This window comes from Neoactinobaculum massilliense (genome assembly GCF_900604955.1).
GTDB classification, from domain to species: Bacteria; Actinomycetota; Actinomycetes; order Actinomycetales; family Actinomycetaceae; genus Neoactinobaculum; species Neoactinobaculum massilliense.
Genome location: NZ_UWPE01000002.1, coordinates 288,357 through 346,027 on the forward strand (window position 1 = coordinate 288,357; position 57,671 = coordinate 346,027).

Consider the following 57,671-nt stretch of genomic DNA (forward strand, 5'->3'; position numbering starts at 1 on the left):
ACCCACGGCGGCGGTGAGCCACGGCGTCGACGCATCGAGGCCCGCAAAGGCTGAACCGTTGTTGTTAGCGCCGGAGGTAAATGCGTACAGCACCTCGGAGAGGCCGTGGGGGCCCGTATTACTGAGCGAATTCCCCACCACGCTGGCGCGCAGCCCCGGGACCGCGAAACTGAGCGCCACGCCGGAGAGCACCAGCACCGGCATAACAAGAATGTAGAGGCTGGCCAGTTTCATCTCGCGCGGGCCAATCTTCTTGCCGAGATATTCGGGCGTGCGCCCCACCAGTAGGCCGGCCACAAACACGGCGATGATGGCAATAATGAGCATGCCGTAGAGGCCCGAGCCCACGCCGCCGGGCGCGATTTCGCCGAGCAGCATGTTGACCAGGGGCATGCCACCACCCAAGCCCGTGTAGGAATCAACCATGGAGTTCACCGCCCCGGTGGAGGTGAGAGTCGCGGTCGCCACGAATACGACGGACTGGATGATGCCGAAGCGGGCTTCCTTCCCCTCCATCGCGGCACCCGCAAGCGTGGGGGCGCTGCCGTGACCGTCTAGTTCAAAGGCGGTAAGCGCGCAGACGCAGGCCAGGTACAGGATGGCCATGGCGGCCAGCACCGCGTAGCCCTGACGGTGGTCGCCCACCATCTTCCCGAAGGTGCGCGGGAGCGAGAATGGAATCAGAAGAATAAGGAACGCTTCAAAGATGCTGGTCCACGCCGAAGGATCCTCGAAGGGGTGGGCAGAGTTGGCGTTGAAGAATCCGCCGCCGTTGGTGCCCAACTCCTTGATGGCCTCCTGAGAGGCCACGGGGCCGCCGGGCAGTGTCTGCATCCCGCCGGCAATCGTCGAGATGGTGTGGTTGCCGCTGAAGTTCTGAATCACGCCACCCGCAATCAGAATCAGTGCGGCCGCTGCCGCGACAGGGAGCAGGATTCGGAAGCATGCCCGGACAATGTCCACCCAGAAGTTACCGATCGTGCGCATGCGGCGCCGCGCCAGCCCGCGCACAAGCGCAATAGCCACCGCAATGCCCGTGGCGGCAGATACAAAATTCTGTACCGCCAGCCCGGCGAACTGCACCGTATAGGAGAGGCTTTCCCCAGAATATGCCTGCCAATTCGTATTGGTCACAAACGAGATCGCCGTATTGAAGGACACGCCCGGCGTCATGTTTGTATTTCCAAGCGAGAATGGCAGCCACTGCTGGACACGCTGAAGCAGGTAAAGTATCAGCACGCCGGCCAGGGAGAAGCAGAGCACCGACCGCAAATATGCGGGCCAGGACTGTTCGCGCGCCGGATCCACGCCCGTCAGGCGGTATACCCACTGCTCCGGGCGATAGTTGACCCTATCTGTGAATACGTACGCCATGTAGTCGCCGAACGGCCGATACACGGCGCTCAGTGCGAGAAACAGCGTTGCCAGTGAGGCAATAAGCATTGACCATCCCATCCCATTAGAACCACTCCGGACGAACGAGTGCCACTACCAGGTAGATAACAGCCGCGATCCCCAGAATCGTGGCCACAACATTAAAGAAAGTCACAGTTTCTCCGTCGCTTTTCCGAAGTATCCAAGAATGCCGAAGAGCACCAATACGCCCAGCACATACACGATGTCGAGCACCGCAACTCCGATCAATGAACGGGTGGTCGCAGGGCGGCCGCACGCTGGCAGTCGCAAGGCGGCCGCGTGTAGGCGGCCGCTAGGCGACCGCACACGGACCGTCACTAACCGACCGCACACCAGCAGTCGCCGGGCAACCACGCACCGAGTCCGTCTCAGTGCGGAAATCATCTAACCCGGGCGCATACGGCTTTGCCCGCGTCCTAACGGAATCCATACGCGGCCACGGCAAAGTCATCACGGGGATTTAACGGGCGGCGGGAGGGATGAGAGCCGGGCAGGGCGGGAACAAGCAGGCGGAAACGGGCGGGGCGGGAACGTGCAGGCGAGAGCAGAGTGCGGTGAAAACCGGGCGAGCAAAACACGCGGGCGGGACGTCCATCTGAGCGAACGGGACGGAAGCGCGCAGGACCGGGGCGCATAGAACGGGGAAAGGTGGGGCGCCGGAGATTGAGATAGGCGGTACGCACGGGACGCCGGCGGGTGGAAACGGACGGGCCTACGGAGCAGAAGCGCGGGGCACCGCGACGTCGCACATCGGGCACCAATACGGCGTCGACAGGCAAGCGCGGGCCCGCACACCATCATCACCGGGCACACCAATCACAAAACAGCAAGCGAGCCGCCCGGAATACGTAAGCGGGCGGCGTCGGGAAACCGGAGGTGCGCGCATGCGGGTGCCTTATCGCGCATGCGCGAGCGGGTGGTCAATCTGGCCACCCGCTCTATTCATTCTTGGCCGGCGCTGTGCCTCCGTGTCTCCGCCGCGCGCATCATTTGAACGCAATACACTCACGCTCTGTCAGTTCATTCCCGCCCAGCCCCCATCTCATTCCCGCCCGACCCTCATCGTGACGAGTCTGAATCCGGCTAACGCTGTCGCGCCGGGCAATCCCAGACGCGGGATGGGCGCCTAGGCCGCCTTTACAGCGGCCGACCCGCCCTTGCCGTACCAGCGTGCGGCCTTCCGCTCCACCATCGAACTCAACACGGAGGTCACAATTCCGGATACCAGCGTGAACACCAGTACGTCCACGATCGGCGCATCTGGATCCTCAAGGTCTGGCTTGTCACGCCCGGAGAGCTTGCCCCACGCCACATCCACTAGTTTGTTCGCCACAATACCGGACACGATGCCCGCGCCGGCGCTCACAAGTTTCCAACCCATATCCATGGCCATAGTTCCTCCTTGAATGCCTCGGATGGACTTCCGGCACAAGCCTAGAGTGTGCTGTGCCGTGAGCGCCAACACTCGGGGGTTGGGGTCCCGGGCAGGCCAGGAAGCCTGAGCGCCCTGGGCGGCCGGGCAGCCTGGGAGGCCGGGGCAGCCGGGGCACCCTGCTGAACGGTAAGAGAACTCTTGAGTTGACGGAAAACTTCCGGTTCCGACCCCTCCCACACCCCCAAACCGGGCACTGAGCATCAACTCAAGAGAAAACCATCAACTCAACGCCCAGCCATCCCGCCGACGGAGCCCACCACCAGCCGGGGCAGCCGGCCGCCGGGCCTCCCGACTCGCCGCCCGCCGGCTAGGGATGTCCACAGATTTCGGCACGCACCAGTTGCCCACAGCCTGCCGCTCGCATCCGCGGTTTCCCGCACCGCCGCGCAAGGCTAGTGCCATGGTGAAACGCGGCGTCGAAGTGTTCACACGGCAAACCCTCAGGCAGACCGGATTGTCCGACTCCACGCTGACTCGACAAGTCAAGAGCGGGCATCTATTGCGCTTGCGCCCCGGCCGGTATGTGAACCGCCGCGCGTGGGAGCAACTCTCACTCAAGGGCCATCACATCACGCGCACTCGTGCAATTGCTCAGCCCAATGGCCGATTGATCGCGACTCGCGAATCAGCGGCGCTTGCCCATGGCCTCCCCGTCTGCTTCATACCGAGTAACGTCCACGTGATAGCTCGGGAGGCGCAGTCCCACCAACTGAGTGGCGTTGTCGTTCACCAGTGCATTGGTTTCCCGACGGAGTACGTCACCGCGATCGATGACATCCGGGCGCTCACTCGCGCGGCAACGGTAGTCTCGTGTGCCCGACATGCGGACCTCCGGACCGCACTCATGGTGATTGATGCCGAACTTCGCGCCCGCCTTCAGTTCGGACCGAGCCATGGTGAACCACCAGAAGTCACCCAGAGCCGCAACGAGGAGATCAAGGAACTCCGCGTCGAACTCCTCACGCTCAATGAACTGCTTCCCGGTCGGCGCGGCAAGGCGGTCGCGAGGCGGCTGATCAAGCTCGGCAACCCGCTCGCCGAGTCTCCCCTCGAATCGCTAGGACGCGCGGTGATTATCCGTGCCGGTCTTCCCATTCCCGAATTGCAGGTGGAGATCCGCGGATCGGACGGACGGCTCTACCGCATGGACGGCGCCTACCGCAATCAGCGCGTCGCGATCGAGTTCGACGGAAGAATCAAGTATTTCGGCGATCTGGGCGATCCGGACATGGTCGCCTATCAGGAACACCTCCGGCAGACGGCCATCGGTAACCGTGGGTGGCGCGTGGTTCGGACCTCCTGGAATGAGCTGATCCACCACCCCGAGGCGTTCATCAACGCACTGCGCAATGCGCTAGAAGAACAAAACCGGCGAGTGGCCTAGCTGCCACCGACTGCCCAGCTCCAGGTTCCCGCCCCGGCAGGCCGCTGAACGGTAAGAGAACTCTTGAGTTGACGGAAAACTTCCGGTTCCGGCCCCTCCCAAGCCCCCAAACCGGGTACTGAGCATCAGCTCAAGAGAAAACCATCAACTCAGCGCGTGGAGGGGTGGTGGAGAAGCGGGCGAGGCGGTTGAGATGGGTGAGGCGGCCTATTGGTACTCCAACCCGCCGTCTAGCTCCAGGCCCCACCCTGGCAGGCCGCTGAACGGTAACGAAACTCTTGAGTTGACGGAAAACTTCCGGTTCCGACCCCTCCCAAGCCCCCAAACCGGGCACTCACCGTCAACTCAAGAGAAAACCATCAACTCAGCGAGCGGAGGGGCGGTGGAGAAGCGGGCGAAGCGGGCGGTGGGCGAGCAAACAATAACCGACGAGAATCCGCGGAATCGGGCGGTGCAGCGGGTGATTAAGATCCGGCGGGGCGGGAGGATGGAGTGGCGGGTACAGCTGCGCGCTGTCCGCTCCGACCCGGCCAGGCTCCGGGGCAACTGCGGACGTGACCGGGCTAGTGGCTCGCGGGGGGGGGAGCCATCAGCATCAGCCTAGGAACCCGCATGCTTGGAGCCGTCGGCGTCCACCGCATGCAGGTCCTCGCGCAACTCGTCGGTAATGAGCGCGTCCGAATCCACCAATCCGTTCCGGTAGGCAGCCCGTGATAGCAGGTGTGCCGAGATCGGCGAGGTGATCAACTGCAGCAGACACACCAGCACCATGGTCCATGTCATCGCCGGGTCCCGCACGAGACAGGCGGCGCCCATGAGAAACAGAATGAGTGACAATACCTGCGGCTTCGTGGCCACATGCTGCCGGGTCATAAGGTCCCGGTAGCGGTACATGCCCACGGCGGCCACCAGCGTCAGCGCGGATCCGCCCAGCAGCAGCACTGCTCCGATCACGTCCCAGATCATGCGCGGCCTCCTTCCGCGGGCGCACGGCCAGCCGAGCTATCCGCACCAGCCGAGCCATCCACACCAGCTAAACTACCCGCGCCATCTCGATCATCCGCACCGCCTACGTCGTCACCATCAGCCCCCACGTCGCCATCGTCCCTCACGTCACCGTCAGCCACCGCGTCGACGTCGTGTACCGGCGCTACGGAATCGTCGTCGTCCTGGGCGTCAGAGGCCAAATCCTGCGCCTCACGTACCAGGCCACGCGGATCGGCCCGGTCCACACCGCGCGCAAAACGTGCCACAGCCACCGAACCAATGAAGCCCACGCCCGCCACCACAACGAGCACCACCAGCAGGTCTGGGCGTCGCGTCGCCGCGGCCAGCAGGGCAATCGCGGCCACCAGGATGGAGGTCATCACGTCCACCGTGCCAGCGCGGTCCAGAGACGTGGGCCCCTTCTCAATACGGATCAGCACCAGCCCGGCCGAAATTGCCAGCGCCACGCCGCAAATTGTCAGCACCACGTTCATGCCGCGCCTCCTTCCTGTACGACGTCGCTGGCTCGGCTCGCGTCGGTGGAACGTTCAGCGTCCCCGGCTTCCCTGCGCTCAACCGCACCCGTTCCACCAGTACGGACCCCGGCCCGAGCCCCGGCACCCGCACGCTTCCCCGCACGTTCGGCTAAATCTCCCGCACCAGTCTGGTCCGCCACCTCCGTATGCTCCACAGACTCCACCGTCTCCACGGCCTCCGCATGGTCCGGCGCCGGCGCAAATGGCGTAGGCAACTGTCCGGCACTCGGCAGAGAACCGGGCACAAACCCGGCGCGCACCAGCTCGGCGTCGGTGGCGAAGGCCCGCAGCACGCGTTCCTCTAGATCCAGTACATCCTGGTGAGCGCGAGAGGCGCCGCCCGCCATTTTCACGTCAAAAATGTGGATGTACAGCGTGCCAGATAGGGCATCCGTGTCAATCACCAGCGTGCCCGGCACCAGCGTAGATAGCCCGGCCGTCAGCGCCAGGTACACGTCTGATTCAGAGCGCAGCTGCACGCGGATCACGGCCCCACGCGGTTTCTTCCGCGTGAGTATGAACGCGGCCTGTTCCACGGAGGCCACCGTGAGATCCCGCAGGAATACGCCCACCAGCCGCGCCAACCCGAGCACGCGGAATCGACCGTCGTAGGCGGTAGCGGGGAACGGCGACACCGTGGTGACCAGGAGCGCCACCAGCAACCCGGCGGCCAGGTTTGCGGGCGTGAACTGCCCCCACAGCAGCACCCACACAGCGGTCAGCCACAGCAGCGAACCCAGGCTCGCCTTGGGAAAGCGGCTGGGCCGCCGCGTCGCGAGCCGCACAGCGTCAAACTTGCTACTCATCGATCCCTCCTGACGTTATCGTGCCCGCCAGTACGAAGCGCGCGGGCGTGGCCCCGGTTGTGGACGACGCCGCCATCTCGCGAACTGTGAACGCGCCCCGTACCTGCGTGCTTGCGGAGGTATGAGTTGCCACAGCCGTCGGCACACCCTGCCCGGTTGTGGACGACGCCGCCATCTCGCGAACTGTGAACACGTCTTCTACCTGCGTGCTTGCGGACGTGCGAGTCGCAACCGGCGCCGTGGCACCGTTTCCGGCCAGCATCCGTCCCTTCCCCGGCGTCAGCACTCCCTGCGGCGCGCCACTCGTTACTTCGGCAGTGGCGCCGGCACCGGGCGCCGCATCCGTCGTCACCTCGTCACCGGCCGTAGCGCTCGCCGTTGCCTCGGGATCAGCACCCGGCGTCCGGCCTTCATCCGGCGTCCGATTCTCCCCGGATGTCCGGCCCTCATCAGGCGCGTGCCACTCATCCGGCAAATCCGCCTCACGCGGCGAAATGCCGTTTCCACGGCCGCCCTCGGGCAGCACGGCGGTGATGTAGGGGGTGCGAGCGTTCAGCTCGGCGGCAGCACGGTCCGTCAGCCCGCGCAGGGGTGCGGCGAACACGGTGATGGCAAGCACCAGCGCCACCAGCACGCCGGCCACGCTCACCATCCCGCGCGGGTAGCGGGCGGCCGGCAGCTGCGCCGGCGCCTCCTGCCAGAACGCCATGTTCCACACGCGGATCATGGCATACAGCGTGAGCAGCGAAGTGACCAGCCCGGCGGCTATGAGCGCCCAATCCCACCATGTACCGCGCGCGGCGGACGCCTCCAGCAGCCCGATCTTCCCGAGGAACCCGGACAGCGGCGGAATTCCTCCCAGGGACAGCGCCGGGATGAAGTAGAGTACGGCCACCGCCGGCGCGGCTTTCATGATGGATCCGAGCCGCGTGAGCGAGGTGGTGCCGGCCACCCACCCGATCAGCCCGGCCACGAGGAACAGCGCCGTCTGCACCACGATATGGTGCACGGCGTAGAAGATCGTGGAGGAAAGCCCCGCCTCGGTGGAAATCGCCACGCCCCAAATGAGATAGCCAATGTGGGACACCAGCGTGAAGGACAGCAGTCGCTTGACGTTGTCCTGCGCCATGGCCCCCGCAATCCCCACCAGCATGGTGAGAATGGCGATGACCGCGAGCGCCTCGTCCAGCCGCCCCGCCGGGAACAGCAGGGTTTCCACGCGAATAATCGCGTACACGCCCACCTTGGTGAGCAGCCCGGCGAACACGGCGGTGACCGGACCGGACGCCGTCGGATAGGAATCCGGAAGCCAGGCGGACAGCGGGAAAATGGCGGCCTTGAGCCCGAAGGCGGTGAGCAGCATGATCTCGATGGCCAGATTCACGCCCGGGTCAATCTGCGGCAGTTTGACGGCCAGATCCGCCAAATTCACGGTGCCGGTGGCCGCGTACACCAGCCCCAGCGCGGTGAGGAAGATAGTGGAGGAGACCATGGACACGATGACGTACACGGAACCGGAACGCATCCGCCCCACCGTGCCGCCCATGGTGAGCAGCACAAAGGAGGCGACCAGCAGAATCTCGAAGCCCACGTACATGTTGAACAGGTCCCCGGTGAGGAACGCGTCCGACACGCCCGCGGACAGCACCATGAACGCCGGGTAGTACACGGAGGTGGGTGCACCGCTCTCGCCGTCGGCCACGCCCTGGAAGATCGAGTAGATGAGCACGATGAGCGTGACCGTCACGGAAGTTACCAGCATGATGGTGGAGAGCTTGTCCGCCACCAGGGTGATACCCACCGGCGCCGCCCAGTTGCCCACGTCCAGCACCACGGGTCCGTCCAGCGCGGCCACGAGAAGTGCCACGGCAATCGCCAGCACTGCACCCAGGAGGCTCACGGCCACCACGGCTTGGATACGCCGGTGCCGTCCGAGCGCCAGGAGCACGCCCGCTGCCAGCAGCGGCAGCACGATCGGGAGGGGAAGTAGTGCCGTCATTCGCGCCCGTCCTCTCCTACGTTCGCGTTGGGGTTGGAGATAATCGCCCGACGCCGTGCGCGCGCCTTCCTGCGCCGCCGCCACGCCTTCGTATTCCGACGCCGCCCCACGGTCACGGCTGGGCGCAGGGTCCATGCCCGGCCCCCGGCCGTAGCTGGCACGTCGGAGTCCGTCTCGTCGTGGAATTCCCCGGTGACTTCCTCGCCGTCCGTGCCGGATTCGCTCCGGGTCTCACCGTCCGCCTGCAGCGCCAGTTCGGAACGAAGTGCGATGGCACGGTCTTCGACGTCGTCCCGGACGCGGTCATTGTCCCGCAGCTGCCAGGTACGGTACGCCATGGCGAGCAGGAAGCCCGTGGTGGCCAGCGTGATGACGATCGAGGTGAGCATCATAGCCATGGCCAGCGGATCCGCCCACGTTCCCTGCTCCGCCCCGCCCACAAACGGCGAGCTACCGGAGCGGCCGCCCGCGATGAGGAACAGCACGTTCACACCGTTGGCCATGCAGGAAAGCCCGATGATCACGCGGGAAAGTGAGCGCTCAAGGATAAGGTAAAACCCGATCCCAACGAGCGCGCCGCATAAAAGAATGAGTGCCAGCGAGCTGTGCATTACCGCTCCTCTCCGCGTGTAGTTGTAGGGACGACGTCGGCGCGAGCCGGTTCGTCAGGCTCAGCCGAGCTGTCGGGTCCGGCCACGCCACCGGGTCCGGCCACGCCACCGGGTCCGGCCACGCCACCGGGCTCAGCCGAGTTATCAGGTCCGGCCACATCACTCGGCTCAGCCGCACCGTCAGGCCCCACCGGTTCACCGCCGGTATCTCCGCGGCCGGGCTCCTCGCTTCCGGTCCGCTCGCGCAGTTCGGCCTCGCCGCGCATCTCCTCGGCAATCTGACGACGGGTATCCTCGCCGGGCCGAATCCTCATGTTTCCGCCCTCCAGGTGCTCCAGCTGGCCGTGGCGATCCACTTCCCCGCCCAGCGAGCGGAGGATTTCGGCCACCAAGCCCACCACGGCCAGGTACACCCCGATGTCAAAGAACAGGGCGGTGGTCATGTGCACGTGGCCGAATATGTTCATGTGCCAGTCCAGCGCCACCGTCTGCATGGGGACGCCGCCAAAGAATAGCGGCGCCACCACGTGCAGGGTGATGAACATGAGTCCCCAGCCCAGCAGTTTTGCCGGCAGCTCGGGAAGGGCAGCACCCAGCTCGAAGCGGCCTCCGGCCAAATAGCGCAGCACCAGCGCGATGCCCGCCAGGAGGCCGCCCGCGAAGCCGCCGCCCGGCGCATTGTGGCCGGTGAACAGCAGGAACAGTGAGACCACCAGAATCGAGTGGTAGATGAGTCGGGTCCCGATTTCCAGCAGAACCGTGCGACGCTCCGGGTGATCGCGCAGCCGCCAGGAGGCGGACAGCCAGTCTCGCCCACGCCCCGGTTCATCTTTTTCGGCGCGGAGGCGTTCCGTCAGTTCGGCGGTGCCATGCTCCTCCAGGTAGGCGCGCCGCTTTTCACGCAGCTGCGCCGCACCCAGCAGGTTGCGGAACCGGTCCATGCCGCCCCGCTGATCGCGCACAAAGAGGAGCGAGGCGATACCCACGGCACACATCACCAGCACCGAGGTCTCCCCCATCGTGTCCCACGCACGCACGTCCACCAGCGTCACGTTCACCACGTTGGTGCCGTAACCGAAGCCGTAGGCTTCCGCGCCAAACAGGTGCCAGATCGGCTCGGCTGTCCGAGCCCCCACCGCCACCCAGGCGAGGAACGCGAATAGTGCGCCCACTACCGTGGCGAGGGCAATACGACGTCGTCGCGGCACGCGGCCCCGACGCCCCGAAAAGTAGGGTGGGAGCCGGCGCAGCACCAGCACGAACACCACCAGGCTGAGCGTTTCCGCAAGCACCTGGGTGAGGGCAAGGTCCGGGGCACCGTACAGCTGGAAAATCAGTGCCACCGCGTATCCGGAAACGCCGAGGAGTAGCACGGCCTTCAGCCGGCGCCGAGCGCGGGCGGCCAGGAACGCCGCCACAATCCCCAGCGTGGCCACCACCGCCTGCGGCCACGAATCGGCGATACGAATACCGGCCGGCAGCTGGGGGTGCACCGCACACAACCCGGCGATGATGGCCAGGCAAAGGAAACCGAAGATCGTGGTGAGGTAGCGGGGCAGTGAGCCGTTCTGGTAGCGGGCGGTCAGATGGGTGGAACCACGCTCGATCGCGGCGATAAGGCCCTGGTACACGCGGGTGGCGGAGATGGGGAACTCGTGCCCCTCGGCGAAGGCTACCCAGCGGTAACGCCCGGCAAAGATCAGCACACCGGCCACGATGATGATGGCCGTGACCACCAGCGGGCCATTCCAGCCGCCCCACACGTGCAGGGGGTGTGCCTCGGGGCCGGCCAATCCCACCGTGGCAGCCGACGCGCCGGTAACACCCCGAGCAGTGCTGGACGCTGCGGCGTCGTACGCGTTCGCGTATCCGGCAAGGAACCCGGTGAGCGGAGAGACGCACAGGCCCGCGGCTAGGCTGGCCAGCGCCAGGATCCCCACCGGCGTGACAGTGAGGAGCGACACGCGGCCGATCGGGGTGTCCTCAACCTCGGGCTTGCGGCAGAACGCACCCCACCAGAAGCGCAGGCCGTACCCCACGGTGAGTGCGGAGCCAGCGGCAATGGCCACCAGTGTCAGCCAGTCCTCCGGGCTTCCGCCCCACAGCGACGCGAGCGCGCCCTCCTTGGCCACAAAGCCGGCGAACGGCGGGATACCCATCATCGACAGGTCCGCCAGGCCGGCGAACGCGGCCACCCACGGGAGGCGGCGGCCGATGCCGGAAAGCTCACGCAGGTCACGCGTGCCGGTGGCTACGTCCACGATGCCCACCGAAAGGAATAGTGCGGATTTAAAGAGCGAGTGGGCGAGAAGCAGCATGAGGCCCGCCAGCAGCATGGCCCGGGTACCGTAACCCACCAGCAGGGTGATGAGCCCCAGCTGGGAAACGGTGCCAAACGCAATCACCAGCTTGATGTCCACCTGCCCCAGCGCTCGGTAGCCACCCACCAGCAGCGTGCCGATGCCGCACACCATCACCAGCCAGTGCCACGCAGGCAGCGCCGCAAAACCGGGAGCCAGCCGGGCCACCAGGTACACGCCGGCCTTCACCATGGCCGAGGAGTGAAGGTAGGCGGACACGGGCGTCGGCGCGGCCATGGCGGCCGGCAGCCAGAAGTGAACGGGGATGAGGGCGGATTTTGAGAATGCGCCGGCCAGCACCAGCACAATGGCGGCCGTGGTGACGCCGTCCATGCGAAGCGCCCCCGACAGCGCCGCCGATACGAGGCCATGGAGCGAGAAGCTGCCACCCGGCGCGGTACCCAGCATGACAATGCCGGCCAGCATGGCCAGCCCGCCCGTCGTGGTGACGATGAGTGCCTGAATCGCCGCGCGGCGCGAGGAAGGACGGTCTGAATAGTGGCCGATGAGGAGGAAGGAGAACACGGTGGTGAGTTCCCAGAAAATGTAGAGAGCCACCGTATTGTCCACGGTCACCAGGCCCAGCATGGCGCCCGCGAATGCCACAAACACGGCCGCGAACCGTCCCAGGTAGGAGGCGCGCGGGGCAAAATAGCGCGCCGAGTAGATCATGACGAGGGCGCCAACACCGGTGGCGATGAGCGCGAGAAGTAGGGACAGGGCGTCGATTCGGACGTCAAGGTTCATACCCAGTTGCGGCACCCAGGCAATCCGCTCGGTGTACGGGCGGCCCGCGGCCACCCGTGGAATGAGGGTGGCGAGCCAGCCGAACGCCACCGCCGGGATGAGTGCCAGCACCGCGAATCCCAGCCTGCCCCGACGCATCACGAGAGGCGCGAGGAGCGCTCCGATGAAGAAGAGGGGCAGCAGTAGAAACATAATCCTCCGGGACTGGGCCGGGACCCGGCCGGAAGTGAGGCCGGCGGGCCCGCTCGCGATCGAACGTTATTAGCTTTTTAGTGGGGCGGAGCCGCTAGCTAGCACTGGAGCCAGGTGGCCCGACGACGGCGCGCGCCCCACCGGCCACCGCCTCCCACACAGGCGCAACGGCTGCCAACGCCCGCCACCACCAGTACTACCGCGAGCACGCGGCAACGAAAACCAAGGGTTATTTTATGGAATCAGTTCCGCCCGTCACAATGAGCGCCACCACATGAGCGCATAATAGGCGCTTTTATCTACGCCACATGGCCCCAGGTGGGCGGCGGGTGCGGATGGACGACCGTTACGCACCAACCCGCTGAATCGGCCGGTTAATCCCGTCGTGAGCGTTATCCCCTAGCGAGCACCACCGCTGGTCATCCCGCATCGAACGTCATCCGGCAGCAAGCACCACCGCCGGTCAGCCCCTGGCAAGCGCCACGGCCGACTATGCGGCAGCGCCCACGCCCGGCCGTCCCGTACCGCCCACGCCCGACTCACGCACAGCAGTCGCCCGAACCAACCGCGCGGCCCTACTCGGCCTCGCCCACGTTGATGCGGTGAAACGCGATGTGGGAGCGCGACGCCGTCGGCCCCCGCTGCCCCTGATAGTGGGACCCGGCCGCCCCGCTGCCGTAGGGGTCCTGCGCCGGCGAGGAGAGCTGGAAGAAGCAGAACTGCCCCACCTTCATGCCCGGATAGAGCTTGATGGGCATCGTGGCGGTGTTGGAGAGCTCGAGCGTGACGTGCCCGGAGAATCCCGGGTCGATGAATCCGGCGGTGGAGTGCGTGAGCAGGCCGAGCCGCCCCAGCGAGGATTTTCCTTCGAGGCGGGCCGCCACCGCCGCGGAGAGCGTGATGGCCTCAAACGTGGAGCCGAGCACGAATTCGCCGGGGTGCAGCACAAATTCGCCGTCCGCTGGGACCTCGACGAGTCGCGTGAGGTCGGATTGATCCACCGCCGGGTCAATAACCGGGTATTTATGGTTGTCGAACAGGCGGAAGAAGCGGTCCAGATGAATATCGATCGAGGACGGCTGCACCATCGCCGGGTCCCACGGGTCCAGCCGGATGTCCCCGGCGTCTACGGCGGCACGAATATCCACATCGGAGAGAAGCACGCTCCGATTCTGGCACACATTGCGGTACGACGACGCCGTCAGCCCGCCCCGGCCCCGCAGTCCGTCCGCCGGTTTCGCGTCCCCGCCCGCCACTGCCTACTTACCCCACAAACTCGTGCGCCCAGCCAGCCTCCACACCAACCACCCGCACACTCCACAAACTTGTGCGCCACTATGCACCGTTGCGGACCGCCCCGCGGCCCACAACCAGCTTTATCGGCGCACAAACCCGCAAGGGGACCCAACGCAGCCGCCCGCATTCCACACCGGCCCCGCATTCCACACCGGCCCCGCAGTCCACACCGGCTCCGCGTCCGCGCCCGCCGGCCCGGCAGCAACTACAGACGCAGGCCGTGGCGGGCCGCGATCGCGCCGAGCGGCTCCAGCTCTTCGGCGTGATACACCCGCTGGAACTCGGCGAAATCGCTGCGATCAGTGGCGTGCAGCGGGAAAGCGGTGACGGGCAGTGCCGGCGCCTTGGAAATCTTGACATCCACGAGCACGGGCTCCTCCGTGCCCGCCACCTCGCTAAACACGCGCTCGAGGTCCCCCGCATGCCGCACCGTATATCCACGCACACCCATGGCTTCGGCGATGGCCGCGAAATCAGTGGGGTACGGGCTGTCCGTGGAGGCCTGAGCCCGCAGTGTTGCGCGATCAAGGGTGGCCTTCGCGGCGGGCGCATCGTCAGCCTGGCTGGCGGTGACGCGGGCGCCCGCCGCGGCGGCGTCGCCGGAATGGAAGGCAAGCGCGTTGTTGGAAAATACCACGTTGATAATGGGCAGGTGTGCGTTGGCCATGGTGGTGAGTGCCTGGAACACCATGGTGGCGCCGCCGTCGCCGGAGAGCGTCCACACCTGACGGTCGGTGGCGAGCGCGGCAGCGATACCGGCGGGCATGCCGAAGCCCATGGTGCCATACAGGGCGGAGGCGATCATGGTGCGCCTACCGGCGAGGTCGAGGAGCTGGCCGGTGTAGATGTTGATGGATCCGACGTCGACGCCGAACACCGCATCCTCCGCGGCCGCAGCGTTAATTGCCCGCATGAGCGGCGCAATGGGGACCGGGCTCGCATCCGCACCGGCCCGGGTGCGCGCTTCGAGCCACCCCTCCCACTGTTCACGATCCTCGATCAGGGCAGCCAGCCATGCGGCGTGTGCGGACGTATTGCCGGCCGCATCCGCCCCGGCCGACTTCGCCTCAGTCCCGGCAGAAGCAACCCCCGCAGAATCCGTCCCAGCCGACTTCGCCTCCGCCGCGTCCGCCAATGCCTCCAGGAACGCAGCCGCATCCGCCTGCACCGCCAGAGCCGGCGTGTGGTGAAGCCCCAGATCCGCCGCGTTCACGTTGACATCAATGAAGATGGCGCCGGGCGCAAAAACCGGGAATTCCATGCGCGTGCCCACATAGAGCACCGCGTCGGCTGCACGTACGGCGTCGTTGGCCGCCTTGGTGCCGAGCCGCCCGGACACCCCCAGGTAGGCGGGCCCGGTGGCGATACCCTTGCCAAGGTAGGAAGAAACCAGGGGCGCACCGAGCCGCTTTGCCAGTCGCCCCAGCGCCTCGCCTCCGCCGGCGGCCCCGCGCCCGAAGAAGATGAGCGGGCGTTCGGCGCCGCGCAGAATATCGAGCGCGGATTCCACGTCCACCACGGCAACGTCCGCGGTGCCTCCAGCGGCCGTCGAAGCATCCAGCAGCGCGGGCGCCACGCTCTGGTAGGTGTCCTCAATTTCGGCCTGGCCGATATCCGCGGGGATCACCACCACGGCCACGCCTCGCTGCGTCACCGCGGCCCGGGCGGCGCGGTCCACCAGTCCGGGCAGCCCGGCCGCGGATGTGGCAGTCCGATTAAAAACAGCCACGTCCGCGAACATGGGATTCTCCGGCATCTCCTGGAAAAAGTCCGTATTCATGCGGCGGGTGGACACCTGGTCCACCAGCGCGAGCACGGGGGCGCGGTCCGCTGCGGCGTCGTACAAACCGTTGATGAGATGAGCGGCGCCGGGGCCCGCGTAGGAGAACGTGACGCCCAGCCCGCCGGTCAGTTTCGCCTCCGCGGATGCCGCGAACGCCCCCACTTCCTCGTGCGACACGTCCACAAACTCGATGCCACCCGCGGGCGCGCTCCCCAGCGAACCGCCCGGCAGCCCGTACACGCGCCGGACGCCCCACGCCTCAAGAACCTCGAATACCGCCTGTGCCGCAGTGATCATGCTGCTTCCCTCCAGTGTTGGTACGCCCCTAGTATGCCCCGCGGCGCTTCGGTTCGACGACGCCCGCTCTACCCGCGCCGCAGATGCCGCGGGTCGGTACGCCGGGGAATGTCGCTGCGGACGTACCAGATGGCCGCGATGGTGGCGCCGACAATGATCAGTGCCCACCACGGGAAGCGCGGAACATCGGGGCGGCGGCTGGCGGCGTCGTTCAGGTCAGTGGGGGTGGGGATAATACGGCTGCCCGTCACCAGAATGCGCTGGGAGTTGATGCCCAGCGGCGTACACGTGACCAGTGTGACCAGGTCCTTGCCCTCCTGCACGCGGAGGGAGGCGGTTTGGTCGGGACGTCGATCACGCGGTAGCCGGCCGTGCGGCCCTCAACGGTCACGGAGAACGTGTCGCCCTTCTGCACCCTGTCGAGGTAGGTGAACAGGACCGAACTGGCCAGGCCGCGATGTCCAGTAAGGACGGCGTGTGTACTCTCCCCGCCCACGGGCAGTGAGGTGCCCTGCAGATGGCCGATGCCCTGCGCAAGCACATCATCCGACGTGCCGTGGTAGATGGGGAGGTCCACGTCGATGGAGGGGATTTGGAGCCGCCCCATTACTCCATCATTGTCCGGGTTGAGGAGGTTCCAGTACCCGGTGTCCGACGCCGTATCGCCCTGCGCGGAGGGAACGTTCGTACCGGCGCGGTAGATGGCGCCAGAGGAAAGGTTGGCGTTGTAGGCCTCGGCTGCGGCGAGGTCCTGGCGCCGCTGGGAGTCGAGGAGAAGATTGCTTTGGCTGGATCGCGCCTTGTCGATCACCATGGACTGGTTGTATTGGGACACCCAGCCAGCGGCCGTGGGGTAGAGCGCGAGCGCCACACCCAGCCAGGCGATGAGCGCAATAAGTATGGTGCTGACGCGTGGGCGGGTGCGCGATGTTTGCTGCTTACGGGGCGCGGCAACGCCGTCATCCCGCCGAGGCTCCCCCGCCTGCGTATGTGCACCCTTCATGTTTCCTCCCTATTCCGCCCCGGCACCCGACAGCACCCAGTAAAGACAGCAGTGATGCCCCGACGTGAATCGGGGCATCACATTAACTATGCGCGAGCATTAAGCGCGGTTGGAACGCCGCCGCACGATTGCCAGTACGGCACCAGCCGCCACCAGCAGCACACCGGCCGTGACCAGGATCGCGGTGCCCTGGGCACCGGTCAGCGGCAGTCCGGGAACCGTTTCCTTGGCATCCGTGATCTCGGACAATGCGATGGAGGCATCGGCCGTCTCGCCCGCGGTCACGGTGACCGTGGTGTCCGCGGCCTTCACGTAGCCGGTCGGAGCCTTCGTCTCAACCAGGATGTACTTACCTTCCTTGAGCACGTCAGAGGTGACGGTGCCGTGGGAGTCCGTGGTGAGCGTGTAGAGCGCATTGCCCGTCTTGGCGCCGTCAGCATCCGTGGCGTACACCTCGAACACCGCACCTGCCAGAGCCGTGCCGTTGTCAGCATCCGTCTTGGAGATCTTCACCTTGCCCCACTTGGTGGTGGCGGTGTTGGTATCCGTGGTGGTGCCGGAGTTGTTGGTGAAGGACGCGGTGTTGTTGATGACGCCGCCATCCGTGACGGTGGCGTTGAACGTTACCGTGATCTTCGTGAGAGCGGTGGCGCTGTTCACCTTGGCCAGGCCGGCCGGCGTGAAGGCGATCTTGAAGTTGCCGCTCACGGTGTAATCGGTATCGGCGGTCAGCGTGGTGTCACCGAGCTTGACCACGATGGAGTTCGCATCCAGCGCGAGACTAGGGTCCAGCGTATCGGTGATCTCATAGGCGGAGTAGGAACCGCCCAGGTTTCCGGAGGTGAGGGTGTAGGAGACGATGTCCCCGGCCTTCACGGCGTTGGAGTCATCCACGGTCTTGGTGGGGTTGCCCTCGTCCACCTGGTTCTTCGGGTAGACGTTCACCGAGTAGTTCCAGCCCTTGGTGCCCGCGGGCTGCGGCAGTACGACGACGAACGGGGTGGCCGACGCCGTTACGCCCGCCGGTGCCGTTTCAGTCACGTAGTAGACACCGAGCGGGAAGGTGCCGGTGGCCTCACCATTGGCATCCGTGGTGAGATCCGTGGCGGTGCCCAGCTGAGTGGTGTCAATGCCGCTGCCATCGGACTGTAGTGCGCTGGCTGCATCCCAACCCTCCGTGGTGGTGAGGTCAATGTTGTTGACCTTCTGCACGTGGAACGTGACGCCCGCGATCGGATTCTGCGTGGGTGCCGGGGAAACTTCTTCACCTGCCTGGTTGGAGGTGCCGGAATTGTTGCCGGCGTACTTGTGGATGATCAGCGTTGCGTCCTTGGACGTATCCAGCGTGGTGAGGTGGCTGGCGCTAGGCACATCCGCATGCGCGGCGGGGCTGAAGCCCAAAATGCCCGCGAAGAGTGCCACCACCGCGGCCACGAAGGCCGTCAGCAGAGACTTCGTGTTCTTCATAATTGATCTTTTCCTATTCTTTGGATTGCCAAACTACGGATAGAACTGTGTTCGCGTATCCGGGGGCTAGCGCGCCCCCGGCACTGCGGTGGAGTTTTCATTAGTTCCCCCTCCGCCGAATCACATAGCCAAGCCCGGCTACGGCCACGAGGCCGCCACCGGCAATGAGGTAGCCATCCGCGGCCTGCCCACCCGTAAGCGGGAGAGCCGGTACGGCAGCTTTGGTATTAGTGAGCGGATCGGTGGCTGCGGTCAGTACACCCGGGTTTGATCCCGCCACCGGCGTATCCGCGTTGATGTCAAACTCAAACATGGCGGTACCCGTATAGCCCACCGGATTCTTCACCTCGGTCACCGTGTAGTGACCCCAGGGCAGCCCGGTAACTTTGAACTGGCCAGCCGCCGAGTCCCCATCACCGAGTGCATCGTCAGTGCCCGCAACGTTGTCGGACACCGTAGCAGTCACGCCGTTGTCACCTACGATCTGCCACACCGAGCCGCCCAGGAGAGCCTTGGTATCACCATCCACCTTGGACCACACCACGGCGCCCGGATTCTCTCGCACAGTATTGCGAACGGTGACCGTTGATGTCTGGCCATCTGCAATGCTCACGCCGGTTGTGCTATCGGAGCCATAGTCATAGGCGGGTTCGTTCCAGCTGTAGGCGGCATTACCCTGCGGGGTAGTTTCGCTGACGGTACACACACTCTTCACCGGGATCGCGCCCGGTTCAGTACCGGTAGTGGCCGCTAAGGTTGCCTTTCCGGTACCCGTCACGGCCCATGTACCGGACGCTACCTCTTGCTCACCAAGATCACACGCCCACGTGCCTGTGAACGTACTTGACGTAGCAAACTGAGGCGCATCAGCAGGAATATCCTTGGCAATGCTGAGAGAACCGGTTTTTCGAGCATTGGTAACGGTCAGATTAATAACGCCGTCATTGTCAGTATCGGTTGCCGTGCCAGTAACGGCCGTCGTGTAGTCCTCAACGGGATCCTCCGTGAGAGAGTATTGGATCTCCTCGCCTACGCGCCCTGGCAGGTATTTCGGAAGTCCCGCGAAGGTGTAGCTCCAATTGTCAGCGGCAGAAATGTCCTGAGCCGGCACCGCTGTACCATCCGCGGTACTGGCAGGCGCACCGTTTGCCAACAGGTTGACGGTGATGGGCTGATGGTTAGTATTTCCGTCGCTCCATTGCTTAGTTACCTGAACATCCACCGTCTCAGGAACATGCGTATTCGTCACCGTCACGTTGGGGGTAGCGAGCGCCCAGTGGCCGGGTACAAAGTGTCCCCACGTTACATTCGAGAAGTTGTTCGGATTCGCCAGGGTGGCGATAAGCGTTCCGTCTGAATCAATATGAGCGGCAAATCCGTTAAACGTTTGATCCCCGTAGATCGTCACGAGTGGGGTGCTCTTCCCCGAACCAACTTTGAAATCGCTATTTAGCGATGCGATGGCATTGCGAAAATCTAGCGTGGAGCCACAAATTTCATTCGGTGTCCACAGCATGTAATCACTGCCGTTTTTCACCGCAATCCAGCCGACCGTATCCGCGGGCCCGGTAGGGATATTCATTGTCGATGCGGGCGTCCACTTCGTAGCGAGCGCACCGCCCTCCTCCACCAATTCGGGCGGCGTGTACTCCACCGACAGGGTCTGGTCTCCGCTTGACGTGTATCCGTCCACCCCGCTCGTTTCCGTCAGAACATAGGACTCATTGGTATCCGCCGGAAGGCCGCCCATATCAATCGAGAAACTGTCGCTCGCATTTGAGGCACCCGCGGCAACCGGGATCGTGGTGGACCGGCCGGTGGATGAACCATCCGCGTTGCGAATCTCGAGGGTGACGGACTTCCGCTGACCATCCCGGTTGGCATCGTCCTGCCACACTTTCGTGCCTTCCAAGCTGTAGCCGGAGGGAAAGTGATGATCAACGGGCAATCCATCCGGCGTGCACTCGGATCCCGCCGCCACGGAATCAGACGAGTTCTCGCCGGTACTTCCCGTAGCCATCGTGTCCGCCTGCGCCCGCTGTGCTGGCACCTTGACTGTAATCACCGCAGCTAATAGCAAAGCAACAACAGCGATGACGCATGCAAGAACACGAATGGATCGTTTCCGCATCTTTCTCACAGCGGCCCCCTTAAATCTCAGGCTGCACCCGAGTAAGAGGGGTACAGGCCATTCTCAGCTAAACTGATATTAACATTCTAGAAAGGAAGATGCTGATATCAATCTCGCTCGAACGCTCGATTTTTACCACGATCGCTCCGCAGATTCGCAACGGTGGAATATTTTTTAAACTTTCATATCGTTTATTGAACGCCGCTCCTTAACTCGTACAGCCGGCGTAGGTGAGCCGCATCATTAGTTCCTCCGCCGCCGAATGGCGTAAAGGAGCCCAGCCGCGGCCGCGAGGCCGCCACCGGCAATGAGGTAGCCATCCGCAGCCTGCCCACCCGTGAGCGGGAGAGCCGGTACGGCAGCTTTGGTATTAGTGAGTGGATCGGTCGTGGCAGTGAGAACGCCAGGATTCGATCCCGCCACCGGCGTATCCGCGTTGATGTCAAACTCAAACGTGGCGGTACCGGTATAGCCCACCGGATTCTGGATTCTTCACCTCGGTCACCGCGTAGTGACCCCACGGCAGCCCTGTTACCTTGAACTGGCCAGCCGCCGAATCCGCATCACCGAGCACACCGTCAGTGCCCGCAACATTATCCGCAACCACGGCGTTGAGGCCGTTTGGTCCCTCGATGCGCCACTCGGAGCCACCCAGCAGGGCCTTAGAATCAGCCGCATCCACTTTGGACCACACCACGGCACCCAGATTCTCCCGCGCCGCGTTGCGAATGGTGACCGTGGACGTCTGACGCTTACCAATCACCGCCTGCGTAGCACCGGAACCATAATCAATGGTCGGCTTATCCCAGCTATAGGCGGCGGTGGCCGGCACGCTATCCTCGGTCACCACGCACGTGGCACCCACCGGCAGCGCATCGGGATTGGCGCCTGTCTTCTTTGTCAGTTGCGCCGTACCCGCGCCCGCAACCGACCAGATCCCCGTGGACTGCGTACTATCAGGCGCCGTGCACGTATACGTGCCGGTGAACTGTCCGGCGGGCGAACCGTCCGCCAGTTCCTTCACAATCGAGAGTCCACCCGCGGCGGTGGCATTGGTGACCACCACATGCACGTCAGCCGTGGAGTCATCGGTAATAGTGAAACTGGACCCCGCAGCACCATCTACGACAATCGACGAATCATAACCATCCGTTTCCGCCTCGGACACCTTATATGTACCCGTATCGCGCAGGTCCGTCAGAAGCGGCGTGGTCTCTCCACCCTTTACCTGGAGGGTATGGCTGTAGCCGTTCGGCCCGGTGACGGTGATAGAAAACGTATCAGAGGTGATGACCTCACTGTCGCCGGATGTCACTTTCTTTGTCACCGAGTAGAACACGGGATTGACGTAGGGCACCGGAAAGGACCTGGTTTGATTCTGTCCATTGTCGTCGAGGTATGAAATCCGAGCATCGCCGTTGGCCGGATACAAGCCGTCCGCGTTCGGAGTTTCCCCAAGAATCGAGTCATTAATTGTTACTCGATAGGTGAGTTCCGCGTACCGCACGTCCGTGGTTCCCGGCACCAGTTTGGTAAGCGTTCCGGGCGCCCAGTGGATGGTACGCGTAGCCGCGTCATAGCTTGCCGTTGTCTTCGGATCCGTGGCGATGGAACTGACATCCGCAGCTGCAATCTCGAAGCCGGGACCCATCGGATCCGTCACGTCAGCATCACTGACGGCAGAGCCGATTTTTGCCGCGATCTCCTCAAAAATACTGGTGAGGTCCGACGGGGACGCCGTATATGCCTTCCCCGGGCTGGCCATCTGTTCGAGCGTGGCCGTACCGTCATCGCCCGCATCTACCGCCACAGTCCAGAGGTTATTCCCCGCCGCCTTGGCAAATCCTGCCTCGGCGATGGCGCTCCCGGCGGGGTTCTGGTAGACGTCACGTGGATTAGTACGCCGCCCACCAGAGCCATTTGCCACGTCACTCCGGTACCACAGGTCAGTGTTTACCGTATTGCCGCTTCCCACCCTCTGGCTGGAATCGAATGCCTCCTTGGGTAGATTGGCGTTCGTCTCCCACCCGTAGGGGCTCCGCGGAGAAATGTAATTGACCGTACGCGGATCGCTCACCTGATACGAGGATTTAATTGCGTATGAGTATGTGGGCAGACCATCGGAAAGCAGAACGATCTGCTTATTATCGGCCGTCGACCTCGCCAGGAGATTCTCAGCCTGACGAACTGCTGCCTGGGTGTAGGTACCACCGTTGGCAGAGAGCGCATCCACGCCGTCCTTGACCGTTTGCGCGCTGCTCGTGAAATCCACATCCTTGGTGACATCTGACGCGAAGGACACCACGGCAATTCGCGTGTTCTTCGAAGCACTATCGGTGAGAAGTGCGTCGGCAAATTGGTCCGCCGCATCCTTCGCCTCATCCATCTTGGTGGGGGAACCGGAGGGCGTGTCCTTCACCATGGAGCCGGAGCGATCAATGACCAACACAATATCCGTGGTGGTATTTCGGTCCTTTCCCTCCACGCGAAGCGTCACGTCCCACGTGTTGACTTTTCCGGCCACGGGCGTGGCTGTCTTAGAAAGCGCTACCTCGCCCGGATTCTGCGGAGATGCCATAACATCGGCGTGCGCCCGCGTGGTGAGTGCGCTGGGCAGCATCCACCCCGCCCCGAGCATGCCGGCCATGCACGCCAGCATGCCAATTGCGCGTCTGGCTGACTTTCTCAAAGCAACCTCCTTAGGTGCAGTCACGCCCAGGGTGAGGGTGAGAGCGTGATTCACTGGTAAGTGATTTTAACATCTTCGGGGGGCAACTCTCGTCACATACAAATGATTCCGCGCCAAAACTGGACCGACATCACATCAAATTAAGATTCTTGATTGTTATTCACCTAGGTTCGCCGCACACGAAATGATCAAATCGCGCAGCCCACGCAAACCCGCAATCTCACGCCAATGATGTACTTTTCAACCATATGTAATGAGCTGTCGCTTTGTCACCCATAGCACCCTCACCATTCCCGCGCACGTTTTCCCAGCAAAACGGGCATCACCCCCGCCAGCCACCCAGAAACGTGACCATTCCCCCACGTTGCGGGGCGACGTCGTCGGAAAACCACGGCAATCACTCCGGCGGGAAGAACGTCCCAAATTGGGCATGCCCCTCACCGGCCCGGGCGAGCGCACCGGCAGCCGCAAGATCGCTAGGCTGGAGGCATGAACACACTGCCAGCAATGCCATACAACCGGCTCGGTTCCGCGGGCCTGCAGGTGTCCCAGTTCAGCTACGGCTCCTGGGTCACATTCGGAAATCAAGTAGATACGGGCCTGGCGAAGGAGCAGCTTCAGGCGGCCGCAGACGCCGGCGTCAACTTCTTCGATAACGCTGAGGTCTACGAAAACGGCAAGTCCGAACAAATCATGGGTCAGGCCATCCGCGAACTGGGGTGGGAGCGATGGCAGTACGTCATCTCCACCAAGCTGTTCTGGGGCATCCACGGGGACTACCCGAATATGCAAGACACGCTCAACCGCAAGTACCTCCTCCAGGCGATTGACGGATCCCTCGAACGTCTGGGCCTGGACTTTGTGGACCTGGTGTTCTGCCACCGGCCGGACCCGAACACGCCGCTGGAGGAAACCGTGTACGCCATGAGCGACATCGTGGAATCCGGCAAGGCGCTCTACTGGGGCACCTCCGAGTGGTCCGCGGACGAGATCCGGGCCGCCTGGGATATTGCGGACAAGCGGAACCTGCGCAAGCCGGTTATGGAGCAGCCGCAGTACAACCTGCTTCATCGGGACAAGGTGGAACGCGAATTTGCACGGCTCTACGAGGATCTCGGCCTGGGCCTCACCACGTGGAGCCCGCTGGCCAGCGGCGTGCTCTCCGGTAAGTACCTGCACGGTATTCCGGCCGGCTCCCGCGCCACCCTCAAGGGTTACGACTTCATCAAGGACACCGCCCTCAACGCAGACGTGGAGCGCAAGGTGCAAAAGCTTGCGGACATGGCCGCCACCGTTGAGGTGACGACGGCGCAGTTGGCGCTCGCCTGGGTAGCAGCCAACCCGCACGTGTCCACGGTGATCCTGGGCGCTTCCAGCGTGAAGCAGCTGCAGGAGAACCTCGGCGCGCTGACGGCGCTGGAGCGGCTCACGCCGGAGATGAAGGCACAGTTGGACCAGCTGTTCGCGTAAAGTCGCGTAGCACTCGGTGCCGGGCGTAGCTGTCCGGCACCTTTTTGTGTGCCTGGCGCACGACGCCGTCGCCACGCGCGGTTCCGAGGCGCCCTCCCGCGCGGTCCGGCATGCAGCCATAAGCGAGCCCGGTATACCATTTACGGAGCGTTGAGTATCCCTACTCAGGGTGGATTAACGCGGCACCCGTCCACGCGACGTAAGGATTTTTATGCGGTACCCAGCTTCACCAGGCGATATGCCCCAGCAGATTTATGGCCAGATCCTCCCCTACGGCATGGTGCAGAGTGATGTTCCGGCGCCACCACCACCCGGTCCGATGCCGCACAACACTGTGCCCGGAATACCAGGTGCAGCCGTGCCACGCACCGCGTATCGGGTGGCGCCGCATGATCGGCTGCCATTGTCACTGCTGTGGTGCACAATCGGCGCTCTAATACTTAGCGCAATGCTCAATGTTTCCCTCTTCCTGCCCTACGTCACCGTTTCATTCTTCGGAACCACGCAGAGCCTCACTCTCATGTCAATCGGAACTCAGAACGATGGGCCGCTCCTGCTAACGGTCGGGATAGTCACGGCCATATTCGCCGTGATCACTCTGGCTATGCAGCGCCGCTGGATGCTTGTCACCACCGGTGTATGCACATTTATCCTTGGCATTCTCGCCGTTATCAATTACGCGCTGACCAACAGCAACATTCATCGGGCCATGCTGGGAATGATTGGGCATATGGGAGCAGGCGCCATCCTCCAACTCACCGTTGGCGTACTGCTGCTCATTCTCACCGTGGCCACGCTCATCTTCTTGCTCCTCACCCGCACACGGCGAACCGTCATGCCCCGGCAACCCGGGCCGCCCCGCATGCCGGTGAATACCACCAACGGGAACCCACCGGCGTCGAACTAGAGCGCATCAGCCCTGCCTGGTCTCACCTAGGCAGGGTTTTGTTTCACCCACGCAACCGCTGCGCAGAACAGGGGGCGTTGTCCATGAGTCGTGCCCCGCCGTGTGGGTTACAACGCTCCGCAGCGCAGGGGGCGTTCACCACATCGCTCGTGCCGGACTGGCTCCGCGCTCACCCGGCGAGTAGTGTGGAACCATCCGTTTTGACGGACTGCGGGCGTAGTTCATCGGTAGAATGGCAGCTTCCCAAGCTGCAGAGGCGGGTTCGATTCCCGTCGCCCGCTCCACTTCCCCGCTCATCTGCGCAGCCCAGGTGCATGCCCTCCCCAAACCGTGACTGATCCACAGGCAAAGATCCACCATCTTGCAAAGTCCCCGGCTTCAACCCCATAGGATGAGGGCACCCATGTCATCGATTAAAGGGGACCACAATGAAGTGGATGAGGCAGGCCATCGGAGGGGCGTCGGCAGCGCTCGTTTTGGGCGCAATTCTGGGATTTGCAGCACCAGCAGCCGCGGAGAACGCGTTTGACGCGACGCCGCTAGATAGCACCGTCATCGCAGCCGGAAACCTAGATAATTCGGCACCCAACTACGGCCAGGAACTAGGCAACTTCTACACCTACCGGATTGTCGCAACCACGAAGCTCAACAACGGCGACATCCTGGTGTCATATGACGGGCGCCCAGACGGAGGTGATTCCCCCTCGCCTAACTCAATTCTGCAGCGCCGCAGCACCGACGGTGGAAAAACGTGGGGCAGCGAAACCTACGTTCATGCGGGCCACGTTGACGGCGTCGGCGGAGAAGCAAAGTACGGCTACTCCGATACCTCCTATGTTTACGACGCCGAAAAGAACGTCCTCTTCAACTTCCACGTCTATTCAAAGGACGCCGGATTTACGGACGGTATCGACAGCAGCGATGACGCGGATAGAAGTGTTGTATCCGCGGAGGTTTCACGATCCACCGACAGCGGTGAAACGTGGACGCATTCGCTGATTACCAAAGATATCGATGAACCCGGTATGGTCACGGCATTTGCCAGCTCCGGCCACGGTATCCAGCTCACGCAGGGAGCACACCGCGGCCGCCTGGTCCTTCAATTTGCCGGCCGCTACACGGACGACACCATCCGGGCATTCTCGGTATTTTCCGATGACCACGGCGCCACCTGGCAACGCGGGGCGGCCATCGGCACATCCATGAACGAAAACAAGGTGGTGGAGCTAGCCGACGGCACGCTCATGATGAATTCTCGCCCCTCATCCGGCACGCAGGCACGGCTCGTCGCCTACTCGCATGACGGCGGAGAAACCTGGGCGGACCTTCACACCGATCAGACACTCATTGATCCGAGCAATAACGCCTCAATCATTCGCAAGCACGCCGATGCGGATCCATCCTCGCGAGAGGCGCAGGAACTCCTGTTCTCCAACACCGCCTCGACGGCCGCCCGCGACAACGGCACCATTCGATACTCGTGCGACTCCGGGAAAACCTGGCCCGTGGAAAAGGTATTCGAATCGGGCACGGTCCAGTACACAGACCTGGTAGCCATTGACGCGAACACGTACGGCATTTTCTACGAGTCAGCGGACCGGATCCTCCGCTTTGCCACGTTTGATGACTCCTGGCTCAAGCCCTTCTGCGCCAACGTGAGCGACACTACCGTCAACGTCGCCGCCGGTGAAACCACCGCCGTCCAGGCCACCGTGACGAACACAGATACGGCTACGCTACCGGCCGGCACCGCCACGGTTCGTATTAACAGCGACGCCAATGCAGCCGCGGGTGCCTCTCCCAGTCCCACCGAGTGGTCGGCCACCACGGTTAACGTCCCCGCGTTGGCACCCGGCCAGGCAACAACCGTCACCGTCAACCTAACGGCGCCGGCGACCATCCGTGCAACGCAAGCAGCAAACCCGGTGTCCGCAAACCTCGTCGTCACAGCGGGCAACATCACGGTTCGCGGAGACGTGACCGTCAATGTCACCCGTGGAACCGCCGTGGATGAAACGCCCGATCCGGCCGTCCTCCATTCCTGCGTGGGAACCGCGGACGGAAACCTGGTCACCAACTGCGATTTTGAATCCGCGAACGCCGGCGGCGAGTATGGCTCCGAGTGGGCGCAGCGATCCCCGCTGGACGGAAGTGTCCGCGTCGCATCCGAAACGCTGGCCGACGGAACCACCAACCATTTCGGGCTGATCGGTGTGGGCGGGTTTGATGCCTACCTTCAGCAGCGAATCCACACCGAGGTGGGAAAGACGTACACGTTCTCGGCTGACGTACGGATGAATGCGACCGAGGGCTACGTGCCGTCCGGCGTCTATTTCACCGCGAAGGGGTGGAACTCCGAGACGCAGAAGCCCAACCAGGGTTCTACGGTCCAGCTTGAGGTGGGACAGTTGAACGACGCCGTGAACTGGGCCCGAAAGTCGGTCACCTTCGTGGCCCGCAACGATCTCACGGACATTGGGGTCATTAAGTGGGCGGTGGCCGACGCCGAGGGGCACGTTGGGCACACCACCATTGCCATCGACAACGTCAATGTTGTGGAGGGCACTGGCGATCCGTCCGCGGCTACGTCCGGTAGTTCGCCGTCAGCCTCCGCCAGTGCGTCGCCCACGGCCACCGAGGTAAAGCCGAGTAGTTCTGGAACCGGGTCCTCGCCCACCGATGAAGCCGGCGCCTCGGTGAGGCCCTCCGGGACTCCTTCCGGTCAGGGCGCCTCTGGTGAGTCCGGATCTGGGCAGCCCACCTCCGGTCAGCTTCCGCACACAGGATTCAGTGGTGCTGTGGCCGCGCTCGCCGCAGTCGCACTGATCACGAGCGGGCTGCTGCTCCGCCGCCGGCGCGGTTAGGACAGGCAGCCGGTAGGAGCGTGTCCGACCGGGCCGCTCCTACGCTCCCTGCCGCTGAGATGGCTCCCACGCTCGGAGTCATCTGCTTGCGCAGCGTTTACTCCGCAGCCACAAACGGCTTCATGCGCGCCACGGCCTCCACCAGATCCTCCATGGCTGCGGCGTAGGAAATTCGCACGTACCCCTCACCGCCGGGGCCGAATGAGGCGCCGGGAACAATCGCCACCTTCGCCTCATGCGCCAGCCGCCGGCAGAAATTCCACGAGTCCGTCCCGAACTTCTCCGGGATCTTGGCGAACAGGTAGAACGCACCATCGGGGTTGGCCACGGAAAATCCCATTTTCTCCAACTCCGGCACAAAGTAGTCACGCCTACGCACGTATTCCGCCTTCATGGGCGCCGCATCATCAGCCCCGCTCCGGAATGCTTCCTCCGCGGCCACCTGCGCCGGCGTCGTCGCCGCTGTCACCGCGTATTCGTGTACCTTCGCGATCTCACTGATAATCGCCTCCGGCCCACACATGATGCCGATGCGCCAGCCCGTCATCGCGTGAGACTTGGACACACCCGAAATCAGCACCGTCTGCTCCCGCAACACCTCACCCATGGATACGTGCGTCCCCGTGTAGGTGAGTTCCGAATAAATCTCGTCCGAAATCACGAAAACGGCGTATTTTTGCAGCACGGCGGCCAGCGCCTCAAGATCCGCCCGCGTGTAGGTGACGCCGGTGGGATTTGTCGGATAATTGAGCACCACGGCTTTCACCGTGTCCCGATTTTCCTCCAGCGCCTGCTCCAGCCGCTCCGGCCGCAGAATAAATCCGTCCGGCTCCGTATTAATCGCGATCGGGCTGGCCCCGCACACCCGAATCACCGACTCGTAGAGCGGGAACGCCGGCGAGGGCAGAATCACCGTGTCGCCCGGGTTGAGCACGGTCATGAGCGAGGAAAAAATCGCCTCCGTGGCGCCCACGGTCACCAGCACCTCAGTATCCGGGTTGTAGTGGACGCCGTACTTATTCGCAAAAAACTCGGCTGCCGCCGCCCGCAATGACGGCAGTCCCCGCGGCGGCGTGTAGTGGCTTTGGTTCGCCGCAATCGCGTGCATGCCGGCTGCCTTCACGTGTTCCGGCGTGGTGAAATCCGGCTCCCCGAGCGTGAGGCGCAGGATCCCCGGAATAGCGCCCACCTCGAGATTAAAGGCGAGGATATCGTTCGGCTTGAGCGCCGTCAGGTTTCGGTTGATCCGCTGCGATACGTCCATGGTCACTCCCTTGTCCCTCCTGGCGCGCATGGGTTAGGCGCGGCCCCGGTTTCTATTGTGGGCCCGAAAGGCGGGGAAGTTGGGGAGGTTTCAGATGCCGGACACGGTACGACGACGCCGCGTCAATCCCGCCCGGTGGTGCAGCCAAGGGAGCCCCCGGGCGGCTGGGAAAGTGCGAGCGCTAGGCGGCGACGGGCGCGAGTGCGGCGTCGTCGACGGAAATACGGCGAGGCAACCCCATAAGGACGCGGCGATTCACCCACCCCATCGGGCGCGCCATACACTTCGCGGTGAGGCCAACCAGCAGGGCGGCCGCAACCGTCCCCAGGCCAACGCCGCGCATCCCGCCCACGAACAAAAGCGAAAGCGTCAGGGAGATAACCACCAGCGTGACGTCAAAACTGATTTTAATGGTGGGGAAATGCACGTCCCAGCGCCGTTTAAGCGCGGTGGTGATAGCCAGAACAAGCCCCTCACCGGCCGCGACCACCACGTTCGCCGTCACCTCGCAGGCTACGCCGAGTCCCACCAGCAGCACGCCGAGAATGCAGAGGAGCCACTGCTCGCCGGTGTCCGTCACCGTGATGCCGGAGATGAGGCCGAGGGCCACGTCCGTAGAAAAGCCGAATAGGAAGGACACCGGAATCTGCATGAGCTGAATGGGCTGGAAATCGCGGCGCAGGATAAGAACCTGCAGCACCACAAACGCGAGGTTCATGAGCACCGTGGCCACACCCACCGAGACCGGCGTGAATTCGCTGAACACGAAGGGGACGGAGGAAATTGGCGTGGTGCCCAGGTCCGCTTTTATCGAAAAGGCGATACCGGTGGCCATAATCATGAGTCCCACGCAGAGCAGGATGTACCTGCGAACAATTTCCCACTTGCTCAAATGCAATTCCTTTCCTCGGTGGGGCGCGGCGGAAAATAGGCGGGCATCGGCTGCACACGCGATCGAAAAATGGGGACCGCCCGGCGCTCCTCTTCTGTGTTACCACTCGGTAGGTTTGGCGGCAATGTGACGCTAGACGGGCGACGACGCCGGAGCGTGCGGTTTTCGCGCACGCGCTGGGTGCGTGGGTGGGTAGTAGGGCGCGGTGGGCCGCGGGAGCGCTTGCCGGGCGGGTGCGTTTAGCTGGCGCGCGGGCGGCGCGTGAGGAGGTGCGGGACAGAGAGCTGCAGGCGGAATCGGTACGGAGAGGAAGCGCAAGCGCGGCCGGTAGGCTGGGCACAAACGGAAGGACACTCATGACGGCGGTTCTGTGGGACATCGATGGCACGCTGCTCTACCCGGCGGGCCCCGGCGACAACCTGTTCCTCGAGGTGATCCGCGAGATGGGACCGGTGCCGGATGCGCCACTGCCGGACCGCGACGGAAAAACGGACGCTCACATCTCCCTCGACTACCTGGCCTGGGCAGGGCTCAGCGAGTCACTGCTGCCGGAGTTCATGGAGCGTCTCAACGCAGTCTCGGCGAAGTTCTACCGCGCTCACCCGCGCCGCGTCATGCCGGGGATTTGGGCGGCCGTGCAGCTCGCGGCCAAGCTCGGCGCCACCAGCGTTTTGCTCACCGGTAATACGCCCGTGCGGGCGCGTGAAAAGCTCACCTCCTCCGGGCTGGATCTCACGGCCTTTGACTGGAATCGCTCCGGATTCGGCGCCGCCGAGCCGGACCGTAACCAGCTGGCGCGCGAGGTGGCCGCCCACTTCCCCGGCGAACAGCTGGTGGTGGTTGGAGATACGGATCGCGACGCCGCTGCGGCCACTGCCATCGAGGCCGCGTTCGTGCGCGTGGCACGGCCGGAATAGGCGGACGATCCCCGCCCCGGACACAGGCAGCCGCGCCTCTACGCGCATGGGAGCCAGCTCTGTCTGATTCAAAATATTGCTCGCATTATTGCCGCGCCTCTACGCGTAAGCCATGCCGGCGGCGTCGGCCACACGGTGCCACCATTCCACCAGCACCGGAAGCGTGGCGTGAGCGTTGAGCCCGCTCGGTTGCGGCAGCACCCACAGATCCGCCGAGCCGATTTTTCGCGGCGCGCCGGCCGCGTCCAGCTGCGGGCCTACCTTCGCCTTTTTGCGCCCGGTGGCGTCGCGGTAGGCAGTGATCCCCAGAATGGCCACCACCCGCGGCTTCATCTGCGCCACGGTCTTGCCGAGCGCCCGGTATCCGGCGGCCAGTTCCTCGCGGCTGAGCTCGCTAGCTTTGGCGGTGGCGCGATCCACCAGGTTGGTGAGGCCAATGCCGCGCGCCTGCACCATTGCCTCGTCCTCGGCGGAGAGGCCGGCGGCCGCATCCACGCGGCGCGGCAGCAGCCCGGAAGCCGCCAGCGACGGCCAAAACCTGTTCGACGGCGCCGCGAACGGCGCATTCACCGCCGCCGTCCACAGCCCCGGATTAATCCCCACAATGAGCAATTTGGCGTGCGGGGTGACAATTGGGTCCACCGGCCTGCCCACAAAATCCGCCAATTCCGCGCGCTTAGGGCGGCGGCCGCCCAGTGGAGAAATTCGCATGCCGCCAGTGTAGGCGGGATGTTTCCCGCACGGGCCAGCTCGCTTCCTACGCCAGCCCACCTTCTACGCCCGCCCGGTGCGCATTCCGGCCCGCGCAACCACCCGGCCGGAATCCCGCGGAACCACTCGCTACTGGACGTCTACGGACTTGCGTGCTTCGACGTCGTCGAGCAGGGCGTTCTTCTTCTGCTGCCGCTTCTTATGAACAGCACCAATAACAATGGGCATGACGGAAACCAGAACCACCAGGATCATGATGCCATCGATGGATTTTGTGATGCCCGGAATCTGGCCGAGCGCCAGCCCGACGCCCATCATGAGCACCACCCAGGAGAGCGCTCCCAGCACGTTCCAGCCCACGAACTTGCGGTAATGCATATCCGCGGTGCCGGCCGCAACCGGTACGTAGGTGCGGACGATCGGTACGAAACGGCCCAGCACCAGCGCGAGCGGACCCCACTTGGCGAAGAATTCTTCGGCTTCGTGAAGCCGCGAGGTCTTGAGTACGCGGGCGTCGGGCTTGAACAGGCGCCGTCCGAAACGCCGTCCCAACCAAAAGCTCAGCTGATCGCCGGCGACGGCGGCCACCGACGCCACCAGCGCCACCAGCCACACGTTCACGTTGAGCTGAACATGGAGCGCGGCGGCGGTGACTAGAAGAGAGTCGCCGGGCAGGAACGGGAACAGCAGGCCCGTTTCAATAAAGATAACAATCGCGACGCCCAACAGAATCCACGGCCCAAAGCCCTGCAGCATGGCGGCCGCGTCAAGCGCCCCCGAGATCGATCCCATAATCCTCACTTCTTTGGCGCATTCGCGCCGCACAATCCGACACGGGCATAGCCGGCCCGCGTTGCGTGGGTAGCCTAGTCCGCTTGGCCGAGCAGTGGCGCCCGGCCGCCGACCGGGACCAACCGCCCGATCTGCTGGGCTTACTGTCTCTCAGATCCCCCTGAAAGCGCACCCTCGCGGCGGGGAAGTGTCCATCACATTCGGGTTTTTCCCAGAAAACCTGGCGCCACCTTCCAGGCTACGTGGACGGGGCGCGGGGTGTGAGAGCCGCGTCAGCACTTCGGGGCCGGCGCGGGGGTATTAGGCCGGCGCAGCTATACGGGGCCGGCGCGCTGCGTAAGGAGACGAGCTCGCGGATGTGTACGACGTCGCTGGTGTGTACGACGTCGCTGGGGCACGCAAGTTTTAGCGACGCTTGGTAGGCCACGACTTTTGTCGGACCCTCCCTATACCATCGAGACAGACGAAAGGAGCGTGATGGCCAGAGCGATTTTCCCGCACCAGGGCGGGAAGGATTCCGCAGCGGGCGACAGTTGTGATCCCGCGAGCGCCGGTGCGCGCACCACCTCTCGCGGCGGGACACCTCCCATGGCGGCAGGCCTCGCCCGGAGCGCTCCCCCGGTGCAGCAGGAGCCTGCGAGTGGTGCTGGGATCGGCAGCCGCGCGGTACACGTACGGCGGCGCCCCTCGCCGCGTGCACTGCTCCTGGCGCTGGCCGTCTTTGCGCTGCTATGCGGGCTCAACGCGGCCCTCCTGTTACTGGGTACCTGGGCGCCCGTCACCGGGCAGGATCCGGCCGCGCACGGAATTGTGATGGTGGGCGGTTTTCTAGGCGGTGTCATTGCACTGGAACGCGCCCAGGCACTGGCCCATCAGGATCCGCGGCACCTCTGGGCATACCTGGCACCGCTACTACTGGTGCTCGGTGGTGTCACGGTGGCTATTGCAGGGCCTCTGAGCGGTGCAGGTGCACTGGGCAAGGTGGTCATGGTGGAGGGCAGCCTGCTGACCACACTTATTTATATAGCGCTGTGGGATCGCGCCCAGCTCACCCTGCTTGCCCCGCAGATGCTCAGCGGTGTGGCACTCACTGCGGCGCTGCTGCTCTCGCTCCGGTTTGAAACCTCCGCGCTCCTTCCGCTGCTTGCCGCATTCCTTGTTATTACGATCGCCTCGGAGCGCGCAGAACTGGCTCAGCTCACCATGGGGCCGCGTGCTGTTTCTACGCTGCTATTTTTCTCCGTGTTTCTTACCCTGGCGGCAGGGGCCGCGCTCCTCTGGCCGGCGGTCGGACGGCGAGTATGCGGCGCCGGACTGCTAGGCATTGCCGCATGGCTGGCATGGCGGGACGTACCGCGCCGGCTCATTCATGCCACGGGGCTTCCGCGGTATATGGCGTGGGCACTGCTGGGCGGATACGTGTGGCTGGCCATTGCGGGCGTGGTCTGGCTAGCCTCCGCCGGGCTCCCCGGCACGCCTCTTTATGACGCGGCCGTGCACTGCATCTTCATTGGCTTCGCATTCACCATGATTATGGCGCACGCACCCATTGTGTTCCCGGCCGTTATCAGCTTGCCGGTGCCATATCAACCATTCATGTATGTGCCAGTGGCGCTTCTCAACGCCGGTCTACTTCTTCGCGTTATTGCGGACGTGGCGCTGGGCCAGGGCACCGTCTGGATTGTGAGCGGAGTGGTCAGTGTGCTGGCCATCCTAACTTTCTTGGCCACCATCATCACCACGGTGATCGCAGGTCCGAGGGGAGGCAGGAAATGATCCGGACGGCTGGAATAAGCGAAAATGAGCAGCCGGCGGAGTCGAGTGGCCGCGCTGAGTCACAGGGCGCGCCCTCAGGGTCGCCGCCTGCACCCTCATCCACCCGCATGCCTGCTCAACCGTCAGCCAGATCAAAAGGTAAACCCCGCGTACTGCGAGATTTCGTCTCCATCCTGTGGCTGACCGCCGCCATTGTGGCCGCACTCAATTCCTCGCTTATGCGATGGGACTGGGTGCTGGTGCACATGGTACTGCTGGGGGCGCTCTCCCATGCGGTGCTCGTATGGTCCGAATACTTCACCGGCAAGCTCACTCATCGGGCACCCACGGACGCGTCTAATCGCGCACAGGATGCACGCGCCATTCTCCTCCTGGTGGGCGGCGCCCTGGTGGTGTGGGGATTCCCCGCCGCACACTGGGCGCTCGTGGTTGTTGGTGCCTGCCTGGTGGCCACCGCCGTGGTGTGGCACGCCGCGCACATTGCCACGCGATTTCGCGGCGGCGCGGGCGGCCGTTTCCGCGTGGTAGCGCGCTATTACCTTGCCGCCGCCTGCTGTCTGCCCCTCGGCGCAACCTACGGCGTGCTCCTGGCCGCTGAGCCCGGTGACACCTGGCGCGGCCGGCTGATGGCCGCCCATATCGCCATCAACCTGTTCGGCTGGATCGGGCTCACGGTGGTGGGCACACTGCTATTCCTCTGGCCTACGGTGGTGCGCTCACGCATGGCCCCCGGCGCCGAACGGCGTACCGCCCATGCACTGTGGTTCCTACTGGTGGGCGTAGTGGCCATTGCTACCGGCGCCACCCTGGGTACGCACTGGCTGGCTTTCGCCGGCACGCTCACCTATGCGGCGGGCATCGGGGTGTGGGCCGTCACCCTGGGCTATCCGCTCCGACGTAAGGGCATGCGCGATTTTGCGCCCGCCTCCATTTTTGCCGGCGTGTGCTGGGCGGGCATCATCCTGGTATGGCTAGCCGTCTTCATGGCGCTGGGCGGTTGGGACACCGTATCCGATCACCTCTACCAGATCGGATTCGTGGCGCTGTGGGGCTTTGCCCTTCAGCTCCTGTTCGGCGCACTCTCCTACCTCATGGCCTCAGCCATGGGCGGAGCACCCAGTGTGCGGCGAGCCATGGATACCGTATTCAACTGGGGTGCCACATTCCGTATTGCGGTGCCAAATCTGGCATTGCTGGCATGGCTGGCGCCCACACCGTTCCCGGGCTGGTTTGCGGTGCTCGGCATAGCAACGCTAGCTAGCTTCGTACCACTCATGTTCATTGGCGCCTTCGCCGGCGTTCATGCCAAACAGCAGCTTCGCGCAACCGGTTCGCATGCCGGCACCAGCACAACAAACCTCACCGCAGCCGGCACCAGCGCAACCGGCCCACGAACAAACCCAACCGGCCCACACACAGCTAACCCCAATGCAACGGGTAGCACGGGCGGTGTAGCGGACGGAGCGCCCGGCACCGCACCCACGCCGCCTCATGGCATCGTGAAAGGAGAGCAATGAAGCGCTCAAGCACATGGTCCGCGGCCGGCCTGGTGGCGGCCGTGTCCGTTATCCTGCTCCTCATCGTGGCGGGTGTCGGCACCGGCGCCGGGCTCCCCGCACTCACCGGCGTGCCCACCAGCACACAGACGGTGACCCCCACCGGGAAGACCACCACCGTAAACGTCACGGCTACCGGGGACATGACATTTGAGCCGTCAGCTATTGAGGTACCGGCCGGCAACCGCCTGGTTATCAACCTGACCAATACGGACAAGGTCAATCAGCATGACCTCAGAATCGGTACGGTGGAATCAGGGCGCATCGCCCCGGGCACCAGCCGCACCGTGGACTACGGTGTTCAATCCGCCTCCAGCCAGGGCTACTGCACCGTGGCGGGACACCGCCAGATGGGGATGACCATGGAGGTGACGGTCACCGGCGCGGGCACCACTAGCGCAGCAGACGCCACCGGCAAAGCGAATACCGACACCGATAGCTCAAGTACCACCGGCTCAAGTGCCACCGGCACGGCCGGCCCGGACGCCTCCGCCTACCCGGACAAAAATACGCCTATCTCCAGTCATATTTCCCCGGAACTCTCCGCTTTGGAAGCGGACACCGGACCCAAAACGCGGAAGGTGACACTCACGGTCAAGGAGGTGCCGCTGGAAGTGGCGCCGGGCGTGTGGCAGTTGCGGTGGACATACAACGGCCAATCGGCCGGCCCTACCCTGCACGGCCGCGTGGGCGACCGGTTCGAGGTCACCCTCAAGAACGAGGGCACCATGGGCCACTCCATTGATTTCCATGCCGGCTCGCTCTCACCCGATCAGCCCATGCGTACCATTGCCCCCGGAGAAACGCTCACCTATGAGTTCACCGCGGGCCGCGCCGGTATTTGGATGTACCACTGCTCCACGGCACCGATGTCTACGCACATCGCGGCCGGCATGCATGGCGCCGTCGTGATTGAACCGGACGGGCTGGACCCGGTGGATCACCAGTACGTGCTTGTGCAGAGCGAAATCTATCTGCAGAACGTGGCCACCACGGCCGATGCGGCCACCGAGGTGGATGCCGCGCGCGTGGGCACCGAGCCCGATCGGATGGCTTTCAACGGCATCGCCTTCCAGTATGACCAGTATCCGTTCCAGGTGAAGGCCGGGCAGCGTGTGCGGTTCTGGGTGCTCGACGCCGGCCCAGACGAGCCCCTGTCCTTCCACATCGTGGGTGGGCAATTTGATACCACGTGGACGGAAGGACGGTACACACTTCGGCATGGCACAGCGGTAGATCCAAGCGGCGGCACCACGCAGGATGGTGGCGCCCAAGTGCTCCCACTGGAGGCGGCGCAGGGTGGATTCGCGGAGCTCACGTTCCCCGCAGCCGGACACTATTCGGTGGTCAACCACGTAATGACCGACGCCGAACGCGGCGCCCACGGGATTGTTGAGGTGACGAAGTAGAGAAGCGGGGACCGGGGCGCGCCACCGCCCCGTCCACATCACACCGCGTATTTCTCAGAAAACATCCGCCTACTTCCCAGCAAGCGGCCGCATCTTTCTACCATGTTCAATCACATGGGAACGGCCACCGCCTCTGGCGATGCTCGTCGGACTCGCACAGGCGAAAACCGCGCCGGCGCCCTCCCAGCTCCAATAAGCCCGGCCCCTGAGGGGATCTTTCCTGCTCAAGCCGCGGCACGTGCCTGGCACCGCGACCTCCTGTGCGTCGCCGGCACGCTCTGCGTTGTGCTGCCAATTGCCACCTGGATCAGCCAGGGTGGCATGGCCGGCATGCTCGCTTCGCCCGGCGCATTGATCACCGCTCTTGGCATTGTGGCAGGCCTGGGCGCCACCGGCTCCGTCATTCTCATGCTGTGGCTGGCTGCCCGCGTACCGTTCATCGAACACACGGTGGGGCTGGACAAGGCACTCGCCGCGCACCGCGACCTGGGTGAGGCAACCGTCGTCGGACTTGTTATGCACGGCGCCCTTCTCATTGTTGGCTATGCGCTCCTTGACGGAGTGAGCTGGCCGGCCGAAATTGGTGCACTCTGGTCCGGCGATTTTGCGCTGGCGGTCGCCTCGCTGCTCCTGCTGGGCGTGGTGGGCGTGACATCCATGTGGGCGGTGCGCAAGAAACTACCGCACGAGGCCTGGTGGCTCATCCACTTGCTCACCTATGTGGCCGTCCTTGCGGCACTCCCCCACCAGTTCTCGATGGGCGGCACGTTCGCCAGTGGCTGGCCGCGCGCCACGTGGATGGCACTCTGGGGTGTGACGCTCGCAGTGCTCTGTTGGTATCGGCTATTTATTCCCCTCCGCCAGGCCTGGCTCCGGCGGCTCACCGTAACGCAAGTACGCGCCGAGGCGCCCGGCGTGGTGAGCATCGAAATGACGGGTCCGGGGGCAGCCGACTTCATGGCAGACCACCGGGCCGGCGCCGGCCAATTTGGCCAATGGCGTTTCCTCGCGCCCGGACTGTGGACACATTCCCACCCACTGTCGCTCTCCGCAGCTCCGCACGGCCAGACGCCGCTCGCACAGACTCAACCCGGCCAGGGTGCGCCCGGCCAGCTGCTTCGCGTCACCGTCAAGGCGCGCGGCCGGGGCACCGCCCAACTCATTCGCCGTGTCCGGCCCGGCATGCACGTCACGGTGCAGGGCCCCTACGGCGTGTTCACCGAGGCATCTCGCAGCGAACCCGACCTTGTACTGGTGGGCTTCGGCGTCGGCATCGCACCGATCCGCGCATTCCTGGAAACGGCTACCTTCGCGCCCGGGCACGCCACCGTGATCCTGCGCGGCTCCAGCCTCGCGGACATGCCCCACCTGGCCGAAATTGATGCGATCGCCCGGCGGCGCGGCGCCCGCCTGTACGTGCTCCCCGGGCACCGATCGAGATCCATCGCCGCCCCCGCGTGGGCACCCGAAAGCGCCCGCGGCATACGGCTGGTGGATCTCACGGGGCCACTGCAGCACGCGGATCTCTACATCTGCGGTCCCAAACCGGCCGCACAGTCACTAGAAAACGAGGCCATCGCCCATGGCCTCCCCGTCACCGCGGTTCACCGCGAAGAATTCGATTGGTAGGTTCACATGAAAATGTCACGTAGAGCCAGCGTCCTGTCAGCACTTGCCACCATCGGGGTGCTGGGTACGGCTTGGGCCACGGCGACGCCGTCGTCCAGTCTCGCCTCCGGTTCCGGTAGCGCGTCCACGAACGGTACGAATCTCGGCGGAACGGCGGATACTGCCGGCACGTCCGGGAACGCGAGCGCCAGCAGCGGGAATGCGGGAGTCTCCGGCACCGACTCATCCGAGACGAATGGGGCTTCCGGCACGGGTTCTAGCAGCTCCACGGGTTCTAGCGGCTCCGGTTCCTCCTACCGGGATGGCACCTACACGCAAACCACTCAGTACCGTTACGGCAGCCTGACGCTGACGGTCACGGTGAGCGGCGGGAAAGTGACGAACGTGAGCGCCCAGGACAGCGTGCAGGACGGCCACTCCCAGCGTATTAACGAGCAGGCGCTCCCGCTCTTGCGCAGCGAGGTGCTCTCCGCCGGCAGCGCGAGCATCGACACGGTATCCGGCGCTACCTACACCTCGCAGGCGTACGCCACCTCCCTGCAGGCCGCACTGGATGAGGCGCGGTCATGATTTTTGAAACGATGGGTACCACGGTCTCGATCACCTGCCCGAATTTGCCGGCGCGCGCCACCATGGAGGTCCGCGAAACGTTCCGCCGCTATGACCTCTCCTGCAGCCTATGGATAGCGGACTCGGAGGCCTCCCAATTCTCCCGCGGCGAGATCACGCTCGACGCCACGTCGGGCCTGTTCCGGGACGCGTTCCTCGAGTGTGAGGCGTGGGAAGCGGAAACCAGGGGCGCCTTCACCCCTCGTATCCCCACCGGCGGCTGGGACGTGCAGGGTATCGCCAAGGCGCTCGCGATCCGTGCGGCCGGGCAGGTGCTCGAAAGCTACGGCGCCACGAACTGGCTCATCAACGCGGGCGGGGATATCGCCACCTCGGGCACGCGCGCCGACGGCCAACCGTGGACATCGGGCATTGTGGATCCCGAGGATCGCTCGCGTCTGGTCAGCCGGGCCCGTCTGGATGGCCGGGTGAGCGCACTGGCCACCTCCGGCACCGCCGAGCGCGGCGAGCATATTTGGCGCGCCCTCGGCCCCATCGCCGGTGGCACGGCCGCGCACAATGCCGCCTTCCCACAGCGTGGCGTCCTGTTCTCGCAGGTGAGCGTGGCCGCGCGCGACATCGTCACCGCCGATGTCTGGGCCACCGCCATCATGTCCGGCGGCCCCGCCACACTCGGTCTTGCCGCTCAGCACGACGTCGAGGTGCTCGCGTTTTCGCCCACCGCCGGTTGGTATGCCACGCCAATGTTCCGCGAGGATACCGGCGCGGCAGACGCGGTCCCGGGTAGTGCGCCGCAGGCGCAGACAGAGCGGTCCGCCGAAGCAGCGTAGGAGGCCGTGCCGGAGGCCCGCGGTACGCTGGGCCCTATCGAGTGAGAGGGGCAGCATGGAACGCCGTCTGGTGGCCGCCGTAGCGATTGTTGATAATTTGGCGCATCCGCACCGTTTTCTCGCCGCCCAACGCTCCTACCCGGAGTGGGCCGACGGTCTGTGGGAATTCCCCGGCGGCAAAGTGGAGCCCGGCGAGGATCCGGCACAGGCCGCCCGGCGCGAATTACGCGAGGAACTGGGCTGCGAGGTAGCGCTGGGAGCGCAGGTACGCAATCCCGGTGATGCCGACGGCGACTGGCCGCTCTCGGCCGGTGGGCACAATGCTGGCCGCTGGATGCGGCTGTGGTTGGCCGTCCTGGCGCCCGGTGACGCCCCGCGCGTTGGTAGTGCGCACCGGGCGCTCAAGGCGCTCTCCGCCGCTGAGGCTACGTCTGTCCAGTGGCTGCCCGGCGACGTGCACATCATCCCTGCCCTGCAGGCGCTTCTTACTGAGCGCGAGCAATAAACACTGCCGGCGCCCCTCGGCCATACCGCACCAGCTCTCGTCACCACTCTCCCGGCTCAACGCCGGCCCATCGCCACGCTACCGGCCTCACGACGTGCCAAACGGCGGCGTCGGCAGAAGAATCGGGGCCTACGGTAGAGACATGCGGACCTACACGAAGCATGCGGCACCCGAGGAAATCACCGCCGAGTATGCCGGACTCATGGAGCTGGGCGAGGCGGCGGAACACGGCGGGGCACCCACCGTGCGCGTCATGCGGCGCGAGGGGAGCGAGATGGAGACGGCCCTGCTGGCTCACGCCAGCCCCACCCGGGCGGCCGCGGAAGCTTTTGGCCGGAGGCTGGCGCACACGCACGCCTATGCTCCCACCGGCAAGCGTTTGTTCGGGCAGGCGCCCGCCCTCCTGGCCGGTCCCAATCCACCCGCCTATTCCATGGACCCCTCCCGCCTGCACCTGGTGCCGGCCGATTCCGAGCCGCGCACCTGGGGTGAGATGTACGCGGCAGACTTCATCGAACCGTTCATCGCGCCCGCGCTGCGCAACGGCGCATTCTCGCAGGCCGACGCCGCCCTCATGCACCGCCTCGCCGACCGCGTGGCCACGGGCATGTTCGACGCGCCCCAGCCTGCCCTCGTCACCACCGACGCCGCCCTGCTCCACGGCGATCTGTGGAGCGGCAACGTCTTTTGGACCACCGCCGCATCTGCGCGGGAGGCCGCCCGCGGGACATGGAACGGGACTACAGATGAAACGGAAGCGGAGGGAACCGCAGGCGACGGCGTCGTCGCCGTACTCATCGATCCCATTTCTCACGGCGGCCACGCGGAAACGGACCTTGCGGCGCTCACGGTGTTCGGGGCGCCGTTCGTCGATCGAATTTACGCTGCCTACAACGAGGAATCGCCGCTGGCCGACGGCTGGGAGGAGCGCGTGGGGCTGCACCGGATCCACATGCTGGTGCTACACGCGGCGCTGTTTGGCGGCGGCTACGGGCAGGAAACCGTGGCGCAGGCACGCGCGTACCTGTAATCCACGCGCGCCGCATCCTGCCTGCCGTCCTGCCCACCCCGCGTGCGGCCGACGACTGAATAGGCACGCTCGGTACGCCTCGCACGCCCGGAATTCCGCGGCCAGGCGCACCCCACTCAGACCTACCGTAGATACCCCCTGGGGGTATACAGTGGGGGCGATGTGCACCCGCACACCGGAAAGGAATTCTCATGAACAGCACTACCCTCGACATTTCTGGCATGACCTGCGCTCACTGCGTGATGCACGTGACCGAGGAACTCAAGGCGCTGGACGGCGTCAAGGACGTCAAGATCGACCTCCACCCGGGCGAGATTTCCACGGCCATGGTGGTTTCCGAGAACCCGCTGGATGATGCGGCTCTCCGCGAAGCCCTCGATGAGGCCGGAGACTACAAGCTTGAGGGCGTGATTCGCACATAGTTTTTCGACGCCGCGGTCACCGCTATCCGAGTGCACGCCTACCTGCGTAGGAGATACCCGGACCGGACGGCGTCGTTCGCATGTCCGCCAGCGCCGCGCCACCACCGCCCGCACGCTGGAACCCGCTGAGAATCTTGAATCGAGCATCATGACCGAAGCAACTGCACATTCTGGCCGCACCGCCGGCACTTCGCCGAACGCGGATGCTGCACGCGGCGAAACCGCGGCCGCCGGCGTCGCGCAAGCGGAGGCAGCCCCCACCGTGGCCGAACTGGACCTGGCGGTGGGCGGGATGACGTGCGCGTCCTGCGTGGCGCGGGTGGAGAAGAAACTCAACAAACTCCCCGGTACGCACGCGCTGGTTAACCTGGCCAACGAGCAGGCGCACATTGAGCTTTCGGCAGAAGGCGCGGCGCTCTCGGACGCGGAGTTTGTGGCGCAGGTGCAGCGGGCCGGATATGAGGCCTCGGTGATTCGGCGCGTGAAGCTCGGCAGCCACGGGGAGCGGACGGCCTCGGTGAGCGAGGAGCAGGCGAAAGCGGTGGAGCGCCGCGCGGATGCGGCCACTCAGCGCCGTATCCATCACCTGCGCAACCTGTTCTGGGTGGCACTCGTGCTGGCGATCCCCGTGGTCACTATGTCCATGATTCCGGCCTGGCAGTTCCCCGGCTGGCAGTGGGTGGTGGCCGCACTTTCTCTACCGATCGCGTTCTACTGCGGCTGGCCGTTCCATAAGGCGGCGTTCCGCGCCGCCGCGCACGGCAGCTCCACGATGGACACCCTCGTCTCACTGGGCACGCTGGCCTCCATGCTGTGGTCCCTGTGGGCACTGCTCTGGGGTGGCGCGGGGCAGATCGGCTACACCATGCGGATGTCCGGCATGCACACGGTGAACGCTCCCCACCTCTACTTCGAATCCGTGGCCATGATTGTCGCATTCCTGCTGCTGGGCCGCTGGCTTGAGCATCGCTCGCGCCGTTCGGCCGGTGATGCGCTGCGGGAACTGCTCAATCTGGGTGTGGAGACGGCACGGCGTGTGCGCCGCGCGGACGGCACCGAGGTGTCCGAGGACATTCCGGCCGCCCAGCTTCAGGTGGGGGATGTTTTTGTGACGAAGCCGGGCGAGAAGATCGCCACCGATGGCGTGGTCATCGCGGGCTCCTCCGCCGTGGACGCCTCCCTACTGACCGGGGAATCAGCACCGGTGGAGGTGAGCGAGGGCAGCGAGGTAACCGGCGCCACGGTTAATACGGCCGGCGCCCTCACCATCCGCGCCACCCGCGTGGGTGAGGACACCACACTCGCCGCCATGGGTCGCCTGCTCACCAAGGCGCAAACCGGCAAGGCGCCCGTACAGCAGCTCGCGGACCGCATTTCCGCCGTGTTCGTGCCCGCCGTTATCGGTATCGCGCTGCTCACCCTGGTGATCCGCCTCCTCCTCGGCAACCCGCTGGAGCTGGCACTCACCTCCGCCATCACCGTGCTGGTGGTGGCCTGCCCGTGCGCGTTGGGCCTGGCCACACCCACGGCGCTCATGGTTGGCTCCGGACGTGCCTCGAAGCTAGGCATCCTCATCGGCGGCCCTGAAATCCTTGAGAACGCGGCCAAGACGAACACCATGATTCTGGACAAGACGGGCACCATCACCGAGGGCCACATGGCCGTCGCCGCCGTCCAGCCCGCCCCCGGCGTCACCGAGCGCGAACTGCTCGCCGCCGCAGCCTCCGTGGAGGCCCACTCTGAGCACCCCATTGCAGCGGCCATTCTCAAGGAAAACGGCCGCTTTGGTGCCGCGGTCCCGGCCAGCAGCATTCGCGCCGTCCCCGGTTTCGGGGTGGAGGGGATGGTGGGCGCCGCCCGTATTCGCGCCGGTAAGCCCGCGTGGTTTGACGACGCCGAAGTGCGCGCCGCTTTTACTTCCGCACCGGAAGGTATTGCCTCACCCGCCACCACGACGGAAGCCGGCCCGAAGGCAACGGAGGCATCCACGGACGTCGTCGTCGAAAAGGACGGCGCTGTTATCGGCGTCATTACCGTGCGGGATCGCCTTCGTCCCGAGGCGACCGCCGCGCTCGCGGAGCTCAAGGCGGGCGGTATTCATCTGGTGCTGGCCACGGGTGATAACCCGGCCACCGCGCACGCCATCGCCGCGGAGGCGGGCATTGAGGATGTGCACGCCGGCGTGCTGCCGGACGACAAGGTGCGGATTGTTGGAGAACTGCAGGCTCAGGGCCGCGCCGTGGCCATGGTGGGGGACGGCGTGAACGACGCCGCCGCACTCGCCGCCGCCAATCTCTCCATCGCGATGGGAACGGGAACGGACGTGGCCAAGGCGGCCTCGGATATCACGATCGTCAATTCGGATCTCAACTCCGTTCCCACGGCGCTGCGGATTTCCCGCGCCACGCTACGGATTATTCGGCAGAATCTCGGCTGGGCATTCGGTTATAACGTGGTCGCTATTCCCCTGGCCATATTCGGCGTCATCCTGCCGGGCGTCGCGGCTGCCGCCATGGCCGCCTCCTCCGTCATCGTGGTCACGAATTCGCTGCGCCTCCGCCGCGCGTGATGGCTCACTGTTACGCACGGACCATCATATTTGTCGGTGGGGTCGCGGATAATGGAAGCGTCGGGAAGGAGATCAGTTGAAGCAACATATCGGAAACAAGGTTGTTCTTATCGGAGCCGGCGCCGTTGGACTCGCCTACGCGTACGCGCTTGTCAACCAGGGCACGGTGGACCACCTCGCGCTCATCGATATTGCGAAGGAAAAAACCTGGGGCAACGTCCAGGATCTCAACCACGGCGTGGTGTGGGCGCCGTCCCGCACCGTCGTCACAGAGGGCACCTATGATGACTGCGCCGATGCGGATCTGATTGTGGATTGCGCGGGTGCAGCGCAAAAGCCGGGCGAAACGCGCCTGGACCTGGTAAACAAGAACCTCGCGATCACCAAGTCCGTGGTGGAGCAAGCCATGTCCCACGGTTTTGACGGCATCTTCCTGGTGGCCGCCAACCCGGTGGATATCCTCACCTACGGTGCCTACAAGTACTCGGGCCTGCCCGCATCCCGCGTGCTAGGCTCCGGCACCATCCTTGATTCGGCACGCTTCCGCTTCATGCTCTCCGAGCGCTACGACATCGCGCCCACCTCCGTCCACGCCTACATTATTGGCGAGCACGGGGATACTGAACTGCCGGTGCTGGCCTCCTCCACGGTGGCCGGCATTTCCACCCGTAAGCGCCTCGAAAAGGAGCCGGGCCTGGAGAAGGAGCTCTACTCCATCTTCGAGAAAACGCGTGACGCCGCCTACCGCATTATCGAAGCCAAGGGCTCCACGTCCTACGGCGTTGGCATGGGGCTGGCACGTATCACGCGCGCCATTTTCCGCAACGATGATGTGGCACTCCCGGTGTCCGCCTACCTGGACGGTGAGTACGGGGAAAAGGACATCTACATTGGCACCCCCGCCATCATCAACCGCGCGGGCGTGCACCGCGTGATCGAACTGGAGCTCACGGAGAAGGAGGCGGCCGCGTTCAAGCAGTCCGCCGATACGCTGCGCTCCGTCCGCGACCAGGCCATGGGCATCAAGTAGTCTCATCCGCCAGAGCCCCGCACCTGCGGGGCTCTTTTATGTATACAGGGCGTTTCATGTACGCAGGGCCGCATGCCCCGCCCACCGCCGCGCGCCCCGAATCGCACCCGCTGCCGCGCCTCATACCCCACCGCGCTCACTGCCTCGCACCCAACACGCCCGTCACCTCCCGCCGCCCGAGCCTCTCCACGCTCATTCCGTAGACCCACCGCGGCCTTTTGCCGCCGCGTGGCCCTCTCGCCCCGTTAGACTGTGCGAGTGCAACAGGACCCAGAAACGTTGGAGCAGAGCATCGCAGCCCCAACGCACCCGGTAACGCTCATTGATGAGCGCCTGCACTGGGTGCGCCGGCCTCGTCACCTTGTGACAGGCCTGCTTGCCGTAGCGGGCCTGCTCCTGGTGATCGTGTTCGCCATTTACGGCCACCGCACCAGCGTGGCCGTAACGCGCGACGTAGCCAGTGCCACCTCCAATATTGTGAGCACCATCCTGGTGGTACCCATCAATATTCTTGAGGGCCTCATTTCCTTTGTGATCCCACTGTTGATCCTCGGCGAGTTTGTACGGCGCCGGCATTGGCGCCAACTACTCACCTCCATTGCAGCCGCCGCCGTGGGCGTGGGCGTCTCCTACCTGGGCGTGTGGTTCTTTGATCGTTTCTTCCCCACGGCCATGATTACCTCGGATCTCACGGCGGATCTGCGAGCGCAATCCTTCATCACGCTGCTCCCCTACGTGGCTGTGATTTCCTCCCTCCTCACCGTGTCGAGCGCCGCCAAGCCCACAAAGATTTCCCGGTCCTCCTGGTGGCTGCTAGGCATTGTGCTGCTGCTCTCCGTGCTGCAGGGCGATCAGTCGCTCTCGGGCGCGCTCATCACCGTGCTGGTAGGAATTTCCACCGGCCACCTCATGCTGTATGCGCTGGGGGATAACGCGGCGCGCGCAAACGGTGCCGCGCTGGTGCAACTGGTGCGCCGTGCGGGCATGGACGCCTCACGCATTGTCCGGGTCGATAACGCCCCCGAGCCGCTCACCGCCTGGTCGATTACCAGCCCGGCCCGGCTCGGATACGGCTGGGATAATCCGCTGGGACAAATCCGTAACGCGCTCGCGGACGAGGCCGCCCCCACCGCCACCGTCACGGCCCTGGATATTGACGTGGACACCATTGTCGAGCGCGCCCGCTCTCTCCGGCCCGTCGCCGCGAATTCCCTTGCCCGCAACTATGTTGTCTATTCGCCGGCGGGCACCTTCCACGCCGTCGTCATTGATTCTGACCAGATTATCGTCTCCCAGCTCACCACACTGTGGCACCGTCTGCGCCTCACCTCCGCGGGGGACACCACTGACCGCTCCATCATCGAAAAGGCGCAGAACATTGTGCTCAAGGAGCGTCAGGCTATTGCGCTCGGGGTCTCCCCGGCCCGGGAAATCCGTATCGCCGCCACGGAACTGTCCGCCCTTGTCGCCTTCGGTTTGGTGGGCGCCCATCCGCTCAGCCATGTGTCCGACGACGCCGCCCCCAGCGCGAGTACGGAGTTACGTAGTACCGAGACGGAGTCACGTAGTACCGAGCAGGCGGGCAACGATCATGCCGTGAACCAGGCCCCGGCGCAGACCGCGGCGTCGCAGGAAGCTGGCGCTTCGGCGTCGGACGACAACGAAACCGCTCACAGCCCGGCCATCCCGGATCTCCTGACAGACACGCAACTGGACCAACTGTGGCGCGTTCTGCAGCGCGCGCACCGCGCCGGGCTCTCACACCAGAACATTCATGCGGGCGTGGTGACGCTGACGGATGGTGAGGTGGGGATCTCGGACTGGGAGAACGGCGCGATCGCCTCCACGGAGCTGGCACGCACGGTGGACCTGGCGCAAACGCTTGCGATGCTCACCGTGCTGGTGGGCGTGGACCGGGCGGTGGCCTCGGCAAAACGGTCTCTGCCGCGCGCGGCGCTCATCTCCATCGCCCCGGCCATGCAGCGCTCCATTCTCCCGGCGCCCACCCGCGCGGAGCTGGGCGATAAGAAACGCATCGAGGCCGTCCGCAACGCACTTATTGACGAGATTCCGGAGGCGAAGGACGTCGGGCTGGTCCAGTTCAACCGCTTCCAGCCGAAAACCGTCATCACGCTCATCATTGGCGTGGCGGCCGTGTTTATTCTGCTCGGCTCTATTAACTTCCAGGATCTCAAGGCCACCGTGTCCCAGGCAAACCCGTGGCTCATGGTGGTGGCGTTCCTGGTGGGGCTGGTGACGTACGTAGGCGCCGCTATCATCCTCCAGGCACTCAGCGCGGAGAAACTGCGACTGCGCGAGGGCGTGCTGGCGCAGCTGGCCGGCAGCGTGGTGGTGCTGGTGGCGCCGGCGGGTATTGGGCCGGCGGCCATTAACCTGCGTTACCTGCAGAAGCAGGGCATGAAAACGGCGGTGGCCGTGGCGACCGTGACGCTTTCCCAGGTGCTGCAGTTCCTCTGCACGGTGGCACTGCTGGTGGCGCTGGCGCTGCTCACCGGTGATTTCGGTACGCTCTCCATGCCCTCCTCCTCCGCGCTGGTGGGTATCGCCATCGCCGTGGTGGCGATTGCGGCCCTGTTCGCCATCAAGCCGCTGCGCCGCTGGCTGTGGAAGAAACTCCAGCCCAGTTTCGAGCAGATTTGGCCGCGTCTCGCCTGGCTGATGACCCATCCGGGCCGGCTGGGACTGGCCACGCTTGGCGCGCTCCTGCAAACGGCCGGCTATGTGGCGGCGTTCGGGTTCTCCCTTGCCGCCTTCGGGGAATCGCTTTCGCTCACCACCCTGGCTCTCACCTACCTGGTATCCAATTCGGTGGGCTCCGTTATTCCCACCCCGGGTGGTATCGGCCCGGTGGAGGCGGCGCTCACGGGTGGTCTTACCCTGGCCGGCGTACCCTACTCGGTAGCCTTCTCCACCGCGGTGCTCTACCGCGTACTCACATTCTGGGCGCGCGTACCGCTCGGGTGGGGCTCACTTCGTTGGATGGAAAAGAAGGATCTGCTGTAGATGACAAGCTCCCGGCCGGCCGCGCGCACGAGCAATTTGCGCCCCACATCCCGTTCACAGGAGCCCGCCGCGAGCGCCACCGCATCACCTCGTTCACGCCACACCACGTCCCGCTTCGCAACCGGTTCTGTGCCCACCGCGAAGCCGCGCCGCGTCGACGTCGTCGCCTGGATCCTGGCACTTCTCACCGTCCTCATGTACCTGGGTTTCGCGTGGTTCCAGTGGGCTAATTTCTCCTCTCCCTCCTGGGATCTGGGCATCTTCACGCAGCTGGCGGACCGCTACGCGCACCTTGAGGCGCCCATCGTGGATATCAAGGAGCCCGGCTTCAACCTGTGGGGCGACCATTTCCACCCGATTCTGCTACTCACCGGCCCACTGTTCCGTCTGTTCCCCTCGGGCATGACGCTCATGGCGCTCGAAGCCTTCCTATTCGGCATTTCCGTGGCACCCATCACCGCGTTCGCACGACGCCGCATCGGCAGGCTGGCCGGCACGATCGTGGGCGTCGCCTACGCGGTTTCGTGGGGGCTCACCTCCGCGTCCGTGGTCCAGTTCCATGAGATTGCCTTCGCCGTGCCACTCCTTACTTTCGGCCTCACCCACTGGTTGGACGGACGGCGCAGGGCGGCGCTGGTGGAAATCGGCCTGCTCGTTTTCGTCAAGGAGGACCTGGGGCTCACCGTCGCTGCCATTGGGTTTGTGATTTTCCTCGAGGCGTTGCAGAGTGTACGGGGTTCCCGGGGGTCCGACGACGCCGCACTCGCGAACGCGGGCGCCACCGAGCCCGCCACCACGAACGTCAGCGCGGCCAACGCATCCGGCGACGACGCCGCATCCCCACGCACCGTATTTGCTGCTTTCTGGCGCCACGTCCGCGCCGCCCTCGCCACCCGCGATGGGCGGATAGCCGTGGGACTGGCCGTGTGGGGCATATTCTGGTTCGCGCTGGCCACGTTCGTGATCCTGCCGCACTTTAATCCGAATGGGGATTGGGACTATGCCAGCCGGCTCAATTCCCAGTACGGCTTCTTCCAGCCGGAGGTCAAGTGGGAAACACTCGGTTTTACGGTGACAGCGCTCGGCGCGCTGGGGCTCCTCAGCCCATGGTCCATCGCCCTCATCCCTACCTTCCTGTGGCGTTTCTCCGGCAATAACCCGTACTACTGGACCATTCTGTGGCACTATTCAGCCACTCTCATGCCGATCATTGCCGTGGCCCTGGTGGACGGCGCTGAGCGCTGGCATCGGCACTCCCATCCTCTGCGTCTCCGGGCCGGGCAGTCCTCCGCACGGTCTCACCCCGTACGCGGCCAAGCACCGCGTTGGGCGGCGTCGTCCCTCATGTCCGTCGCTTCCGCGCTCCTGTTCCTTGGCAGTTCGCTGGTGGGCACCTCCTACAACGGATTCGGTCACTGGGTAACCGGGCAGGGCAATACACAGGGCTACGTGTCCGTGGCGGGGTACGGGGATGCGCAAACGCCGGCCGAGCGCGCGGCGGCGAGGGGCGCGGTGGCCGCTGTGGGCACCGGACGCACGCTCATCGCGGACGTGGTGATGATGGCCTACGTGGTGCCGGGTAATACCGTGTACTGGGAGCACTCCTACGGGGACGCCTATTTTGACACCGTGGTGTTCTCCAACCGGCTCTATCACGGCAGCGGGTCAAACGTGGTGCGCTGGGTAAAGTCCAAGGTGGGCGGTAGTTGGCACGTGGTATATAACCGGCTCGGATATGTGGTGGTGGAACGTGACGGAACATAACGCAGCAGGCGCACACAGGCTAAACGCGCACGCACCGGGGAAAGAGCGGCGGGCGACGGCGACGACAAGTACGGCCCCCGCGACGTCGCTCACTCCGCGCCCATACCTGGTACCCCGGAGTCCGCTCGCGTGGTGCCTGGGGGTGGCGGCGACGGTGCTGTACGTGGCGTTTTCGCTCTACCAGTGGGGGCTGTATTCGGCGCCCAGCTGGGACCTGGGTATTTTCACGCAGCTGCTGGACCGCTACGCGCATTTCCAGGCGCCGATCGTGAACATTAAGGGACCCGGCTTCAACCTGTGGGGCGATCATTTCCACCCGCTCCTCGCCGTGCTCACGCCGATTTTCGCGCTTGCACCCTCCGGCCTCACCCTGCTCATCACGCAGGACGTCCTATTCGGCCTGTCCGTGGTACCCATCGCGGACTATGCGCGCCGCAAGCTGGGCACGTGGCCGGCGGTACTGATTGGAGCGGGCGCGGGCCTGGGTTGGGGGCTCACGTCGGCCGTTGCCGCGCAATTCCACGAGATCGCCCTCGCCGTGCCGCTGCTCGCGTTCGGCCTCATGCACCTGCTGGATGGGCATCGCCGTACCGCCGCCGTGGAGCTGGGACTGCTGGTGTTCGTCAAGGAGGACCTGGGACTCACCGTCGCGGCAATCGGGGGCGCGGCGATTCTGGAGGCGTGGCTGCGGGTTGGCCGTCGGGCGCGGGGAGATACGGCTGGCGGAAGTGCGTTCGCCGGCAGCACGCTCGCCGGAAGTGCGCGCAGCGGAAGTGCGCACGTCAGTAACAATCGCGTCAGCAACGCGAACGCCAGCAACACGCGCGCCAAGAATGCGTCCACCGGGCACCCTGCCGGGAACCCCGTCCGCTCGGCCTGGCGCCGCATTGTCACGGCGCTCGACAGCCGCCTGGGTATTTTCGGCCTCCGCCTGATCCTCTGGGGCATCGTGTGGTTCGCCCTCACAATTCTGGTTATCCTGCCGGCGTTCAACGTGGGCGGGCAGTGGGATTACACGGGGCGGCTCGGCTCCGTAGCGGGCCAGCCGGAGTACGGATTCTTCGCCCCGTCCGAAAAGCTGCTCACCCTCGTATACCTGTTGGCCGCGCTCGGCGTGGTGGGATTGCGCAGCCCGCTTGCCCTCGCTCTCATCCCCACCATGCTGTGGCGCTTCGCCGGCAACGTGTCCGCCTACTGGGGCATCCAGTGGCACTATTCGGCTGTGCTGGTGCCGATCTCGGCCCTCGCCCTGGTCGACGGCGCCATGCGTACCGCGCGGGCTCTGGAAGCTAGGCGGCTACGGCGGGCGACACGGGCCAACGCCCCCGCTTCCACCGCCGCACGAGTCACGCAGACGGCCGGTGCCCCATCGGCTTCCGGGACCGGCACTCCCACTACCGCAGCTGGGGGCGCGGGGCGGGCGGCGTCGTCGTACCGACCTCACCGCGCCCAGGCGGCGTGCGCATCCCTCGCGGCGACCGTTGCACTGGTGGGCGCGGTGGTCGGAACGTCGCAGAATACGCTGGGGCAGTGGGCGCGCGGCTACAGCACGACGCTGAGCGCCGAGCAGCGCAGCGCGGCAGGCGAGCTGCTGGCCAAGGTGGGGACGGGCAAGTCTATTGCTGCGGATATCTACCTCATGGCGTACCTGGTGCCCGGCAACACCGTGTACTGGACCGGTAATTCGCAGGGCACGCGGGTGGTGAGCGCGGTTGCGTTCGGGCCGCAGTCGCTCATGAGTGGCGACGGCGCCGCAAACTGGGCCGCCACGAACTATGGCGGCACCTGGCATGTGGCCTATAACGACGAGGGGTACGTGCTAGTCGAGCGGGACTAGGGGTACGTGGACTAGGAGGCGCGGACTAGCACGCCCGCTGGCCGTGCTGTTTGAGCCGAGAGGTAAGGCCCCACCGGCCATTACGCACGTGGTAATACCGGGCGGCCAGCCTAGTGGCTGGGCTCGTTGGGCCGACCAACCGGCCTGCCTATGGGCCAGGGCCAGAACCGTCAGAACTATTAACCGGGATCCATCCGGGCCATCGCTCAGATGCCGGACCGGCACGTTCGCACCGCACCCACCACCTGCCCCACACGGAGCCACGTCAACCACACAAGTCACCCGCACATAAAAATGGTGGCCAGGGATCCACGCTTCCCTGGCCACCCACCGCGCCGCGAGAACTTTCCCGAAGGATGTCTCAAGCATTGCGGCTATTCATTTATTGTGAGGAGGCAATCCATCACTGAGCAGGGCCGGGTCCACGCTCCCGGTTGTCCCCCGCTGACAACAGATATATAAGCAACCCAGGCTGGAGAATCCACCCGCACAACCTGGGAAATCCTTGGGAATTGATTTCGGTTGCATAACGACGCATCCGAACCACTACGACGGATTGAAGGTGGTTAGTGCAGATTTACGGTGTATAAAACACCTGCGAAGTGCACTAACCACCTTCAAACCGGGGCTGAACCAAAAACAAGGCCGGGCCCAGGTCGGGGCTGGCCAAAACCGAGACCTGGCCAAAAAGAGAGCCGGACAGGGCAAGGGCGAGTAAAAACGAGGCAGGGCAGGGTGTACCGAGACTAAACCCCCACCTAGGCCCGCCCCACCATAAATCCCGTTCCAACTGGCCGCCCCCACGACGGATTGAAGGTGGTTAGTGCAGATTTACGGTGTATAGAACACCCGCGAAGTGCACTAACCACCTTCAAACCGGGGCTAGCGCCGCCCAGCCCCAACTCCTCGCCGCCCAGCCGCAGCGCGGCTTTACGAAACCATCACCGTCACCAGGACGATCTTCACAACGATGCCCACGGCAAACAGCACGGCGTAACCCGTTTCTACGCGCTCATCGGCGGTGCGGGAGGTGGCGTAGCTGAGAATGGCTGGCTGCCCAACCAAACCCGCAAATGCGCCCACCACGCGCTGGTTCGACAGGCCGATTAAGCGCCCGCCCACCAAGAACAGCAGCGCGCAAGCCAGCACCACGATGGCGGCCAACCCGGCGATCTTCCCGCCGTCGGCAGTGAAAGCCGAGGAGGCAAAGGCCGGCCCGGAGGCAAGGCCCACCGCGGCCAGGAACAGCAGCAGGCCGAGCTGGCGGATGGTGAGATTCGCGGCCAGCGGGATATCCCAGTGGAAGCGGCCGGTGCGGTGAATGGCGCCCAGGAACATGCCCGCAATGAGCGGGCCCGCCGCCGTTCCCAGCGAGAACGTGCCGCCACCGATCATGGGGATCGGGATGAGCCCAAGCAGCAACCCGAGCGTCATTCCCAGACCCACGGACAGCGCGTCCACCTGGCTGATGCGCTTCTCAGAATTGCCGAAGTAGCGGGCGGCCGCGCGCATCTGCTCCTTGGGCAGTACGGCCAGGAGGCGATCGCCGGGCTGGAGCACCAGATCATCAGTGGCCAGAATGTCCAGATCCCCGCGCTGCACGCGCGTGATACGGCCGTGGAAGCGCGGACCGATCTTCAGTTCGCTCACGGTGGAACCGGCCAGATCCGGGTTCGAGAGCACAAAGCGGCGGTAGTCCACCTCGGCGCGGAAATCCGTCAGTTCCCGTTCCGACCGGCGCCCGAGCGCCTCCTCCGCCTCACGCACGGCGGCCTCCGGCCCCACAATGAGGATTTCGTCGCCCGCTTCCAGCACGTCCGAAGGCTTCGCCACCGTAGTAGTTTCCCCATGCTTGAGGTACGACGCCGTCACCACACCCGCGTCCCACCCCGGCAGGGAGACCACTCTCATCGGGTTCTCCACCACCACGGAGGCGGCACCCACACCGGCACCGGCCTGCGATGGCGTATCGCGGCGAGCCGGCCACTCGTGTCCGATCACCAGCGCCACGATGATGATCGCAATAATCACGCCCACCGGATAGCCGATGGCGTAGCCGACCGGTACCCACGGGTCTCCGCCGGAAGCATCCTGCGCAGCCTGCAGCGCGGGGGTGGTGGTGAGGGATCCCGCGTACATGCCGGCGATGGCGGGCTTGGTGACACCCATTGACTGGCCCAGCGCCGTCACGCTCCCGGCCACGGCCGTGAGCACCACCGCGCCGAGTACCATGAGCGGCCACTGGGTGCGCAGATCGCGCACAAACGTGGAGCCCGCCACCAGGCCCACCGTGTACACGAACAGCGCGAGCCCCAGCGTTTGCACCACGCCCAGCGACGCCCCAATTTTGGGATCTAACGCGCCCACGGCCAACCCCACGAAAAGGGCGCCCGCCGCACCGAAGCGCAGCGGACCAAATTTGATCTGGCCAAATGCGGCGCCCGCAGCCAGCACCAGCATGATGGCAAGAAGGGGATTACTAACAAGAATCTGGATCATGAGTGCTCCATGTTCAACGGATGGCGCGCGCGGCTGGCGTGACAAACCGGGCGCTTACGCGGTATTTCAATACTATCCGGCGACGCCGACACACGCGGCCCGTTGCGGGATGGTACACACGGGGTCACGGAGCAAAACTGGCGCGGTTGCATTCGGGTGCCGGTATCCCCGAGTTTTCCCAGGGGCACCCCATTAGACTGTGCCGCGTGAAACCTCTGTACCGAGACCCGCGCGGCCTCCTGCTGGTGGCCATCGGCGGCGCCGCCGGAACGGGAGTCCGAGAACTCTGCGCCACCCTCATGGCCCCGGGCAATCTAGCCGCTCATCCCGCCGCAGCCGTGCTGGGCAGTTTCACGGCCACCGTACTAGTGAATCTGGCGGGTGCATTTCTGCTGGGTCTCGTCACGGGACTCACCGCGCGCACCGGTGCGCGCGGTGGGCGCCAGAAGCTCCTCCTGGGCACGGGATTCTGCGGCGGTTTCACCACCTATTCCACGTTCATTCTGCAAGCCACCCTCGGGTACCTGCTGGCCGATTTTCTCCCCGTCATGCTCTACACGCTCGCGATGTTCGTGGCCGGACTGGGTGCGGCCGGTTTCGGCCTGTGGCTCGGGGAGCGTCAGCACCACACGGAAGGGCGGCCCGTCTCGTCACGACGTCGTAGCCGCCAGCAGCATCGCACCGCGCGCGCACTTCGCTTCAACCATTCCAAGCGGGCGGGTCGCAGCTCCCAGCACAAGAAGAAGGGGGCCGCGAAATGACGTGGTTGTGGGTAGCGCTCGCGGGCGGGCTCGGCGCCGCACTGCGCGGCGTGGTGGATTCGGGAATAACGGCGCTGCAGCAGCGCAGGGCGGAACGAAAGCAGTCCGGCCACAGCGGTAAGGCGGCAAAACAAGCATCCAAGAAGGCGGGGCAGAACGCACTGAAAGCTCGCGCGAAAAGGCCGCTTCCCCTGGGAATTGCGACGGTCAACGTGCTTGGCGCACTACTCATGGGCCTGGCATTCGGGTACTTCGCGCAGGTGGGGAGCGGCATTTACGCCGTGTTAACCACCGGGTTCCTGGGCGGATTCACCACATTTTCCACGGCCATGCTGGACGTGGTGCAGCTGCATAGGCAGCGCCGGCCGGCGGCGACAGTGGGCATGCTGGTGGGCACGTTTGCGCTGGCGGTGGTGGCGCTGCTGCTCGGCGCCCTGGCGGGCGCGGCGCTGCGGTAGGCAGGATCGCGCCGCGGCGTCGTACTAAACCCTCCACCACATGTGACGCCGGGACTGTCCAGGCCGTGCACTACTACCGCCGCTACCTCAAACCTCCGAAACAATCCTCTGAATCTCTTCAAGATCCGCTCGCGACAGAGGTACACAGGGCTCGCTCGTGGCGGCACTCATCGACGTGCCCCGCGCGTTGACGCCCGCCTTAATTGTTTGAACGAAAAGATCGCCCACCTGGTAGATGCGCATCAAACGCGAAACGTGCCCCGCATCCTTATGCACCGTGGCGAAATCACCCGCATCCCAGGCGGTGTTCAACTCAACAAAGAGTTCGGGTGCAATATTCGTTAACCCTGAGATAATACCCGCGCCGCCAGCAATTCTGTTCGGTACGTAGTACTCATCGAAGCCGGAGAATACGGCAAAGTCATCGCGCACTGCCCCGGCGGCCTCAATGACCTCACGGGTATGGCTAATCGTATCGACCGTGTCCTTCATGCCGATTATCTGCGGGAAGGCCTCGGCAAGCCTCTGCACCAGGGACGCCCCGAGATCGGATCCGGTACGCGCCGGGAAGTTGTACAGCACTACCGGGAGCTCTGACTCCGCTACAACCCGGCCGAAATAGCGGAATGCAGCCTCATCGCTGGGTCCAAAATAGTAGGGCGAAATCACCACCGCGCCGTCCGCACCGGCGCGCGCCGCGTACTGTCCCAATTTAACCGTGTCGCTGAGCCGGGTAGAACCGGTACCGACAAGAAGCTGAGTCCGGTGCGAAATACGCTCGACAGCAAAATCAATTGCCTCCTCCTTTTGCGCTCTTGAGAAAGCGTAGAATTCTCCGATACTCCCAAAAATAAGAATGCCGGTGATACCTGCAGTAACAAGGTGGTCAATATGCGGCCCCCAGGCATCAAAGTCAATGGAACCATCGGACCGAAGCGGGGTGACGCTGGGGGTATATATGCCGCTTTGCATTTTTGTTTCCTTTCAATATGCGACTCATTCCGACCGAGTGCACAGCGTGATACACCACTCCCGGCCCACCGGAA

At 64.6% G+C, this 57,671-nt stretch carries 44 protein-coding genes, 1 tRNA gene and 2 pseudogenes (1 of these 47 only partly in view); 23 read left to right on the plus strand and 24 right to left on the minus strand.

Annotated elements, in window-relative coordinates; translation table 11 throughout:
• The 3 genes from kdpA to EIH27_RS07515 form a co-directional block, all read right to left on the minus strand.
• On the minus strand, window positions 1–1,443 hold the 5' portion of the coding sequence (kdpA, locus tag EIH27_RS07505; protein WP_241153031.1) for a potassium-transporting ATPase subunit KdpA. The gene continues 216 nt to the left of window position 1, outside the view; the window shows 1,443 of its 1,659 coding nt (coding positions 1–1,443); it begins with the start codon at window positions 1,441–1,443; its stop codon lies beyond the left edge, outside the window.
• A 16-nt stretch (window positions 1,444–1,459) separates the two neighbouring features.
• Entirely contained in the window at window positions 1,460–1,549 is a 90-nt protein-coding gene (locus EIH27_RS07510) for a potassium-transporting ATPase subunit F (protein WP_124040366.1), read from the minus strand.
• Window positions 1,550–2,542: 993 nt separating this feature from the next.
• Window positions 2,543–2,809 (minus strand): DUF4235 domain-containing protein, encoded by a 267-nt coding sequence (locus tag EIH27_RS07515; RefSeq protein WP_241153032.1) that lies wholly within the window; start codon window positions 2,807–2,809, stop codon window positions 2,543–2,545.
• Window positions 2,810–3,251: 442 nt separating this feature from the next.
• Between EIH27_RS07515 and EIH27_RS08150 the strand changes: the two are divergent.
• A pseudogene (locus EIH27_RS08150) lies at window positions 3,252–3,365 on the plus strand (type IV toxin-antitoxin system AbiEi family antitoxin domain-containing protein); the annotation flags it as partial.
• Window positions 3,366–3,476: 111 nt separating this feature from the next.
• Here EIH27_RS08150 and EIH27_RS08005 read toward each other — a convergent pair.
• The gene (locus EIH27_RS08005) at window positions 3,477–3,674 is read right to left on the minus strand and encodes a hypothetical protein (protein WP_241153033.1); all 198 of its coding nucleotides are present in this window, start codon (window positions 3,672–3,674) and stop codon (window positions 3,477–3,479) included.
• Between the two features lie 21 nt (window positions 3,675–3,695).
• Between EIH27_RS08005 and EIH27_RS08010 the strand changes: the two genes are divergently transcribed.
• A complete protein-coding gene (locus EIH27_RS08010) occupies window positions 3,696–4,235 on the plus strand; it encodes a hypothetical protein (protein WP_241153034.1) in 540 nt (179 codons plus the stop codon).
• 600 nt (window positions 4,236–4,835) lie between these two features.
• On the opposite strand, the gene mnhG is transcribed toward EIH27_RS08010, so the two are convergent.
• From mnhG to EIH27_RS07585, 14 genes and pseudogenes are all read right to left on the minus strand, one after another.
• The gene (gene mnhG / locus EIH27_RS07525) at window positions 4,836–5,201 is read right to left on the minus strand and encodes a monovalent cation/H(+) antiporter subunit G (RefSeq protein WP_124040368.1); all 366 of its coding nucleotides are present in this window, start codon (window positions 5,199–5,201) and stop codon (window positions 4,836–4,838) included.
• Window positions 5,198–5,716 (minus strand): MrpF/PhaF family protein, encoded by a 519-nt coding sequence (locus EIH27_RS07530; RefSeq protein WP_124040369.1) that lies wholly within the window; start codon window positions 5,714–5,716, stop codon window positions 5,198–5,200. The genes mnhG and EIH27_RS07530 overlap by 4 nt, the downstream gene beginning before the upstream one ends.
• Window positions 5,713–6,564, minus strand: coding sequence for a Na+/H+ antiporter subunit E (locus tag EIH27_RS07535; RefSeq protein WP_124040370.1), 852 nt, complete (start codon window positions 6,562–6,564; stop codon window positions 5,713–5,715). The genes EIH27_RS07530 and EIH27_RS07535 overlap by 4 nt, the downstream gene beginning before the upstream one ends.
• Window positions 6,557–8,563 (minus strand): Na+/H+ antiporter subunit D, encoded by a 2,007-nt coding sequence (locus tag EIH27_RS07540; RefSeq protein WP_241153035.1) that lies wholly within the window; start codon window positions 8,561–8,563, stop codon window positions 6,557–6,559. The genes EIH27_RS07535 and EIH27_RS07540 overlap by 8 nt, the downstream gene beginning before the upstream one ends.
• Window positions 8,560–9,174: a Na(+)/H(+) antiporter subunit C gene (locus EIH27_RS07545; RefSeq protein WP_124040371.1), complete on the minus strand. Its 615-nt coding sequence runs from the start codon at window positions 9,172–9,174 to the stop codon at window positions 8,560–8,562. Before EIH27_RS07545 ends, EIH27_RS07540 begins: the two co-directional genes overlap by 4 nt.
• Window positions 9,174–12,473, minus strand: coding sequence for a Na+/H+ antiporter subunit A (locus EIH27_RS07550; RefSeq protein ID WP_206424914.1), 3,300 nt, complete (start codon window positions 12,471–12,473; stop codon window positions 9,174–9,176). The genes EIH27_RS07545 and EIH27_RS07550 overlap by 1 nt, the downstream gene beginning before the upstream one ends.
• Before the next feature lie 575 nt (window positions 12,474–13,048).
• Complete coding sequence (dcd, locus tag EIH27_RS07555; protein WP_124040372.1) at window positions 13,049–13,636, minus strand: dCTP deaminase; 588 nt, start codon at window positions 13,634–13,636, stop codon at window positions 13,049–13,051.
• 338 nt (window positions 13,637–13,974) lie between these two features.
• Complete coding sequence (locus EIH27_RS08070; RefSeq protein WP_124040373.1) at window positions 13,975–15,849, minus strand: thiamine pyrophosphate-dependent enzyme; 1,875 nt, start codon at window positions 15,847–15,849, stop codon at window positions 13,975–13,977.
• Window positions 15,850–15,917: 68 nt separating this feature from the next.
• Window positions 15,918–16,100 (minus strand): hypothetical protein, encoded by a 183-nt coding sequence (locus tag EIH27_RS08030; protein ID WP_241153047.1) that lies wholly within the window; start codon window positions 16,098–16,100, stop codon window positions 15,918–15,920.
• Window positions 16,101–16,127: 27 nt separating this feature from the next.
• Window positions 16,128–16,852 (minus strand): annotated as a pseudogene (locus EIH27_RS07565) (class C sortase); the annotation flags it as partial.
• Window positions 16,853–16,951: 99 nt separating this feature from the next.
• Window positions 16,952–18,319, minus strand: coding sequence for a SpaH/EbpB family LPXTG-anchored major pilin (locus EIH27_RS07570; RefSeq protein WP_124040439.1), 1,368 nt, complete (start codon window positions 18,317–18,319; stop codon window positions 16,952–16,954).
• Between the two features lie 100 nt (window positions 18,320–18,419).
• Entirely contained in the window at window positions 18,420–20,450 is a 2,031-nt protein-coding gene (locus tag EIH27_RS07575) for a Cna B-type domain-containing protein (RefSeq protein ID WP_241153046.1), read from the minus strand.
• Window positions 20,451–20,693: 243 nt separating this feature from the next.
• Window positions 20,694–20,927, minus strand: a complete 234-nt coding sequence (locus EIH27_RS07580) for an LPXTG cell wall anchor domain-containing protein (RefSeq protein ID WP_241153036.1) — start codon at window positions 20,925–20,927, stop codon at window positions 20,694–20,696.
• The gene (locus EIH27_RS07585; RefSeq protein ID WP_124040376.1) at window positions 20,899–23,139 is read right to left on the minus strand and encodes a VWA domain-containing protein; all 2,241 of its coding nucleotides are present in this window, start codon (window positions 23,137–23,139) and stop codon (window positions 20,899–20,901) included. Before EIH27_RS07585 ends, EIH27_RS07580 begins: the two co-directional genes overlap by 29 nt.
• Window positions 23,140–23,628: 489 nt before the next feature.
• On the opposite strand from EIH27_RS07585, the gene EIH27_RS07590 reads away from it, so the two are divergent.
• The 4 genes from EIH27_RS07590 to EIH27_RS07605 all read left to right on the plus strand — a co-directional run bounded on the left by EIH27_RS07590 (window position 23,629) and on the right by EIH27_RS07605 (window position 28,380).
• Window positions 23,629–24,609, plus strand: a complete 981-nt coding sequence (locus EIH27_RS07590; RefSeq protein WP_206424915.1) for an aldo/keto reductase — start codon at window positions 23,629–23,631, stop codon at window positions 24,607–24,609.
• Between the two features lie 448 nt (window positions 24,610–25,057).
• Window positions 25,058–25,516 (plus strand): hypothetical protein, encoded by a 459-nt coding sequence (locus EIH27_RS07595; protein WP_124040377.1) that lies wholly within the window; start codon window positions 25,058–25,060, stop codon window positions 25,514–25,516.
• Between the two features lie 210 nt (window positions 25,517–25,726).
• A tRNA-Gly gene (locus EIH27_RS07600) sits at window positions 25,727–25,800 on the plus strand.
• A gap of 144 nt (window positions 25,801–25,944) precedes the next feature.
• Window positions 25,945–28,380, plus strand: a complete 2,436-nt coding sequence (locus tag EIH27_RS07605; protein ID WP_124040378.1) for a sialidase family protein — start codon at window positions 25,945–25,947, stop codon at window positions 28,378–28,380.
• 97 nt (window positions 28,381–28,477) lie between these two features.
• Here EIH27_RS07605 and EIH27_RS07610 read toward each other — a convergent pair whose 3' ends face one another.
• Window positions 28,478–29,644 (minus strand): aminotransferase class I/II-fold pyridoxal phosphate-dependent enzyme, encoded by a 1,167-nt coding sequence (locus EIH27_RS07610; protein WP_124040379.1) that lies wholly within the window; start codon window positions 29,642–29,644, stop codon window positions 28,478–28,480.
• A gap of 181 nt (window positions 29,645–29,825) precedes the next feature.
• Window positions 29,826–30,536, minus strand: coding sequence for a YczE/YyaS/YitT family protein (locus EIH27_RS07615; RefSeq protein ID WP_206424916.1), 711 nt, complete (start codon window positions 30,534–30,536; stop codon window positions 29,826–29,828).
• A gap of 356 nt (window positions 30,537–30,892) precedes the next feature.
• Between EIH27_RS07615 and EIH27_RS07620 the strand changes: the two genes are divergently transcribed.
• Window positions 30,893–31,453 (plus strand): HAD family hydrolase, encoded by a 561-nt coding sequence (locus tag EIH27_RS07620; RefSeq protein ID WP_124040380.1) that lies wholly within the window; start codon window positions 30,893–30,895, stop codon window positions 31,451–31,453.
• 99 nt (window positions 31,454–31,552) lie between these two features.
• On the opposite strand, the gene EIH27_RS07625 is transcribed toward EIH27_RS07620, so the two are convergent.
• On the minus strand, window positions 31,553–32,164 hold the full coding sequence (locus EIH27_RS07625) for a mismatch-specific DNA-glycosylase (protein WP_124040381.1): 612 nt from the start codon (window positions 32,162–32,164) through the stop codon (window positions 31,553–31,555).
• 129 nt (window positions 32,165–32,293) lie between these two features.
• Window positions 32,294–32,956 (minus strand): DedA family protein, encoded by a 663-nt coding sequence (locus EIH27_RS07630; protein ID WP_124040382.1) that lies wholly within the window; start codon window positions 32,954–32,956, stop codon window positions 32,294–32,296.
• A gap of 477 nt (window positions 32,957–33,433) precedes the next feature.
• On the opposite strand from EIH27_RS07630, the gene EIH27_RS07635 reads away from it, so the two are divergent.
• The 14 genes from EIH27_RS07635 to EIH27_RS07700 all read left to right on the plus strand — a co-directional run bounded on the left by EIH27_RS07635 (window position 33,434) and on the right by EIH27_RS07700 (window position 52,907).
• Complete coding sequence (locus tag EIH27_RS07635) at window positions 33,434–34,732, plus strand: hypothetical protein (RefSeq protein WP_206424917.1); 1,299 nt, start codon at window positions 33,434–33,436, stop codon at window positions 34,730–34,732.
• Window positions 34,733–34,839: 107 nt separating this feature from the next.
• Window positions 34,840–36,249, plus strand: coding sequence for a hypothetical protein (locus tag EIH27_RS07640; protein ID WP_124040383.1), 1,410 nt, complete (start codon window positions 34,840–34,842; stop codon window positions 36,247–36,249).
• Window positions 36,246–37,697 (plus strand): multicopper oxidase domain-containing protein, encoded by a 1,452-nt coding sequence (locus tag EIH27_RS07645; RefSeq protein WP_124040384.1) that lies wholly within the window; start codon window positions 36,246–36,248, stop codon window positions 37,695–37,697. The genes EIH27_RS07640 and EIH27_RS07645 overlap by 4 nt, the downstream gene beginning before the upstream one ends.
• A gap of 285 nt (window positions 37,698–37,982) precedes the next feature.
• A complete protein-coding gene (locus tag EIH27_RS07650; RefSeq protein ID WP_164461643.1) occupies window positions 37,983–39,326 on the plus strand; it encodes a ferredoxin reductase family protein in 1,344 nt (447 codons plus the stop codon).
• Window positions 39,327–39,332: 6 nt separating this feature from the next.
• Window positions 39,333–39,896 (plus strand): FMN-binding protein, encoded by a 564-nt coding sequence (locus tag EIH27_RS07655; protein WP_124040386.1) that lies wholly within the window; start codon window positions 39,333–39,335, stop codon window positions 39,894–39,896.
• Entirely contained in the window at window positions 39,893–40,726 is an 834-nt protein-coding gene (locus tag EIH27_RS07660) for an FAD:protein FMN transferase (RefSeq protein WP_124040387.1), read from the plus strand. Before EIH27_RS07655 ends, EIH27_RS07660 begins: the two co-directional genes overlap by 4 nt.
• A gap of 55 nt (window positions 40,727–40,781) precedes the next feature.
• Window positions 40,782–41,231, plus strand: coding sequence for an NUDIX domain-containing protein (locus EIH27_RS07665; protein WP_124040388.1), 450 nt, complete (start codon window positions 40,782–40,784; stop codon window positions 41,229–41,231).
• Window positions 41,232–41,373: 142 nt separating this feature from the next.
• Window positions 41,374–42,261 (plus strand): fructosamine kinase family protein, encoded by an 888-nt coding sequence (locus EIH27_RS07670; protein WP_124040389.1) that lies wholly within the window; start codon window positions 41,374–41,376, stop codon window positions 42,259–42,261.
• A gap of 191 nt (window positions 42,262–42,452) precedes the next feature.
• Entirely contained in the window at window positions 42,453–42,683 is a 231-nt protein-coding gene (locus EIH27_RS07675) for a heavy-metal-associated domain-containing protein (RefSeq protein ID WP_124040390.1), read from the plus strand.
• Window positions 42,684–42,831: 148 nt separating this feature from the next.
• Window positions 42,832–45,252 (plus strand): heavy metal translocating P-type ATPase, encoded by a 2,421-nt coding sequence (locus EIH27_RS07680; protein ID WP_124040391.1) that lies wholly within the window; start codon window positions 42,832–42,834, stop codon window positions 45,250–45,252.
• A 76-nt stretch (window positions 45,253–45,328) separates the two neighbouring features.
• Complete coding sequence (locus tag EIH27_RS07685) at window positions 45,329–46,282, plus strand: L-lactate dehydrogenase (protein ID WP_124040392.1); 954 nt, start codon at window positions 45,329–45,331, stop codon at window positions 46,280–46,282.
• A 258-nt stretch (window positions 46,283–46,540) separates the two neighbouring features.
• Window positions 46,541–49,306 (plus strand): lysylphosphatidylglycerol synthase transmembrane domain-containing protein, encoded by a 2,766-nt coding sequence (locus tag EIH27_RS07690; protein WP_124040393.1) that lies wholly within the window; start codon window positions 46,541–46,543, stop codon window positions 49,304–49,306.
• Window positions 49,307–51,070, plus strand: a complete 1,764-nt coding sequence (locus tag EIH27_RS07695; RefSeq protein ID WP_241153037.1) for a DUF2079 domain-containing protein — start codon at window positions 49,307–49,309, stop codon at window positions 51,068–51,070.
• A 142-nt stretch (window positions 51,071–51,212) separates the two neighbouring features.
• A complete protein-coding gene (locus EIH27_RS07700; protein ID WP_206424918.1) occupies window positions 51,213–52,907 on the plus strand; it encodes a DUF2079 domain-containing protein in 1,695 nt (564 codons plus the stop codon).
• Between the two features lie 930 nt (window positions 52,908–53,837).
• Here EIH27_RS07700 and EIH27_RS07705 read toward each other — a convergent pair.
• Window positions 53,838–55,406, minus strand: coding sequence for an aspartate:alanine exchanger family transporter (locus EIH27_RS07705; RefSeq protein ID WP_124040395.1), 1,569 nt, complete (start codon window positions 55,404–55,406; stop codon window positions 53,838–53,840).
• 206 nt (window positions 55,407–55,612) lie between these two features.
• Here EIH27_RS07705 and EIH27_RS07710 point away from each other — a divergent pair, with 206 nt between their 5' ends.
• Window positions 55,613–56,167 carry a fluoride efflux transporter FluC gene (locus EIH27_RS07710; protein ID WP_164461645.1) on the plus strand — a complete coding sequence of 185 codons (555 nt, stop codon included), beginning with the start codon at window positions 55,613–55,615 and terminating at the stop codon, window positions 56,165–56,167.
• Complete coding sequence (locus tag EIH27_RS07715) at window positions 56,164–56,625, plus strand: fluoride efflux transporter FluC (RefSeq protein ID WP_124040397.1); 462 nt, start codon at window positions 56,164–56,166, stop codon at window positions 56,623–56,625. The genes EIH27_RS07710 and EIH27_RS07715 overlap by 4 nt, the downstream gene beginning before the upstream one ends.
• An 87-nt stretch (window positions 56,626–56,712) precedes the next feature.
• Here the strand turns inward: EIH27_RS07715 and EIH27_RS07720 are convergent, their stop codons facing one another.
• Entirely contained in the window at window positions 56,713–57,597 is an 885-nt protein-coding gene (locus EIH27_RS07720; RefSeq protein ID WP_124040398.1) for a dihydrodipicolinate synthase family protein, read from the minus strand.
• Between the last annotated feature and the right edge of the window lie 74 nt (window positions 57,598–57,671).

Excerpts from the sequence above, each read along its gene's own strand:
- EIH27_RS07675 (WP_124040390.1), top strand. The coding sequence starts at position 42,453 with ATGAACAGCACTACCCTCGACATTTCTGGCATGACCTGCGCTCACTGC.
- EIH27_RS07645 (WP_124040384.1), top strand. The coding sequence starts at position 36,246 with ATGAAGCGCTCAAGCACATGGTCCGCGGCCGGCCTGGTGGCGGCCGTG.
- EIH27_RS07590 (WP_206424915.1), top strand. The coding sequence starts at position 23,629 with ATGAACACACTGCCAGCAATGCCATACAACCGGCTCGGTTCCGCGGGC.
- EIH27_RS07630 (WP_124040382.1), bottom strand. The coding sequence starts at position 32,956 with ATGGGATCGATCTCGGGGGCGCTTGACGCGGCCGCCATGCTGCAGGGC.
- EIH27_RS07695 (WP_241153037.1), top strand. The coding sequence starts at position 49,307 with ATGACAAGCTCCCGGCCGGCCGCGCGCACGAGCAATTTGCGCCCCACA.
- EIH27_RS07515 (WP_241153032.1), bottom strand. The coding sequence starts at position 2,809 with ATGGCCATGGATATGGGTTGGAAACTTGTGAGCGCCGGCGCGGGCATC.
- EIH27_RS07640 (WP_124040383.1), top strand. The coding sequence starts at position 34,840 with ATGCCTGCTCAACCGTCAGCCAGATCAAAAGGTAAACCCCGCGTACTG.
- EIH27_RS07665 (WP_124040388.1), top strand. The coding sequence starts at position 40,782 with ATGGAACGCCGTCTGGTGGCCGCCGTAGCGATTGTTGATAATTTGGCG.
- EIH27_RS07635 (WP_206424917.1), top strand. The coding sequence starts at position 33,434 with ATGGCCAGAGCGATTTTCCCGCACCAGGGCGGGAAGGATTCCGCAGCG.
- EIH27_RS08070 (WP_124040373.1), bottom strand. The coding sequence starts at position 15,849 with ATGATCACTGCGGCACAGGCGGTATTCGAGGTTCTTGAGGCGTGGGGC.
- EIH27_RS07660 (WP_124040387.1), top strand. The coding sequence starts at position 39,893 with ATGATTTTTGAAACGATGGGTACCACGGTCTCGATCACCTGCCCGAAT.
- EIH27_RS07625 (WP_124040381.1), bottom strand. The coding sequence starts at position 32,164 with ATGCGAATTTCTCCACTGGGCGGCCGCCGCCCTAAGCGCGCGGAATTG.
- EIH27_RS08010 (WP_241153034.1), top strand. The coding sequence starts at position 3,696 with ATGGTGATTGATGCCGAACTTCGCGCCCGCCTTCAGTTCGGACCGAGC.
- EIH27_RS07605 (WP_124040378.1), top strand. The coding sequence starts at position 25,945 with ATGAAGTGGATGAGGCAGGCCATCGGAGGGGCGTCGGCAGCGCTCGTT.
- EIH27_RS07550 (WP_206424914.1), bottom strand. The coding sequence starts at position 12,473 with ATGTTTCTACTGCTGCCCCTCTTCTTCATCGGAGCGCTCCTCGCGCCT.
- EIH27_RS07720 (WP_124040398.1), bottom strand. The coding sequence starts at position 57,597 with ATGCAAAGCGGCATATATACCCCCAGCGTCACCCCGCTTCGGTCCGAT.
- mnhG (WP_124040368.1), bottom strand. The coding sequence starts at position 5,201 with ATGATCTGGGACGTGATCGGAGCAGTGCTGCTGCTGGGCGGATCCGCG.
- EIH27_RS07680 (WP_124040391.1), top strand. The coding sequence starts at position 42,832 with ATGACCGAAGCAACTGCACATTCTGGCCGCACCGCCGGCACTTCGCCG.
- EIH27_RS07655 (WP_124040386.1), top strand. The coding sequence starts at position 39,333 with ATGAAAATGTCACGTAGAGCCAGCGTCCTGTCAGCACTTGCCACCATC.
- EIH27_RS07610 (WP_124040379.1), bottom strand. The coding sequence starts at position 29,644 with ATGGACGTATCGCAGCGGATCAACCGAAACCTGACGGCGCTCAAGCCG.
- EIH27_RS07545 (WP_124040371.1), bottom strand. The coding sequence starts at position 9,174 with ATGCACAGCTCGCTGGCACTCATTCTTTTATGCGGCGCGCTCGTTGGG.
- EIH27_RS07575 (WP_241153046.1), bottom strand. The coding sequence starts at position 20,450 with ATGCGGAAACGATCCATTCGTGTTCTTGCATGCGTCATCGCTGTTGTT.
- EIH27_RS07670 (WP_124040389.1), top strand. The coding sequence starts at position 41,374 with ATGCGGACCTACACGAAGCATGCGGCACCCGAGGAAATCACCGCCGAG.
- EIH27_RS07570 (WP_124040439.1), bottom strand. The coding sequence starts at position 18,319 with ATGAAGAACACGAAGTCTCTGCTGACGGCCTTCGTGGCCGCGGTGGTG.
- EIH27_RS07715 (WP_124040397.1), top strand. The coding sequence starts at position 56,164 with ATGACGTGGTTGTGGGTAGCGCTCGCGGGCGGGCTCGGCGCCGCACTG.
- EIH27_RS07620 (WP_124040380.1), top strand. The coding sequence starts at position 30,893 with ATGACGGCGGTTCTGTGGGACATCGATGGCACGCTGCTCTACCCGGCG.
- EIH27_RS07530 (WP_124040369.1), bottom strand. The coding sequence starts at position 5,716 with ATGAACGTGGTGCTGACAATTTGCGGCGTGGCGCTGGCAATTTCGGCC.
- EIH27_RS07540 (WP_241153035.1), bottom strand. The coding sequence starts at position 8,563 with ATGACGGCACTACTTCCCCTCCCGATCGTGCTGCCGCTGCTGGCAGCG.
- EIH27_RS07595 (WP_124040377.1), top strand. The coding sequence starts at position 25,058 with ATGCTCAATGTTTCCCTCTTCCTGCCCTACGTCACCGTTTCATTCTTC.
- EIH27_RS08005 (WP_241153033.1), bottom strand. The coding sequence starts at position 3,674 with ATGTCGGGCACACGAGACTACCGTTGCCGCGCGAGTGAGCGCCCGGAT.
- EIH27_RS07705 (WP_124040395.1), bottom strand. The coding sequence starts at position 55,406 with ATGATCCAGATTCTTGTTAGTAATCCCCTTCTTGCCATCATGCTGGTG.
- EIH27_RS07535 (WP_124040370.1), bottom strand. The coding sequence starts at position 6,564 with ATGAGTAGCAAGTTTGACGCTGTGCGGCTCGCGACGCGGCGGCCCAGC.